Raw genomic sequence first — 56638 nt, forward strand, 5'->3', positions numbered from 1 at the left:
CGTGGAGCTCGGCTGCGAGCCGGTCGTGGTGTCCGAGGCGGCGCGCCCCGCCTATGCCGAGGCGATCGCGACGGCGACCACCTTCTCGCGATCGATCGTCGCTCAGGCGGCGGCCCTGCTGGCCGAGGCGGGGGTCGCCGATCCGGGGCGCTATCTGTCGGGTCTCGTGCACACGACGGTCGATCAGGCCCTCGTCGACCACACCGCGGTCTGACGCGGTCGGGTCCGGCCCCCGCGGGTCGATACGATCATCGGATGATCAGCACCACCGCGGGGCTCCGCACCCGGCTCGCCGAGCTGCGAGCAGAGGGCCCAGCGTCGACGGTCGCCCTCCTCTCGACGATCGGGGCACTGCACGACGGCCACCGCGACCTCATCCGCGCCGCACGCGAGGCGGCCGACATCGTCGTCGTCTCGATGTTCCTGAACCCGCTGCGGTTCCGCACGGCCGCCGATGCGCAGGCGTACCCGCGCACCCCGGAGGCGGACCGGGCGATGCTCGACGAGCTCGGCGTCGACATCGCGTTTGCCCCGACGACCGCCGAGATGTTCGCCGACCTCTCCTCGACGACGAAGGTCTCCGCCGGCGACCTGGGGCTGCGCTACGAGGGGCGCTCTCGTCCGTACTACTTCGACGGGCTGCTCACCGTCGAGGCGAAGCTGTTCTCCCTCGTGCGACCGGATGTGGCCGTCTACGGGCGCCGCGACCGGCAGCGGGTGTTCCTCGTCGAGCGGATGATCCGCGACTTCTTCCTCGACATCGACGTCGTCACGGTCGACATCGTGCGCGACGGCGGCGGGCTGCCCGTGTCCTCGCGCGTGGCGCTGCTCGATGACGCCGACCTCGCGGCGGCGGCGAAGCTCCCCCTCGCGCTGGAGGCGGCGGCCGCCAACGCGGACCGCGGCGTCGACGCGTGCATCGCGGCGGCGCAGGGCGCCCTCATGGGCGAACCGCGCATCGCCCTCGAGTACCTCAACGTCGTCGACCCGGCCACGTTCCTGCCCGTCGACGAGGGGCACGCGGGGCCGGCGCTCGCGCTGATCGCGGCCACGGTGGCCGGCCACCGCTTCATCGACAACGTCGAGATCTACATCGGGTGACTCCACCCGGCGCGTTCCGTCGCCGCGGCTAGACTGGGCGGCGACTTTCGCGAGGAGCCCCCCGACATGACAGACACGTCCGCTGCGCCCGAAGACGCGGCCGAGCAGTCCGCCGACGACACCTTCGAGCAGCGGGCGGTGCGGCTGGCCAAGCGCGAACGCCTCATTGCCGATCGCGCCGACGCCGCCGGCGGCGCCTACCCGGTGAGCGTGCCCGTCACGGACACGATCCCGGCGCTGCGGGCGCGCTACGGCGACCTCGAGGCGGGCGCCGAGACGGGCACCGTGGCCGCGGTCGCCGGCCGCGTGGTCTTCAGCCGGAACACCGGCAAGCTCTGCTTCGCCTCGCTGCAGTCCGGCGACGGCAGCCGCATCCAGGCGATGGTGTCGCTGGCGAACGTCGGCGAGGAGTCGCTGGCGGCCTGGAAGGAACTGGTCGACCTCGGCGACCACGTCTTCGTCTCGGGAGAGGTCATCTCCTCGCGTCGCGGCGAACTGTCGATCATGGTCTCCGAGTGGCGCATCGCATCCAAGGCCGTGCTGCCGCTGCCGAACCTGCACAGCGACCTCAGCGAGGAGAGCCGCGTGCGCAGCCGGTTCCTCGACCTCATCGTGCGCGACCGTGCGCGCGAGACCGTGCTCGCCCGCGCGAAGGTCAATCAGAGCCTGCGCCAGACGTTCACCGAGCGCGGCTTCGTCGAGGTCGAGACGCCGATGCTGCAGGTGCAGCACGGTGGCGCATCCGCCCGCCCCTTCGTGACCCACTCCAATGCGTTCGACGCCGATCTCTACCTGCGGATCGCGCCGGAGCTCTACCTCAAGCGCGCCGTCGTCGGGGGCATCGACCGCGTCTACGAGATCAACCGCAACTTCCGCAACGAGGGCGCCGATTCCACCCACAGCCCGGAGTTCGCGATGCTCGAGGCCTACGAGGCCTACAGCGACTATCGGGGCATCGCCGATCTGACGCAGACCCTCATCCAGGATGCGGCGGTCGCCGTGGCGGGGACCACCGAGGTGACGTGGGCCGACGGCACCGTCTACGACCTCGGCGGGGAGTGGGACCGCATCTCGATGTACGACTCGCTCAACGCGGCCCTCGCCGAGGCGTGGACCGACGGTGCCGCGCCGAGGATCGACCCGCAGACCCCGCTGGAGCCGCTGATCGCGATCGCGGAGCGCTTCGAGGTCGAGGTGCCCTCCCACGCGATCCCCGGCAAGCTCGTCGAGGAGCTGTGGGAGCACTTCGTCAAGGGCGGGCTCGAGCGGCCGACCTTCGTCATGGACTTCCCGCTGGACACCAGCCCCCTTGTGCGCGAACACCGCAGCATTCCGGGCGTCGTGGAGAAGTGGGACCTGTACGTGCGCGGCTTCGAGCTGGCCACGGGGTACTCCGAGCTCGTCGACCCGGTGATCCAGCGCGAGCGCTTCACCGAGCAGGCGAAGCTCGCCGCGCAGGGCGATGTGGAGGCCATGCGCATCGACGAGGAGTTCCTGCGGGCCCTCGAGCACGGGATGCCGCCGTCGGGCGGTATGGGCATGGGGATCGATCGGCTTCTCATGGCCATCACCGGCCTCGGCATCCGCGAGACCATCCTCTTCCCGCTGGTCAAGTAGGGTCCGGGCCCCGGTCTCCGGTCGGCTCGCCCGGACGCGGCCGGTGGAACGCCCACTCCGGAAGGTGTCCGGCGTTCACCATCGTCAGGACGATGCCCGCCAGGCCGTGGTCCGGTTCGATCGCGAACGCCATCTCGGCGAAGGCCGCTGCGTGCGTGGAGCGCCCCAACGCCCACGACAGCCACGCGCAGGTCGCGAGGGCCCCGGCGCGGCGCGCTCGCGGAGCCGCCGCGGCTGCCGCGCGCGCCGCATCCAGCGCGCGGTTCAGACGTTCGACATCGGGCATCGGGCCTTCTCCCCACATGCGCCGGGCGATGTCGGGCGGATACGCCTCGCCGTTCTCCCACCGCGCCTGCGCATCGAGCGCGTCATCACCGTCGAGGAGCGTTCCGCACCACTGCACGAGGGCCACGTCGCGCAGCGCCGGGCGCGACAGGCACCACGTCAGCAGCGCGAGGTCGAACTCGGCGGCGGTGTCGGCCTCCGTCTCGACGACCTCCTCGAACAGGGAGGGGACGTCGTCGAGCGCGCCGATGGCGGCCACCGCCCGCGGATCGATGCGCTCCTTCGTCGGGGTGCCGAGAACGGCCCGGATCGCCGCGTCCAGCTGCGTCAGAGCGCGCGCGACGCGCTCCTTGGTGGCGAGATCGGGTGCGGGGAGCGTCGCGCCGGATGCCTGATCTCCGGTCGGCGCGGGAAGCTCGGGCATCGCCTCCGCGCCCCGCTCGATCTCATCCAGATTCCAGCCGGCGTCGGGGGACTCCGGGTCCAGCGTGGAGCCCCATCCGTCCGCGGCGACGCACAGGGCGTCGCTCACCCGGAGCCCGGCCGCGTCGGCCCGCACGGCGAGCGCCTCGAGCAGCGCGCGGTGCGGCATCCCGTCGCGATAGCTCGCGGCGGTGTAGACGATCGCCGCGAACCCGTCGACCTCGGGCAGGCGGCAGATCATGCCGAGGAAGGTCGCCGCGCAGCGGTCGACCTCGTCGGCGTCCGCGCCGACGGGGAGGTCCACGCGCATGACGCCGGTGGTGCGGGTGCCCACGAACGGCACGAGGACGAGGCTCTCGGTGGGCTGATATCCGGCCAGCCGAGGGACGAGGGCGAGGAACTGCGCCGCGTTGGCGGCCTTCACGATCGAGGTCATGGATCCACCGTCATCGCGCGATCGCGGCCGTGGGGACGAGATCGGCGCGATGGGGGAACTCGACGTTGTCCACAGGCTCGTCGGGGGCAGGACGCCGGCTCCCAGCGAAGCCCGCGACAGGGCGCGTATCCTGGAGGGGTGGATGACTTCTGGCTCGCGGCCGCATGGGCGATCCTGCCCACCCTCGTCGTCAGCCTCCTGTTCTTCTGGGTCATCCGCAGCATGATCCGCGCCGACCGCAACGAGCGCCGCGCCTACGCGCGACTCGAGGCGAAGGAGCGTGCCCGTCGCGGGCTGCCGCCGGCACCCCAGGCTCCCGCGTCCGGGAACTGACACCGCGTCCCGATAGCCTGGACGCAACGCGCCCGTCGATCGCGATGCGGGCCAGTCAGGGGGACACCACCGTGGCCGAGGATGCCGTCACCTTCGTGTTCACCCCGCCCAGCTGGTGGGTCGTGACGCTCTTCGTCGTGGACCTCATCATCCGCATCACCGCGATCATCGTCATTCCGCGCAATCGGCGTCCGACCTCGGCCCTCGCCTGGTTGCTGGCGATCTACTTCATCCCGTTCGTCGGGGTGCTGCTCTTCCTCGTGATCGGCAATCCCCGCCTCCCCCGCAAGCGACGCAAGATGCAGGACGACATCAACGCGTACATCCGGGAATCCAGCGAGGCGCTCGACTTCGGGAGTCTGCGTCCGAATGCGCCGGACTGGTTCACCTCGCTGGTCACCCTCAACCGCAACCTCGGGGCGATGCCGCTGTCGGGGGACAACGACGCGCACCTGATCTCGGACTATCAGGCCAGCCTGGATGCGATGGCCGACGCCGTTCGCGGGGCGCAGCGCTACGTGCACGTCGAGTTCTACATCCTGCAGTCCGACGACGCGACGGACAACCTGTTCCGCGCGCTCGAAGAGGCGTGCGCGCGCGGCATCACCGTGCGCGTGCTCCTGGACCACTGGGCCAACCGCGGCAAGCCGTTCTACAAGAAGACGCTGAAGCGTCTGCGCGACATGGGCGCCGACTGGCAGCTGATGCTCCCGGTCCAGCCGCTGAAGGGCAAGTATCAGCGACCCGATCTGCGGAACCACCGCAAGCTCCTGGTCGTCGACGGTCTCGTGGCGTTCATGGGTTCGCAGAACGTGACCGATTCGACCTACAACCTGAAGAAGAACATCCGACGCGGCCTGCACTGGGTCGACCTGATGGTGCGCCTGGAAGGTCCCGTCGTCGCGTCGATCAACGCGGTGTTCCTCAGCGACTGGTACGCCGAGACGCAGGAGGTGCTCTACACCGAGACCGACCTCGACGAGCTGAAGGCCGGTCCCGGCGACCTCGACTGCCAGATCGTGCCCTCCGGTCCCGGCTTCCGTTTCGAGAACAACCTGCGCCTGTTCGCCGCCCTCATGTACGCCGCCCAGCGCAAGCTCATCATCGTGAGCCCCTACTTCGTTCCCGACGAGGCGATGCTCCTGGCCATCACGAGCGCGTGCCACCGCGGCGTCGAGGTGCAGCTGTTCGTCTCCGAGGAGGGCGACCAGGCGATGGTCTACCACGCGCAGCGCAGCTACTACGAAGTGCTGCTGAAGGCGGGGGTGAAGATCTGGATGTACCGCAAGCCGTTCATCCTGCACTCGAAGTCGATGACGGTCGACGACGAGGTCGCCGTGATCGGGTCGAGCAACATGGACATGCGCTCGTTCGGTCTGAACATGGAGATCTCGATGCTGGTGCGCGGTGAGGAGTTCATCACCGAGATGCGCGAGGTCGAGGCCGAGTACCGTTCGCTCAGCCGGGAGCTCACCCGCGACGAGTGGGAGAAGCAGCCGCTGCGCTCCACCGTCCTGGACAACCTCGCGCGCCTCACCTCGGCGCTGCAGTGACGCCACGGGCAGATTTCGTTATTCCGCTGTGACCAGACGTGTCGCGATCGTTCGGGGACACGGAGCAAGATGACCTCATGCTCCGTGCTCGCCTTGCCGTCGCCGCCCTCGCGCTGACCGTCTCGTCGGTCCTCATCGCCGGGTGCGGCGGCGCAGCGGCGCCGGCGGTGACCCCGGTGCCCGTGCCCTCGACCGACGACGCGGAGAGCCTCGACGCCGAGATCGACGCCGCGTGGCTCGACGACGGCAGCGCCGTCGGCATCCTCACCTTCGGCAGCTCCACGTGCCTTCCCACGGCGGGCGACCCGTCGTACGACGACGGAGTGGTGACCGTCGAGCTCACCGATCCCCACGGGGTCGTCTGCACGCGGGACCTCGTGGCGCGCGCCACCTACGTGTCGCTCCCGGAGGGGGTCGACCCGGCCGATGACCTCGAGGTGGTCGTGACCGGTTCGTACCGCGGGCAGACCGAGATCGCCGGCGATGCCACACTCGACGGCAAGGGCGGCGGGCTCGACGAGGCCGCTCCCAGCGCCGGCTGGGCCACCGCGGAGATCTTCCTGCTGCTGACGTGGGGTTCATCCACCTGCCCGCCGCTCATCTCGGGAGCCGTCGCGACGACCCCCACCGAGGTGACCGTCACGATCGATCCGCTCCCCGCCGACCAGGTCTGCACGGCCGACTTCGGTCCGCGGGTTTCGGTGATCGCCGTGGAGGGTCTGGATGACGACGCCGACGAGCGCGTCGAGGCAGTGCTCGCCGGCGACGAGTACGACGCGGTGCGCATCCCCATCGCCGGCTCCCGCTGACCCCGGTCCGCGGCCGTCCCCACCGGCGGTGACCCGCATCCGCGGCCGTCCCCACCGGCGGTGACCCGCATCCGCCTCGCCCCGGCCCGCTCCGGCGGTCGCCCCGTGCCCGCTCCGCAGTCACCTTCTGCGAATTACTCGCGGTCACACCCGCACTTTGTGACTGCTGAGCGGGGGAGCCCCTGCTCCGCAGTCGTAACCTGTGGGTCTTCGGGATTGGCACCCGCAGGAAGTGACTGCGGAGCTGTGAAGCCGGCCGAGCGGTGAGACCAGCGGGACGGCCGGCCGGGGCGGCGAGTGGCCGAATCGGCGCCGACCACCCATCGTTCACAGGGCGGTTCGTGGATGCTGCTTCCACAGCTCAGGTGGATGCTGACGCTGGCCGCGACGCGAAGTGCCACGCTCGTGGCATGCACCGCTCGCCGCTTCCCGCCGGGCTCGGATCGACCTTCACCGTGGCGCACGCGCGCGACATCGGTGTGTCCCCGTCGCGACTGCGTGCCGCCGACCTTCATCGCCCGTACCGCGGACTGCGCACCTCGGTGTCGGTCGGCGCGAAGGACCCCGACGTCCGCGGGACAGACCTGAGCCCGACCGCGGCCGCCGCTGTTGACGAAATGCAGGCTCGCGCCCTCCTGCTTGCGCGGACGATGCCCGACACCCAGTTCTTCAGCCACGTCACGGCGGCGGTGCTGTGGGGGTTACCCCTGCCGGGATCCGCGCTGATCGACCCCGAACTGCACCTCCGTGCGCTGGATGTCGGCGTCTTCGCGCCGCTCCGGCATCCGAGGCATGCGGGTGTCGCCGGGCACCAGGTGAGGGCGTCGTTGGCCCATGTCGTCGTGCATCCGATGTTGAACGTTCGGCTCGCGTCGCCGGCGAGCACGTGGGCGATGCTCGGGAGTGTGCTGTTCGATGGACATGATCTGGTCGCCGCGGGAGACGCGACCGTGCGGGAGCCGATGTTCGACGGCGACCCGCCACCCCTCGCCACTCTCGAACACCTGCGCGCGGCGGTGCAGGCGGGACGCCGCGTCGGAGGACCCGCGCTGCGAGAAGCCCTGGAGCGGGTGCGCACGCGGTCGGCGTCGCGGATGGAGACGCGGTGCCGCCTGCTCTTGATCGACGCGCACCTTCCCGAGCCGGGGCTGAACGTGGACGTCTTCGATCCTCTGGGACTCTTCGTGGCCTGCGTCGACCTGGCGTACCCGACGCTCAAGATCGCCATCGAGTACGAGGGGGAGCATCATCTGCGCGACCCGGAGCAGTGGGCGCGCGACATCCGGCGGCACGAGCGTCTGGCCGAGCTCGGGTGGGTCGTCATCCGGGTCACGAAGCGCGACGTCTTCGCGGAGCCGCGTGCGTTCGTCGAGCGCGTGCGGCGCGCCATCCGTTCGCGCACCATCTGACCCGTCCGCTCCGCAGTCACAATCTGCGGGTCCTGACGCCGCAGACCCGCACTTCGCGACTGCGGAGCGAATCCGGGCGCTGCTCGGCAGTCAGGAGTTGCGGGTCGCGCGGCGGCAGGCCCGCAGATTGTGACTGCGGAGCGATGGAGTGCGGAGGGGCGAGGCGTCGCGCGCGGAGTGCGGAGGGGCGAGGCGTGGCGCGCGGGACGGGCACCGGATATGCCCCTGGCGAACAGCGGCCCGTGGCATCCCCCCGCTGGCTAACCTCGATGTATCGCGCAGCAGTGCGACCTGCACCCCAAGCGCCGAGGGAGTGAACGATGTTCGAGAGATTCACCGACCGTGCCCGTCGCGTGGTTGTGCTCGCCCAAGAAGAGGCGAAGATGCTCAACCACAACTACATCGGCACCGAGCACATCCTGCTCGGTCTGATCCACGAGGGGGAGGGCGTCGCCGCGAAGGCGCTCGAGTCCCTGGGCATCTCGCTCGACGCCGTGCGCGAGCAGGTGCAGGACATCATCGGCCAGGGGCAGCAGCAGCCCACCGGCCACATCCCCTTCACGCCGCGCGCGAAGAAGGTGCTCGAGCTGAGCCTGCGCGAGGCGCTCCAGCTCGGCCACAACTACATCGGCACCGAGCACATCCTGCTCGGACTCATCCGCGAGGGCGAGGGCGTCGCCGCACAGGTGCTCGTCAAGCTCGGCGCCGACCTGAACAAGGTGCGCCAGCAGGTCATCCAGCTCCTCAGCGGATACCAGGGCAAGGAGCCCGCCGGCGTCGCCGCCGGCAGCGGCGAGCAGGCGCAGTCCGGTGCTCAAGGCGGCTCGCAGGTGCTCGACCAGTTCGGTCGCAACCTCACGCAGGCCGCGCGCGACAACAAGCTCGACCCGGTGATCGGGCGCGAGAAGGAGATCGAGCGGGTCATGCAGATCCTCTCGCGCCGCTCGAAGAACAACCCCGTCCTCATCGGCGAGCCCGGTGTGGGAAAGACCGCCGTCGTCGAGGGCCTCGCCCAGGCGATCGTGAAGGGGGATGTGCCCGAGACGCTGAAGGACAAGCAGGTCTACTCGCTCGACCTCGGCTCGCTCATCGCCGGATCGCGGTACCGCGGTGACTTCGAGGAGCGCCTGAAGAAGGTCACGAAGGAGATCCGCACCCGCGGCGACATCATCGTCTTCATCGACGAGATCCACACCCTCGTCGGTGCCGGAGCCGCCGAGGGTGCGATCGACGCCGCGAGCATCCTGAAGCCGCTCCTCGCCCGTGGCGAGCTGCAGACGATCGGTGCGACCACGCTCGACGAGTACCGCAAGCACTTCGAGAAGGATGCCGCCCTCGAGCGTCGCTTCCAGCCCATCCAGGTGAACGAGCCGGCTCTGCCGCACGCCATCAACATCCTGAAGGGGCTGCGCGACCGCTACGAGGCCCACCACAAGGTGCAGATCACGGACGGCGCGATCGTCGCCGCCGCGAACCTCGCCGACCGGTACATCGCCGACCGCTTCCTGCCCGACAAGGCCATCGACCTGATCGACGAGGCGGGAGCACGCCTGCGCCTGTCGATCCTGTCGAGCCCGCCGGAGCTGCGCGAGTTCGACGAGAAGATCGCGAAGGTCCGCGAAGACAAGGAGACCGCCAGCGAGGAGCAGGACTTCGAGAAGGCCGCGTCGCTGCGCGACGAGGAGAAGTCCCTGCTGGCCGAGCGCCTGCGCCTGGAGAAGCAGTGGCGCTCCGGCGATGTCGCGAGCCACGCGGTCGTCGACGAGGGTCTGATCGCCGAGGTGCTCGCGCAGGCGACCGGCATCCCGGTGTTCAAGCTCACCGAGGAGGAGTCCAGCCGCCTGGTCTTCATGGAGAAGGCGTTGCACCAGCGCGTCATCGGCCAGGAAGAGGCCATCGCCGCGCTGTCGAAGACCATCCGTCGTCAGCGCGCAGGGCTGAAGGACCCGAAGCGGCCCTCGGGCTCGTTCATCTTCGCCGGTCCCACCGGTGTCGGAAAGACCGAGCTCGCCAAGGCGCTCGCCGAGTTCCTCTTCGACGACGAGGGTGCGCTGATCTCCCTCGACATGTCGGAGTTCGGTGAGAAGCACACCGTCTCGCGGCTGTTCGGCGCCCCTCCCGGCTTCGTCGGCTTCGAAGAGGGCGGGCAGCTCACCGAGAAGGTGCGCCGCAAGCCGTTCTCGGTCGTGCTCTTCGATGAGATCGAGAAGGCCCACCCCGACATCTTCAACTCGCTGCTGCAGATTCTCGAAGAAGGTCGCCTGACCGATGGTCAGGGTCGCATCGTCGACTTCAAGAACACCGTCATCATCATGACCACGAACCTCGGTTCGCAGGCGATCGCCGGCGGCCCGGTCGGCTTCCAGGTCGAGGGTGACACGTCGACGTCGTACGACCGCATGAAGGGGAAGGTCAACGAGGAGCTGAAGCGCCACTTCAAGCCCGAGTTCCTGAACCGCGTCGACGACATCATCGTGTTCCCGCAGCTGAACCGCGACGAGCTCATCCAGATCGTCGACCTGTTCACGAAGCGTCTCAGCGAGCGCCTGCTCGACCGCGACATGACGATCGAGCTGTCGATGCCGGCGAAGGAGCGTCTCATCGAGGTGGGGTTCGACCCCGCACTCGGTGCCCGCCCGCTGCGCCGTGCGATGCAGCACGAGATCGAGGATCGCCTGTCGGAGAAGATCCTGCACGGCGAGCTCAACCCCGGTGACCACGTGAAGGTCGATGCCGAGAACGGCGTCTTCCAGTTCGAGCACGGTCCTCGCGGTGAGAAGGTCGCCGTCGGTGTCGGCACCGCCGGTGAGATCACCGCGACGCCGGACATCGCCGCCTCCAACTGACGACGAACGAGGGCGGATGCTCCGCCTCGACCAGGATGTGCGGTCGAGGCGGACGCATCCGCCCTTCGTCGTATGCGGATCGCGCGAAGTAAGGTGGGGGGATGGCCGATTACGTCGTGCGTCCCGCCCGAACCCGTGACGTGCGGCCGATCCAGACCATGCTCGAGCCGTACGTCCAGAAGCGGATTCTGCTCGGGAAAGACCTCGTGGTGCTCTACGAGGCGGTGCAGCAGTTCTTCGTGGCAGAGGACGCGCACGGCAACCTGATCGGATGCGGTGCCCTCCACGTCATGTGGGAGGAGCTCGGCGAGGTGCGCACCCTCATCGTCTCGGATGAGTGGCTGCACAAGGGGGTCGGCACGGCGATCGTCGACGCTCTCGAGACGCAGGCGCGTGAGCTCGGCCTCACCCGCTTGTTCTGCCTCACGTTCGAGGTGGAGTTCTTCTCCCGTCGAGGGTTCGACGTGATCGGCGAACAGGTAGTCGACCCCGATGTCTACTCGCAGCTGATCCGGAGCCCCGACGAGGGAGTCGCCGAGTTCCTCGATCTCGCCCACGTGAAGCCCAATACGCTCGGCAACACCCGGATGCTCAAGCACCTCTGACGGCAAACCCCTTGGGCGCGCCCACAGGGCTCGCACGGCGTGCGTGCGTACCCTGGAGAGCATGAGCGGCGACACCCCGCGCAGGCGGCGACACTCACCGGCGGTCTATCGTCGCCGGCGGCTGGCCGTGCTGCTGCTCGCGCTGCTCATCGTCGCCGGCCTGGTGTGGCTGTTCGTGGCACAGCCGTGGCAGGCGTGGGCGGCATCCGAGGAGGCGCCGGCGCCGACACCGGCCGCTTCGTCCGCGACGCCGACGTCGACACCTGATCCGACGACGACCGTGACCACGCCGGCCGCGGAGACCCCGGAGCCGGAGGAGTCCGAGACGCCGACCGCCACGCCGTGCGTCGCGCGCGACCTGACCGTCGAGGCCGTCACCGACAAGTCCGAGTACGCTGCGGGGGAGAATCCGCTGCTGTCGATCCGGCTGACGAACAACGGCGCCGACTGCACGCTCAACGTCGGGACCGCTGCGCAGGCCTTCACCGTCACGAGCGGATCCGACACGTGGTGGCGGTCGACCGACTGCCAGAGCGAGCCGAGCGACATGCTGGTGCTGCTGGAGGCGGGGCAGACGGTGGAGAGCTCCACCCCGGTGGAGTGGGACCGCACGCGGTCGTCGGTGGACACCTGCTCGGATGCCGGACGACCCGGTGCGCCCGGCGGCGGCGCGTCGTACTACCTCGACGTCGAGATCGGCGGCATCGGCTCGACGGAACCCGCGTACTTCCTCCTGTACTGAGGAAGAAACTGGCGGCCGATATATCAGCGTGTCCCCCGAAAAGGGGACAGATACACTACCGCGCGCGGGCTAGACTGAACAGGCTTCGGTGTACGTCTGGAACTGTCCCCAGCAGCTGATCCTTCCCAGTGGATCACCCAGCGGGCCCGAAGCCTGCTCCGGCCTCGGTCGTGAGCATGACGTGGGGCCGAGTCGATCCCCCAGTTCGCCTCGTCCCCACGTCCCCCCTTTTTTCCGGCTGCTGCCGGCGCCGATTACGCTGGAGCGATGGCGTCACGCAAGAAGCGCGCGAAGGCATCCGAGCCGGTGGACTTCCGCAACACCCAGCTGACGGATGCGCTGCAGACCCAGGACATGGCGGCCGTCGCCTTCGCCCTCCGGCACGGCCCCACGGTCGTGCCGCTCATGACGGTCGGCGATCGTGATGATCCGCTCGATGTCGGCGAGGTCTGGACCTACCGCGACCCCAACACGGCAGACGTCGCGCTTCTGCTGTTCAGCGACGCCGCCCACAAGCCCGAGACGCTGCCGCCCGGTGTGGCGCTGCAGTCGCCGCAGTGGCTGCGCGCCTTCCTCGCCGCGCACGAGAAGGAGATCACGACGGTCTTCCTCGACATCGCGGGCCCGCATCCGATGCAGGCCTCGCCGTCCGATCTGATCGCCGCCCTCGACGCCTGACGCACGCGGTCAGAACCGCGGCGGCGGCTCTGCCGGCGCGGGCGCTGCGTGCCGTTCCATCGTGCGGAGAGCCGCTGCGACCGTGCGCTGCTCGGCATCCACGACGGTGGTGTAGCCCAGACGTGTGGCCTCCGTGCGGCGCTGGGCCGCTTGGGCGACCGGCCGGATCTCGCCCGACAGGGTGAGTTCTCCGATCGCGGCGGTGCCGCGGGCGAGGGCACGGTCTTTCAACGAGTTGGCGATCGCCACGGCGATGGCGAGGTCTGCCGCGGGCTCGACGAGGCGCACCCCGCCCACCGTCGAGACGTAGACGTCGTGCTGCGAGAGCGGAAGCCGGGCGCGCTTCTCGAGAACGGCCAGGATCATCGCCACGCGCGCGCCGTCGACGCCGTTGACCACGCGGCGCGGGTTCGGTGCGGCCGTGCCGATGGTGAGCGCCTGCACCTCGACCGGCAGCGCGCGGCGGCCCTCGAGGGCGATCGTCACACACGTGCCGGGCACGGGATCGCCGTGTCCGAGGAACAGTGCGCTGGGGTCGGGAACCTCTTCGATGCCCTCCCCGGTCATGTCGAAGCATCCCACCTCGTCGGTGGGACCGAAACGGTTCTTCAGGGCGCGCACGAATCGCAGCGACGTCTGCCGGTCGCCCTCGAAGTGGCAGACGACGTCGACGAGGTGCTCGAGCAGTCGGGGGCCGGCGATCGATCCGTCTTTGGTGACGTGACCGACGACGATCACCGGCAGGTGCCGCTCCTTGGCGACCCGGATCAGGGTCGACGCGACCTCGCGCACCTGCGACGGATGACCGGCCATCCCGTCGCTCAGCGACGACGCGACGGTCTGCACGGAGTCGACGATGAGCAGATCGGGGGAGACCTCGTCGATGTGTCCGAGGATCGTCGCGAGGTCGGTCTCGCTCGCGAGGTAGAGCTGGTCGTGGAGGGCGCCGGTCCGCTCGGCGCGCAGGCGCACCTGCGCCGTGGACTCCTCGCCGCTCGCGTAGAGCACGCGTCGGCCGGCCCGGGCCGACTGCGCCGCCACCTCGAGGAGCAGCGTCGATTTGCCGACGCCCGGCTCGCCCGAGAGCAGAATGGCGGCACCGGGAACGACTCCGCCGCCGAGAACGCGATCGAACTCCGCCACGCCGGACGTGCGCCGGGGTGTGTCGCGGGTGTCGACGTCGGTGATCGGACGCGCAGCTCGCTGCGGCGGCGGGGCGACGGCGGTGACCGAGCGGACGATGCCGGTCTGCTCGGCGGCCTCGACGACGGTGCCCCACTGCTGGCACTCGCCGCACCGCCCGACCCACTTGATCGTCGTCCACCCGCACTCGGTGCACCGGTACGGGGCGGTCTGGGTGGTGCGTCTGGTGGCCATCATCGCAAGGCTACGCGGACCCTCCGACATCGGCCCTCCGCGGTGCCCGGCGTCACGCTCCGGATGCGAGCGCCGCCGCGCCGACGACCTCCTGGCTGAACGGCACCGAGTAGGCCATGAGCGCGCCGGCCTGCGCGTCGCGCACGATCCGCTGGATGGGCGAGCGCACGAGATAGGCGCCGCCACCACCGATGCGCAAGGCGAGCGCCGCCGTGGACTTGGCCACCTCGTTGGCGAGCATCTTCGTCTCGGTCGCCGCGGCCATCGCCTCCGGGTTCTTCTCGTCTGCGAGCCACGCGGTGCGCTCTGCCATGAGGAGCGCGGCGGTCACCTGCGCCCATGCCATGCCGGTCTCGTGCTTGACCCACTGCTGGTCGGCGAGCACCGCGCCGCCCTTTGCCCGGCGGGCGGCTGCGGCCAGCTCGTCGAGCGCGGACTCGGCGATCCCGAGCGAGGTGAAGGCGAACCCGACGGTGATGAGGTTGGCGTACTCGGGCGAGGGCGGACCGCATCGGCGGGCGGCCGGCAGCGGCGTGCCGTCGAAGACGATCGTGCGGCTGCGGGTCGCGCGCATGCCCATGGTCTCGTCGATCGGCGGGAAGGAAACCGTGTCGTCGATCGTCACCCCGAAGAAGGCGGGGCCTCCGTCGACGCGCGCGTTGAGGAACAGGTGGTCGGCGGCCTCCGAGCCGGAGACGAACAGCTTGCGGCCGGTGAGGCTCCATCCGCCGTCGGTCGCCGTCGCATCCTGCTGCGAGGTCAGGAAGTGGTTGCCGCCGGCGGGCTCGCTGAGCGCGTTGGCGAAGCGCCTGCCGGCGCGCAGCTCGTCGGCGAAGTATGCCGCGGCCTTGTCGGGCGAGGCCGTCACCAGGGCATGCGCGGCACCGATGTGCATGAGCCAGACCGTGGCGACGGCCGGATGGGACCGGGCGAGGATCCGCACGATGCGCCCCAGCGTGGCGTAGGAGAGCCCCTGACCGCCGTGGCTGACGGGAAGGAAGGCGGCATCGAGGCCGCTGTCGGCGAGTGCGCGCAGGTGCTCGATCGGAAGGCGTGCTGCGGTGTCGTCTTCGGCGACGGTCTCGGCGAAGTCGGCCGCCAGTGTCGTGACGGTGTCGATCCAGTGCTGCTCGTCGGCGGGGACGGCGACGGGGGAGGGGCGGGTGAGCATCGGGGATCCTTCCGGGTCAAGGATGTGCGGGGTCGGCGTGGCCGCACGCGTCGACCGGACCGGGGAGCAGCACGTCGACGAACTGCTGCGTGCGGGTGTCGACGAGTCCGCGTTCGGTGACGCCGAGATCGGGCACGACGTAGAGGCCGACGAAGGACAGGATGATATACGGCGAAGGGATCGGGCATCCCAGCTCCGCAGTCACGGCGTGGGCGTGTGCGAGGGCCGCGGCGGTCTCTTCGAAGGGGGCGTCGCTCATCATGCCGCCGACCGGCAGCTCCACCCGGGCGAGGACCTCGTCACCGTCGACGGTGACGAATCCACCGCCCATGGCGCGGATTTCTTCCACCGCGCGCAGCATGGAGGCATCGTCGGCGCCGACGACGGCGATGTTCATGTTCGGGCAGTTCATCGAGATGCCGATCGCTCCTCGGCGCAGGCCGAATCCGCGCACGAACCCGACTCCGGCGAGCGGCTCGGCGTGATGCCGGTCGATCACGGCGATCTTCAGCACGTCGGTGTCGGTGTCGCACTGCACACTGCCGCCCTCGACGGCGAGCTCCGTGTCGAAGGCGCGCTTGAAGTATCCGTTGTACATCTCCATCGCGCGAACATGCGCGCGCGGCCCGTCGGCGCTCACCCGCAGCAGATCGGCGCCGAGGGTCGCGGGCAGACGGATGCTGTCGCGCGTCCATTCCGGAACGTCGTCGTCGACCTCGAAGCTCGCGGTCCCGTTCCGAGCGACGACGGATCCGGCGACCATCACCGTCGACGGGCGCACGTCGGCGAGGTCGGGGATGATCTGCAGGTCGGCCAGGCGCGACGGTGCGAGGAGTCCGACCACCTGGTCGAGCCGGTAGTAATGCGCCGGCTGAGCGGTGGCCATGCGGTAGGCGAGCACGGGATCGACGCCGAAGCGGATCGCCTGGCGCACGTGGTGGTCGATGTGACCCTCGGTGCTGAGATCGAGCGCGTGCTTGTCGTCGGCGCAGAAGCACATGTGTCGCAGCGCCGGCGCGATCGCGTCGAGGTCGGCGAACAGCGGCACGGTGTTGTCGGCGAGAGACGAGCCCATGACGGTGATCATCGCGCCGAGGCGGGTGCGCTCGAGGGCTTCGTCGACGGTGGCGGAGTTGTGATCGTCGCCGACCCCCGCGGCCAGGTAGCTCCAGAGTGACTCGCGGGTCTGCGCCGCGGTGTGGCCGGTGATGCGGCGCCCGGCGATCAGCGCCTCGCGGTAGCGGGCGGTGGACACCTCGCCCAGGTCGAACGGGTTGCCCTCACCCAGAGTCGCGGTGACGTCGTCGTGCAGGCGGTCGAGCACGGTCTGTTCCGGGATGACGACGCCGCCGCGCTCGAGCGTCGTCGAGGCCGGCGTGGTGGGGGAGACCTGCTGGAAGATGTTGAACGGTGCGCGCGTGGTGAGCAGATAGTCCATGCCCTCCGGGCCCCAGACGTTCGCTGCGGCGTTGGGGTCGGTGAGCACGGTGGTCGTCCCACGCGGAACGCTCACGCGGGCGAGCTGACCGGGGGTGAGGTTGGTGTATTCGACGTGCAGGTGCGCGTCGATGAAGCCGGGCGCGACCCAGGCGCCTCGCGCGTCGACCTCGCTCGTGCCGGATGCGACGTGGTCCCACGGCGTGAGCGCCGCGATGTGCCGCCCCACGATGAGGATGTCGCGTTCGAGCCACTCCTCGGTGCCCGGGGAGAGCACGAGACCTCCGCGCACGATGACATCGGGATCCTCGAGGCCGGCAGCGACCTCGCGCAGTCGCTGGAGTTCGGCGGTCGTCGGAAGAAGCTCCGCCTTGTCGGTCATCTCTCCTCCGCTCTCGTGCCGGGGGCTTTCGTCTCGGGGCTCATCCTGATCCAGTCTGAGGGGAAGACTGCCGCCATCGTGTCGCGGGGGGTCGACACGATGGCGACAGCCGGCTCGGGGTCACCGGAGTGCGGCGCTCACGGTCAGCAGCTCGGTGGTGAGATCACGCTTGAGATCGACGTCGGCGAAGGACGCGTCGATCGAGCGCTGGGCGAAGCCGACCATGTCGGCGAGGTCGAATCCGAAGCGGTCGGCGGTCACGGCCCAATCGACGTCGAGGGTCGTGCCGAGCGGGGCGGGGTCGTCGGTGTTCAGGGTGACGAGCACGCCGGCATCGACGAGACGCCGGATGGGATGCGACGCCCAGTCGGGGTAGATGCCGAGCGTCACGTTCGATCGGGGGCAGACGCCGAGGCTGATGCGGTCATCGATCAGTCGTGCGAGGAGGGCGTCGTCCTCGATGGCGCGCACGCCGTGGTCGATGCGCTCGGCCTGCAGGAGATCGAGCGCGTCCCACACGCCGTCGGGGCCGCTCGACTCCCCCGCGTGAACGGTGCGGTGGAGCCCTGCGCGCGCGGCGATCCCGAACGCGCCGCGGAACTTCTCGCCCGTGCGACCGGCGACCTTCTCATCCCCGTCGACGGACAGCGCGACCAGCCGGTGTGGGCGGATGGTCGTCAGATCCGTCACGATCGCCTCGGCCTCCGTCGCGCTCTGGGAGCGCAGGAGCGAGTACGCGATCCCCACGCGGCAGAGACCGTCTTGCTCAGCCTCGTCGAATCCGGCCGCGAGTGCGGCCAGGAGGGCCCCTTCGCGGCCCCGCCACGCATTCCAATGCGTCGGGTTCACGATCACGTCGCTGTAGCGCACGCCGGCTGCCGTCTGCCGGGCGGCGAAGGCGTAGGCGACGCGAGCGGCCTGCTGCGGCGTGCGCACGAGGCCGCACTGCCAGTCGAGGAAGCGGAGGAAGCCCGTGAGGCCCGCCGCTCCGGCGCCGGATCCGCCTCCCGAGGTCTCGTCGGGAGCGGTGTATCCGTCGTGCGTCGAGATGTCGAAGATGGTCGCTGCCGGACCCGGGAGAGGGATGCCGTTCTCCTTCGCGAGCGCGAGCAGGTCGATCAGCGAGAAGGTGCCCTCCAGGTGCACGTGGACTTCCGCCTTGGGCAGCGCTCGGATCTGCTGTTCGTCGATCCGGGGGGCGGTGGAGAGCGGATGCAGCATGACGACCTTTCGGGGGAACGCTGACGACCCTAGCCGAGAAGAAGCACTTGTTGACAAGTGAGAGCCCACGGCGAGAGAACATGTAACACGACGGAAATGCTTGCCTGACTTTCCGGCCGGTGGCGTGCACAGTCGACGAGCAGGTGGCCCGACTTGTCTACAAGAGGACACGTCGTGTGCGCGTCTGGTCGGGCGCCGCGTCGTTGATCAGGCGCCGCGTCGTAGATCAGGCGCCGCGTCGTAGATCAGGCACCGTGCCACGGTGGACGCACGGTGCGAACGATGGAGTACGACGCGATCGCGGGGTTGTGGTACTCGAGGCTGTACATCAGGCGGCGTCCGCTCGCGCCGACGCCGACGAGCTCGAAGGTCATGACCGGCGTGCCCGGCGGCAGCGCGAAGATCGACGCCATCTCGACATCGAGCAGGGCGACGCCCGGCGTGCTGACCTCCCAGATCACCGGCTCGCCCCACACGCGCCGGGCGAGGTCGAAGATCGACTCGCCCTCGCGCGTCTCTGTGTCATCCTTCAGCGGCACGACGTCGTCGGCGACCATCGCGATGGCATCGTCGGCGTGCCACCGCTTGCGCGCGCACATCGCCGGCATCGCTGCGGGGTACTCCATGAGGGCCGCGGCCTGCGGGGGCAGGGTGGATGCTCCGGAGCTCAGCACCTCGACGCGGGCGCGGTAACCGAGGCGGTCGAGCAGATCGGTGTGCTCGAACTGCTCCTCGAGGCGCACGCTGAGGCGCAGGGCCACGGGATCGACGGTCGTGACGGTCCCCTGGCGGCGCCTGACGATGCCCTGCGCCTCGAGGGACGACATCGCGTTGCGCAGCTGCTGGCGCGTGCAGCCGAGGCGCGCGGTCAGCTCGAGCTCTCCGGGCAGCGGGGCGCCGCTGTCGGCGGCCTCGCGCACGAAGCGCAGCAGCTCGTGCTGCACGCGTAGCGCGGCACGGTCGCCATGGGACGAGGGCAGAGGGAGCGAGGTGGTCATCGTGATCCCTCCGTCTCTGCAGCGAAGCCGAGGGTCGCGAGGCCGAAGGCGGCCGGGGTCGCGGTGCGCGTCATGCGGGGGTGCAGGATCTCGTCGATGACGATCTCGACGACGTAGTGCGCTTCGGCTGCGAGCACGTGTCCGGCGAAGCCGCGTGCTCCGGAGTCCTTGCGGCCGACGGCGAGGTGCACGTGCACGGCTGGTCCGTCGTCGTCGGAGGTGATCGTTCCGGAGCCGATGCCCTCGGTGTAGGGGATGCGAACGCTCGACGGCAGGGGCGGCTCGGGGTCGGCCGACGGCGTCTGCGCGGCGATGAGCTCGACGTCGCGGAAGGCTCCGCTGAGGGTGACGATGACGCCCTGTGCGATCCTGTACTGCGAGCACGCGTCCGCGATCGACCCCAGGACATCGTCCCCCGGCTCGAGCGAGACCGCGATCCGCCGCCCTGTTTCCAGCGCTGCCGTGCGCATCGTGTTCCCCTCTCGACTCCCGACTTATCGACAAGATCGTCGGTCGGGATGCCCCCAGCTTTCCTCATCGGCCGCAAAATCAGCGTTCTTTGTTTGTTTCCGACCTGTAAAACCTGTCTCGGGACGTAACTTGTTGATCTTTCCGTGATCTTCAGTGGGTAGTGTGACCACTCGTGTGCCGAAGGACGGCAGCAGGAGAGGGGCCCCGCGTGGCGCAGACGGAGAAGCGGATCGCAGCGATCTCACTGTGGGACGGCGACGCCGACCGCGGTGCGCGCTCTCTGTCGTGGCAGGGCGGCGTGATCTCCGACGTGGGCGAGCCCGACTCCGGGGCTGACGCCTCCTACAGCGTGATCCCCGGCCTCGTCGACACGCACGTGCACTTCGACGCCTACGCCGGTTCCGGATCGGTCGACTGGATGACCTGGCCGCTGATCACTCCTGCCGAGGAGCGGTCGCTCCACGTCGTCGCCCACGCCCGTCGCGCGGCTGCTGCGGGCGTGACCACGCTGTGCGACCTCGGCGGGTCGCCGGTGCAGCTGGCCGCCGCGCGCGCTCTCGAGGCCGGGCTCATCCCGGGTCCGCGCATCCGCGTGCACTGCCCGGTGGGGATGACCGCCGGACACGGCGACCTCTTCACGCCGCCCCTCTATCCGCATCGTCCGCCGACCGCGGACTCGCCCGACGAATGCCGCAAACTCGTGCGCCAGTGGGCCCGTTCGGGCACCGACGGAATCAAGATCTACACCAGCGGCGGCGTGCTCTCCGTCGGCGACAAGGTCGGGTGGCGCAACCAGACCGAGGCCGAGATCGCGGCCACCGTCGACGAGGCGCACGCGCTCGGCATGCTCGTCGCCGCGCACGCGCACAACGCGGAGGGCATCGACCTCGCGCTGAAATTCGAGGTCGATTCCATCGAGCACGGCACCGGCATCGAGGAGCGGCACTGGGACACCCTCATCGAGCGGAGCATCCCGGTCGCCCCCACCCTGCTCATCAACGATGCGATCGCCGAACGTCGCTTCCCCGTGAGCGACGAGGCGTGCGAGAAGGCGCAGGCGGTCGTCGCCGAGCGCGACGCGAACTTCGTCGGGGCGGCCGCCGCGGGTGTGCGCTTCGTGCTGGGAACCGACGCCAACGGCGTCATGATCGCCTTCGGCGACCAGCTCGAAGAGATGCGTCTCATGGCGCGCAGCTTCGCCTGGAGCGCCGAGCGCACGCTGCGTGCCGGAACCTCCGACGCCGCGGACGCGATCCGCATGGGCAAGACCACCGGGCGCCTGCTCCCGGGTCTCGGCGCCGACTTCGTCGTCGTCCGCGGTCGCCCGTGGGAGGACATCGACACCCTGACCACCGAGAACATCGTGGCCGTCGTCGCCCGTGGTGAGCTCGTGGCCGGCTCCCTGCCGGACTGACGCACCACCTCCGTAGCCCCCCACTCCGAAGGAGAACCCTGTGATCACCCGAACCCGAACGGCCCGCTGGGTCGTCGCGCCGGCCGGCATCGCCGTCGCGGCGGTCGCCCTGTCGGCCTGCGCCGGCGACGCGGACAGCTCGCCCACCCCCGCCGCCGACGTCGCGCAGGAGGTCGTCTTCGCCATCAAGGAAGACGCCGGCTGCATCGACCCGCAGCAGACCTCGGTCACCACCGCGCTGAACGTCGGCCGCCAGCTCACCGACTCGCTCCTGGACCAGGACCCCGAGACCGGCGAGATCGTGCCGTGGCTCGCCGAGAGCTGGGAGGTGAGCGACGACCTCACGTCGTACACCTTCACCCTCCGCGACGATGTGACCTTCAGCGACGACACCGCGCTCACCAGCGACGTCGTCGCCGCCAACTTCGACGCCATCATCGAACTCGGCGGATCGGCGTCGCTCGCCGGTGCCTACCTCGAGGGCTACACCGGGACCGAGGTCGTCAGCGACACCGAGTTCATCGTCTCGTTCGACACCCCGAACGTCGCGTTCCTGCAGGGTGCGACGACCATGTCGCTCGGCATCCTGTCGGAGGCCTCGGCCACCGCCACCGCCGAAGAGCGGTGCGCCGCCCCGATCGGCTCCGGACCGTTCGTGCTGGACTCCTACGTCGTGAACGACTCGATCGTCATCGACCGCCGCGAGGGCTACGACTGGCCGTCGGAGCTGCGCGGCCACGAGGGCGAGGCCTACCTCGAGACCGTCACGTTCCCGATCATCACCGAGGCGAGCGTGCGCACCGGCGGGCTCTCCTCGGGGGAGTACGACGTCATCCAGGACCTCCCCTACATCGACGAGGCCCGCTTCACCACCGACGAGTACAACCTGTACGCCAAGGCGAACCCTGGCGTGCCCAACGGCTTCGTGGTCAACACCACGCAGGGTCTCATGTCGGACGAGATCGTGCGTCAGGCGATGACCAAGGGTCTCGACCGCGAGCAGATCAACGTCATCGCCGGCTCGGTCAGCGGATCCGCCCCCACGAGCGTGCTGACCTCGTCGACCCCCGGCTTCACCGACCTCGGCGACACCCTCGCCTACGACCCCGAGGGTGCGACCGAGCTCCTCGAGGCCGACGGCTGGGAGCTGGGATCCGACGGGATCTACGAGCGCGACGGCGAGACGCTGACCGTCACGGTCACCGCCTTCTACGCCCAGGACGTGCTCGAAGCCGCCCAGCAGCAGCTGCGCGAGGTCGGCATCGACCTGCAGCTGAACATGGTCACCGCGGGTGACTTCTTCGGCGCCATCGCCACCGGCGACTACGAGATGCTCGGTGCCGGGCTGACCCGCACCGACCCGGACGTGCTCCGCGTGCTGCTGTCGGTCGACTCGCCCTCGCGGTGGGGCATCGTCGAGGACGCCGAGCTCGAGGCGCTGCTCCAGGAGCAGCGCGAGACCGCCGACGTCGACGCACGCCAGGAGATCGTCGACGAGATCCAGCAGATCGTCGCCGAGCGCGCGTACGTCATGCCGACGCTCGAGACCGTGCAGCTGCACGCCTCGCGTGCGGGTGTCGAGGGCATCACCTTCGACTCGGCTTCGCGTCTGAACCTCTACGACGCCGTCGTCACCTCCGACTGATGGCATCGCCGGTGCAGCGCGTGGACGCGAAGGGCAGGAGAGCGAAGGCGGGGACCGCCGCACGGTTCCTGCTTCCCAAGATCGCTCAGGCTCTGTTCGTGGTGTGGGCTTCCTACACCGTGGCATTCCTGCTCATCCACGCGCTGCCCGGCGACCCTGTCCTGGCCGCCCTCGCCGTCCGTGGCGGGGACGCGACCACCACCGATCCCGAGGCGCTCGCCGAGCTGCGTGCCCGCTACGGCCTCGACGGGCCGCTGTGGCAGCAGTACCTCGTCGGGTTCTTCGGAATCTTCCGCGGCGACCTCGGCGTCTCCATCGCGACCGGCCTCCCGGTCACCGACACGATCCTCCGTGTCGCCGGTCCTACGGCGGCACTCGCCGGCTTCGCGCTCGTCGTCGGTTTCCTCATCGCCCTCGGCTTCACCGTCTGGGCCTACGTTGCACGCCCGGCTTGGGTGCGCAACGTCATCGTGCAGATCCCCCCGCTCGGAATCGCCATCCCGGCCTTCCTCACCGGCCTCGTGCTCATCACGGTCTTCTCGTTCGGACTGGGGTGGTTCCCCGCCTCCGGCGCGACCGGATTCGCCAGCGTGGTCCTGCCCGGCATCACCCTGGCCCTGCCGACGGCGGCCATCTTCTTCCAGGTCTTCTCCGCCGCGGTGTTCGACGCGGGGGCGAGCCCCTTCGTCTTCACCGCCAACGCCAAGGGGCTGTCGCAGTCCACGGTCGTCTTCCGGCACGTGCTCCGCAACGCGATGCTCCCCGCCATCACGATCATCGGCCTGCAGGTCGGGTACCTCGCCGGAGGCACCGCGGTGGTCGAGACCGTCTTCTCGCGCGACGGCATCGGTCGACTCACCGTCGATGCCGTCCTCGCCCGAGACATCAACGTGCTGATGGGCGTCGTGGTCGTGGTCGCGAGCGTCTACGCGGTGGTCACCCTCGTCGTCGACGCGCTCTACGGCGTGATCGATCCGCGCACGCGCACGCAGGTGGTCGGCGCGCGCCCGGCTGCCGAAGCGCCCGTCGACGGTGATCCTGTCGCCTCGACGTTCGGCGGCTCGGCCCCCGTCCCCGCGGCATTCGGTGGGCCCGCCGGTGATCCGGCGAGGTCGGAGGATGAGACGGGGGCGCGCTCATGAGGATCCTCCGCTACCCCGGCATGGTCGTCTCGATCCTGCTCCTCGCCCTGACCGCGCTGGCCGTGGCAGCACCTGCACTCCTCGCCCCCTACGACCCGTACGAGTCGGTGGGTGCGATGCGGCTCGCACCGCCCAGCTGGGAGCACCTGTTCGGCACGGATCATCTCGCCCGCGATGTCTTCTCCCGCGTCGTCTACGGCGCCCGGCTGTCGCTGTCGGCCGCGGGGCTGGCGGTCGTCGCCGGCGTGACGCTCGGTGCGATCATCGGCCTGATCACCGGTTACCTGCGCGGTGTCGTCGATGCGGTCGTCATGCGCTTCGTCGACGTCGTGATCGCGATCCCCGGCATCCTCCTGGCCCTCATCGTGGTCGCCTCGCTCGGCTTCGGACCCGTTGCGGTGGGACTGGGCGTCGGCCTGGGGACCTCCGGGGCCTTCGCCCGCGTCATGCGCGCTCAGGTGATCCGGGTACGTGCAGAGGAGTACATCGAAGCGGCGCGCACCCTGGGGGTGCGGGGGCCGACGATCCTCGTACGCCACGTGCTGCCGAATGCCGCCCGTCCGATCATCTCGATGGCCGCGCTCGAGCTCGCCGTCGCGATCCTCGCCGTTTCGGCGCTGAGCTTCCTCGGCTTCGGCGCGCAGCCGCCCGCACCGGAGTGGGGAGCGCTCGTCTCGGCGGGTCGTGACTTCGTGGCGATCGCGCCGTGGCTGAGCATCCTCCCGGGTGTGGTCATCTTGGTGGTCGTGCTCGCCGTGAACCGCATCGCCCGCTACATCGGAGGAGAGCGATGAGCCCCGAACCTCTGCTCTCTGTCCGAGGCCTGCGCGTCGACTACGCGACACCCACCGGTGTGAATCCCGCTCTGCGGGGCGTCGATCTGGACATCGCCCGCGGCGAAGTCGTCGCGGTGGTCGGTGAATCCGGATCGGGCAAGAGCACCATCGCGCATGCGCTGGTGCGGCTTCTTCCGCAGGAGGCGACGATCGTCGGCGGCGACATCCGCTTCGACGACGTCGACATCATGTCGCTGTCCCAGCGGGCTCTCCGTCGCGTCCGCGGCGCTCGGATCGGGTTCGTCCCGCAGGATCCTTCGCACAGCCTGAATCCCGTGCTGCGCATCGGCGAGCAGATCGCCGAGGTCATTCGTCGTCACGGGGGTCTCACGCCGCCCGCCGCCGCGGCACGGGCGATCGAGATCCTCGATGAGGTCGGCGTGCCCGAACCCGCCCAGCGTGCCCGGCAGTACCCGCACGAGCTCTCCGGCGGTCTTCGGCAGCGGGTGCTCATCGGCATCGCGTGGGCGTGCAACCCCGAGCTCGTCATCGCCGACGAACCCACCAGCGCCCTGGATGCCACCGTGCAGCGGCACGTGCTGGACCGCATGCAGAAGATGCGCGAGGCGCACGGCACGTCGGTGCTGCTGGTCACCCATGACCTCGGGGTCGCCGCCGACCGTGCGGACCGGATCGTCGTGGTCAACAAGGGGGAGATCGTCGAGCGCGGCACCTCCGCCGAGGTCCTCGCCGACCCGACCCACGAGTACACCCGTCGCCTCGTCGCCGCCGCTCCCGGCCTGCGCAGTCACCGGCTCGAGCCGACATCGGGCGCCCGACGGGCGGCCGATGCGGTGGAGCCGTTCCTGCGCGTGGCGGGACTGTCGAAGACGTACGGATCGTCGGCCGCTCCGATCGTCGCCGCCGACGCTCTGGACTTCTCCATCGCGCGGGGAACGACCTTCGCGATCGTCGGCGAGTCCGGGTCGGGGAAGAGCACGACGGCGCGCATGGTCGCGAGGATCGTGGATGCGGATGCCGGGACGGTGCTCTTCGACGGGGCCGACATCACCCGGCTGCGGGGCGCGGCGCTTCGACAGCTGCGCCGTCGTCTGCAGGTCGTCTACCAGAACCCCTTCGGCTCCCTCGATCCGCGCATGAAGATCGGGGCGATCATCGACGAGCCGCTCCGTGCGTTCGGGATGGGATCGCGTGCCCAGCGCGCAACCGCCGTGCGTGATCTCATGGCCGACGTGCGACTCGACCCCGCCCTCGCCGACCGGCGGCCCGCCCAGCTCTCGGGCGGTCAGCGTCAGCGGGTCGCGATCGCGCGGGCCCTCGCCCTGCGGCCCGAGATGATCATCCTCGACGAGCCGGTCTCGGCGCTCGATGTCTCGGTGCAGGAGCAGGTGCTGCAGTTGCTGGTGGATCTGCAAGCCGAGCACGGTCTGACGTACCTGTTCATCTCGCACGACCTCGGCGTCATCCGGCAGATCTCCGACGAGGTCGCGGTGATGCGTCGCGGGGTCATCCTCGAGCAGGGCACGGCGGAGCACATCTTCGCCGATCCCCGGCACGACTACACCCGTGAGCTGCTGAGCGCGATCCCCGGCGGCGGGGTCTCCGCGGGCTGAGGGCGGTCAGCGGCACACGGAGCACCGGATGCCGCACCGCCGGCGGGAGTGCAGACCTCGTCGCGGCACGGCATCCGGGAGTGTGATCAGCGCAGCGACGACGCCACGTCGCGAAGCGCTTCGGCGGAACGGTGGAACAGCTCGAGTTCGTTCGGCGCGAACGTCGTCTCGCGGATGGGGCGCGCACCGGATGCGCTCACGACGGACGGAACCGACAGGGCGACCCCGTCGACGCCGTGGAAGTCGTGCAGGACGGGGGAGACGGGCATGACGGCGTGCTCGTCGTTGAGGATCGCCTCGACGATGCGGGCGCTGGACAGGCCGATGGCGTAGTTGGTGGCGCCCTTGCCCTGGATCACCTTATAGGCGGCGTTTCGCACGTCGTCGGCGATCTGGTCGAGTTCGTCGACGGTCATCTTGTCGCCACGAGGGGTGACCCAGTCGAGGATCGGCACCGTGCCGATGGTGGCCTTCGACCACAGCGGGAACTCGGTGTCACCGTGCTCGCCGACGATATAGGCGTGGACGCTCGACCGCGAGACCCCCGCGCGCTCGGCGAGCTTCCAGCGCAGGCGCGAGGTGTCGAGAACGGTGCCGGAGGCGAACAATCGCTCGGACGGGAGCCCCGTGGACTCCTGCGCGAGCACCGTGAGCACGTCGCACGGGTTGGTGACGACGACATAGACGGCGTCGGGGGCGACCTCGAGCAGCTGCGGCATCATCTTCTGCATGATCCCGGCGTTCACGCCGGCGAGCTCGATGCGCGTCTGGCCGGGGTTCTGCTTGGCGCCCGCGGTGATCACGACGACCTGGGAGCCCTCGACCACGGAGACGTCGTCGGAGCCGACGATGTCGCTCGAGCCGGTGAACTGCGTGCCGTGGGCGAGGTCGAGCACTTCCGCTTCGACCTTGGCGGCGTTGATGTCGTAGAGGGCGACGTGTCGGGCGGACCCTCGGATGAGGGCCGCGTAGGCCGTGCTCGCACCGACACTGCCCGCGCCGACGACGGTGAGTTTCGAGTTCTCGATCACGCTCATGAGGCCAGTATGGCGGGGCTCGGTGAGCGGTGGGGAGGGGGTCTCTCGACATCGAAGCAAGCCGTCGTTGCCCGCGGGACCGGTCGCTCGCCGGCTCGATTGGCCAGTGAGGTGAACCTGTCGTAAACTGGTCGGCGGTGACGTGTCCGAGCGGCCGAAGGTGCAACACTCGAAATGTTGTGTAGGTTCACCCCTACCGTGGGTTCAAATCCCACCGTCACCGCCAGAAAAACCCCCGTTTATCGGGGGTGTTTTCTTGCCCAAGCGGGCTCGTGAGAAGGAAGTGAGACAGATCGATCGCGGCGAACGGCCGAACGAGCGGAATTCGGACACGCGCCGACGGACGCTCGCATGGTCGATTCACGCTGAATCCTCGGGCCGGATGCCGGCGCGCTGCTCGATGCCTGCCGCAGCGGCGACCACCTGCCGTGAGGCATTCACCCACCGTCATCGCTGCCTGCCTTTCCTCTCTCGAGGGGGCAGCGTTGACGCTCGCTCTCGCGAATCACGCTCTGGATACTCGTTGCGAAGGCCTCGGCGAACGGCCGTCGCGAATCGGCGTGAAGGTGTTCGGCCGGACACCGACGCTGCGGTTCCTGCTGCTCACGAACGTCGTCGTCGCCACCGGCACCGCGATCGTTCTCGTGAACTTCGTCGTTTACGCGCACGCGGTGTTCGGTCTCGGTGAAGACGCTCTCGCGGTGGCGCTCGCCTGCTACGGGGTCGGATCCCTGGTCGTCGCCGTAAACATCCCGCGGCTGGTCAGCAAGCTCGGCGTGATCCACACGATGACCGCCGGCGCGAACGTCATCGTCGCAGGTCTGGCGATGGCGGTCATCGTCACCGCGGTCGCCACAACCACCGGGGCCGGATGGTACGTGCCTGGCCACATGGGTGCTGCTGGGCATGGGTACCTCGCTGGTGAACACTCCCTCATCCCGGCTGCTCGCGGACGCATCCACGCCCGCGAATCGGAACCTCGTCTACACAGCCCAGTTCGCGCTTTCTCACGCCAGCTTCCTGGATCACCTACCCGGTTGCGGGATGGCTTGGAGCCGCGAACCTCATCAGTTCCGCCGCCGTGCTTCTGCTCATCGCTGCCTTCGCGGGAGTGGTTGCGGTGGTGTTCCCGCGCACCCACGGCCTGGGTGAGAACCACCGGAGAAGCGGCCGCTGACCATCGCCGGTCGTCGTCATGGGTGAGAGTCAGTCCTTGCCGTCACGGAGGATGTGGCGGGCGCTGTTGTCGGGGGTGAGGTCGAGGCGTCGTAAGAGTTGCGCGTTGGCGGCGACGATGATGGTCGACAGGGACATGAGGATCGCGCCGACGGACATCGGCAGGACGAACCCGATGGGGGCGAGGATTCCCGCGGCGAGGGGGACGGAGATGAGGTTGTAGCCGGCGGCCCACCAGAGGTTCTGTGTCATCTTGCGGTAGGTGCGGCGGGACAGTTCGAGGACGGAGAGGACCGAGCGGGGGTCGGAGCTGGCGAGGATGACGCCGGCGGAGGCGATGGCGACGTCGGTGCCGGCTCCGATGGCGATGCCGACGTCTGCTTTGGCGAGGGCGGGGGCGTCGTTGACGCCGTCGCCGATCATCGCGACCTTGCGGCCCTCGCGCTGGAGCTCGGCGACCTTTTCCGACTTGTCGTCGGGTCGGACTCCGGCGAACACCTGGTCGATGCCGAGCTCTCGAGCGACGGCGCGGGCGACGGGTTCGGCATCTCCGGTGATCATGGCGACGTGGATGCCGAGGGCGTGGAGGGCGTCGACGGCGTCGCGGGACTCGGGGCGGATCTCGTCGGCGAGCTTGAACGCGCCGGCGATGTGCCCGTCGATCGCGAGGTGGAGGATGATCGCGCCGTCGTCGCGCCATCCGTCGAGGTCGGGCATCTCCTTCTCGGCCAGGGACTCGACGAGGCGGGGCCCGCCGACGCGGACCTCGTCGCCCTTCACCGTGGCGGTGACGCCGAGGGAGGGCTCGGAGGTGAAGCCCGTCGCTCTCGGGACGGTGAGCGATCGGTCGGCGGCGGCCCGGACGATGGCCCGGGCGAGCGGGTGCTCGCTGTCGGACTCGGCCGCGGCGGCAAGGGCGAGGAGGTCGTCGGGGGAGTGGTCGCCGGCCGTCGCGATGTCGGTGACGGTCGGTTCGCCCTTCGTGAGGGTGCCGGTCTTGTCGAAGAGGACCGCATCGATCGTGCGCATGCTCTCCAGGGCGAGGCGGTCCTTGATGAGCACGCCGCCTCGGGCGGCGCGTTCGGTGGCGATGGAGACCACGAGGGGGATCGCGAGGCCGAGTGCGTGCGGGCAGGCGATGACGAGAACGGTGATGGTGCGGATCACGGCGGCATCCGGATTGCCGACTAGGGACCAGACGATCGCGGTGATGACGGCGGATCCCAGCGCGAACCAGAACAGCCAGGCCGCGGCTCGGTCGGCGATGCGCTGGGCGCGGGAGGTGGAGTTCTGTGCGTCGGTGACCAGGCGCTGGATCCCCGCGAGAGCGGTGTCGTCCCCGATCGCGGTGACCTCGACGCGGATGCCGGAGTCGGTCGCGACGGTCCCCGCCGTGACGGTGTCGCCGATCTCGCGACGAACCGGCTTGGATTCCCCCGTGATCATCGACTCGTCCAGGTGCGCGTGACCCTCCGTGATGGTGCCGTCGGCGGGGACGCTGCCGCCGGGGCGGACGATGACGATGTCGCCGACCTCCAGATCGGCGGGGGAGACGGTGACGGTCTCGTCGCCTTCGGCGCGTTCGGCCTCGTCCGGCAGGAGAGCCGCGAGCGAGTCGAGAGCCGAAGTCGTCTGCGCGAGAGACCGCATCTCCAGCCAGTGCCCGAGGAGCATGATCACGATCAGAAGGGCCAGCTCCCACCAGAACTCCAGCTGGTGATCGAGCAGCCCGATGCTCGCGCCCCACGACGCGAGGAACGCGACGGTGATCGCCAGCCCGATGAGCAGCATCATCCCCGGCGACTTCGCCCGGATCTCGTCGAGCGCGCCAGTCAGGAACGGCCACCCGCCCCACACGTACATGACCGTCCCGAGGACCGGCGCGATCCACATCACCCCGGGGACATCGGGGATCTCGTACCCGACGAGCATCGCGAACATGCTCGAGAACGCCACCACCGGGACAGCGAGGATCAGATTGATCCAGAACAGACGCCGGAACCGCCCGACGTGATCACCATGCCCCTGGTGACCGGAGTGGCCACCGTGCCCCGCGTGGCCACCGTGCCCTGAGTGGCCGTGGTGTTCCTGATGCGGTTCCGCATGGCCGTGATCGGTGGACTGAGCCGTGCCCGTTCCGTGGTGAGCGTCGGTGGATTCCATGGGACCTTCCTTCCGTCTACGCCTGCCAACAAAGTACCCCCAGGGGGTATTCCGCTAATCGGCCGCGCAATCTCGCGCGGCCGCCTCGGAGTAGTCCGGGACGGGCCGCTCCGCTGCTTCAGCAGGGGTTGTGGCGGGTCCGTTTTCGGCGATGTCCTGGATGAGCCAGTCCATCTCGAAGATCTCCCGGCGCTGAGCTTCACTGATCTCCACGGCGAGTTCGCACACGCGAACGTCCTGCAGTTGCGCGCGTTCGGATCGTGTGATCGCAAGGGAGTGATGGGGGATCATTCCCTGCATGAAGTCGGTGTCGTCGACAGTGATCTGGGAGCGGTCGAGGGCGATGCCGCCACCGATGAGCAGCAGGCTTACGCCGATGACGGCGATGTTAGCCTTCCAGTTCTTGTACATGTTCAGCATCCAGGCGAGCATGACCAGACCCATGGTGCCGCCCATGGTGAGGGCCATGAACACTCGGCTTTCGCTGAATCGGATGTGGGACCACTCCCAGGACCCGGCGAACATGACCCAATACATCACGACCATTCCGGTGAGGATCATCGCGGCGAACTTCAGATAGGTCTTCGCGGTCATCTTCGAGCGTGCGTCGGGCTCGTGCCCATCAGTGTTCTGTGAGTTATCAGTGGACATTTCTGAGCCTTTCGTTTCGATGAGGGCAGTGCGGGTGGTCCCGCGGTCGGCAGGTTAGAAGCCGTCCCGGGTTGCTTGCAGGGGCCTTGCAACCCCATGCCCCCTGGGGTATTCGGGTGCGTGTCAGGATGACGGTGAGGGAAGGAGCGTCACGCCGCTGTCGTCGACGATGAGGAGAGCGCCAGTGTCGGTGACCGTGATCGCATGTGGAGTGCCGTGTGCGGTTCCGACCTGCTCCCACGTCGTATCTGTGGCGGAGGAGATCCAGATCCGCTCGGAAGAATCGATGCCGGCGAGGTGGCTGCCGTCCGGGGAGGACCCGACGACGACGAGGAGCGGGGCGCCTTCCCAGGGTGAGAAGGTCGCTCCGCTATCGTCACTGACCATCACTCCGTCGGGAGTGAGAGCCACCAGGCGCCCGGAGGAGTCGGCCGTCAGAGCGAACGCGTGAAGCTGAGCGCCCGTCTCGGTCCACGTGACACCGAGGTCTGCGCTCATCAGCAACGCTGCGGTGTCGGTCGTGGCACCGAACATGGTCCCGTCCGGGGTTCCGGTCAGAGCATGGAAGTCACGTGTCCCGGCGAAAGCGACCGACTGCCAACTGCCGGCAGCGTCGTCGCTTCGGATGATCCCCAGGTGGGGGTCGCCCCATTCGGCCGGGGTGTTGCGTCCGGGATGGCCCGAAGCGAACAGCGAGGTTCCCACGCGGGCGAAACCCATCGCGTCGAAGACCACGGTGCCCTCACGGCCGGACACCTCGCCGTCCGCCGTGACACGGAAGACGCCTTCATGGGTTCCCAGCAGGAATCCCTCTCCCGATGGGTCGACGACCGCGCCATGCACATGCGACACCGTCGCAGCGTGCTCCTCTCCGGTGGTCGGTGGCTCACCGGGCGAGCAGGCGGCAAGAACAACGGCGAGCCCTGCAACGGACACAGCCAGGACACGATGGATACGGCGCATGAGCACCCTTTCGTCAAGACAGCGCAAGGGACCGCTTCCCAGAGCGGTTGCCCCTCAGGGGAGTGGGGCTCAGTAGTCAGTGAGCAGGTCGCGCATGAGAGTGATCTCGTCGGTCTGGTCGACGATGATCTCCTCCGCCAGGACGCGGGCGTCGGGGTTCGATCCCGCTTCGAGCAGAGCCCGGGACATCTGGATCGCGCCCTCGTGATGCACGATCATCTCCTCGAGGAAGACACGTTCCGCGTCCGCCCCAGAGGCATCCTCCAGGGCGGACATGTCCATCTCGGACATCATCATCCCTGCTCCCGGAGTCATCCGGCCCATGTCGCCGAACTCATCCATTCCCCACTCATCGAGCCAGGACTCCATCAACTCGATCTCCGGCTGCTGAGCAGCCCTGATCCCCTCGGCGAGCTCGCGAACCCTGGTGTCGATGCTGTCTTTGCCCAGGAGAACATCACTCATCGCAACGGCCTGCTCGTGATGCGGAATCATCATCATCGCGAACATGACGTCGGCAGATGTGAACGTCTCTGCCGACTGTGTCGGTGTCGGCGCGGTCACCGTGGTGCCGGCCGTGCAGCCCGTCACCGCCAGTGTCGACGCGACCGCCAATGCGCCCATCCAGCGCACACTTCTTCTCTTCATCTCTCTCTCAGTCCTTCGTGTCGTTTCTCTGCACCGCGCTCAGCGAGCGCGACGGAAGCCCGGACAAGTCCGGTGCGAGAAACGATCAAATCCGGCTGATCGACAACTGATGAAGAGACAACGGCACGGGCGCGCGCGTGTGCCTGAGCAGCACGCCGATCCACTGCCGAGAAAGCGAAGCAATACGCAGTCCAAAAAGTTGGGGAGGTGCAAGCCACAGACCCACGGAGAGCAGGGCGAACACGCACATCGCGGCGGCGACCTCATGACCGTCCGGGGCGACGCACCCCGCGCATGCGGGTTCTCCGACAGTCGTCGGCTCGGCAGTGTGATGGCTCACCACTGTTGCCGCAATCGGAACCTGGTCGGTCGCAGGCGCGGACACGCCGGAATGCATCGCGAAGACGCCGAACGCGATCGCCACCGCAAGGATGACACGCCACAGCCATCGCAGCGTGACGCTCGCGCCCTCGCTGTGTCCGGCCACGATGATCACCTCGCTCTACCGGAGATGATACCCCTCCCCGGTATCCCGGGGGGAGGCCATGAACACCATCGAACGCAAATGGCCCGCAGTTGTCGGGCGCCGTTCCTCGCCAGCGCCGCAACTGCGACGTTTGGTGCCGCGCGCCGCGATGGAGCTCAATGGCGCTGACCTTCTACTGGTCGCTCCAGGGTCTCACCCGGTGACATGCCGGGGCCGGTGCTCCGGGACCCGTAGTGCTGTAGGGCTTGATCGCTACAGTCGGCTCATGAGTTTCCGGCTGCTCCTCGATCGCGACGCTCTTGTTCGTGTGTCGCGCTCGTGGTACACGGCGTTTCCGGGTGTTCGGGTCTGCTGTCGAGGATCGGTTCGACGCTGAGCGCAGCGATGTCGACCTGCTCATGGAGTTCATGCCCGATGTGCAAGACCCGTTCGACGCGTACTTCGGGTTGAAAGAAGACTTGGAGAAACTGTTCGCGCGCCGTGTCGACCTCGTAATGACCAAGGCGCTCCGTAACCCGTATTTCGAGGCGGCCGCGACAGCGAATGCGGAAGAACTCTATGCGGCCTGAAGCGGCGGCGTTCCTTTGAGACGTGCGCAACCTCCGTCGCGTCGTCGCGGATATGGCCGCGTCGATTCCCGAGGCGCACCGCATCATCGGGCTCCGCAACGTTCTCGCCCACGGCTACGCCGTTTTCGACGACAACGTCGTCTGGGCCGCTGCGACCCTCCGAGTACGTGAACTTCGTACCGTCCTCGACGCTCTTCTCGCGGGCAAGGCGTGAGAAAGTTCGCATCGTCGAAACGCCGTCAAGAATTGCGCCGTAAGCCTTCGATGCGGTGACTCCGCCGATGTCGTGCGGCACGCCACGGAGCTTGCGGTGTTGCAACTGGTCTCTCTGCCCACCACCGGAGCTGGGGAGGCTCGCGATCGGATTGAATCGCGTTAAGGGTGAGGACGATTCACGAGGTACCGGGCGTGGCTTAACCCCCGGACTCCTCGGAGCCGTGATCGTCAGCTGCCGTCTTCGTCGATGAGGTCGAGCAGCGACTTGAGCGCGTCGCGGATCTCGGTGTGGTCGTACTGACCGGCGCGGCTCTCTGCCGAGATCACGCCGGACCGGCGCACCTTGTCGAAGTCGCCGAACGGGAAGCTGTAGGCACGCTTCGTCTCGCGGTTCTCGCTCTTGTCGATGCCCAAGTGCCAGTGTGCATATTCGGTCCAGCCGTTCTCGTCGATGAAGGCGTTCTCCTGCTCGGCGGAGGGAGCGGCGTCCGACCAGTCGTCGCGTTCGTCGTGCACCACTTTGCCGTCGCGCACGAGGGAACGGGCGAGCCGGAGGGCGGGGCTGTTCAATTCGATCGACATGACGGCCACGGTACGAGGGCGGTGACGCCTGACCAAGGGCCTTGACTTGTTCTTCGGCGGGGAGAGGATGGGGAGCACGATCGCGCCTGCCACCGCCGGCAGGTCCACGGGCTTCGGCGACTTCCCGGCTGCCCGTCGGGGCCGAAGCCTTCTTTGATCGCGGCTGCGGCGGTTAGGGAAGATCCGCCGCACACCGTGACGACCGTGCGTATCTGCACCCGTCGTGATTCGCAACCCGGTCGACACGGGAGCATCCGACCGCCATCGTCGTCTGAACTTCGGTGAGAGGGCTGAAATGCGACTGTGCGTCACGGGTGCGAGTGGAAATGTCGGTACGGCGCTGCTGGGCGCGCTCGCTTCGGACCCGAAAGTCGAAGAGGTGGTCGGCATCGCTCGCCGACGGCCCGATACGACGGCAGCGCCCTACAACACGGCGCGGTGGCAGGTGGTGGACCTCGCGATGCCAGTCCCGTCCGCTGAAGACGAGACGAAGGTCGTGGAGAAGCTCGCGGCCGTCTTCCAAGGCATGGATGCTGTTGTTCATCTGGCGTGGATGATCCAGCCCAATCGCAACCGGCGGCTCTTGCAACGCGCCAACGTGGTGGGCACGCGCCGCGTCGTCGATGCATGCCTGCGCGCCGGGGTCCGTCATCTCGTCTGTGCTTCGTCGGTGGGGGCGTATTCCGGCGTCCACGACGATGATCCTCGCGACGAGACATGGTCGACTCGCGGAGTGCCGTCCGCTCACTATTCGGCGGATAAGGCCGCGCAGGAGCGTGTGCTGGACGACGCCGAGAGCCAGGGGTTGGCGATCGCCCGCGTGCGACCGGCGCTCGTCTTCGACGCGTCTGCGGGCGCCGAGGTCACGCGCCTGTTCCTGGGCCCCATGGTCCCCGCACGACTGTTGCGGACGGGCGCGCTGCCGGTCGTTCCGCTCCCGGCAGGTCTGCGTTTCCAGGTCGTGCATGCGGACGACCTCGCCGACGCTTACCGCCGAATCCTCGGCTCGGTCGCGACCGGCCCCTTCAACGTTGCGACGGACGGAGTGCTGCGTGGGGGAGACCTCGTTGAGGTGCTGGGTGCTCGGCGTCGCATGGCACTGCCGGCACGCGCACTTCGGCCGGCGATGGAGCTCGCCTGGCGTGCGCACGCCGTCGCCGCAGACCCCGGATGGATGGACATGGCGATGTCGGCGCCGATCATGGACACCGAGCGGATCCGCGCAGAACTGGACTGGCGCCCACGTCGCGACGCCCGCAGCACGCTGCTGGAGATGATCGCCGCGATCGCCGACGGCGACGGTGCAGCCAGCGCGCCGATGCGTCCAAGGCTTCGATGGCCCCGAGACCAGCAGGCGCCGGGTGAGATTCCTCCGATCGCCGTGACGGGAGAAGGGCACCGCCTGCCGGCATCCATCGAACGCGACATCTTCGCCCTCTACCTCTCTGATCACCTGACCGGCGCGACGGGCGGGGCCGACCGGGCGTCGCGTATGGCGCACGGGTACGCCGATACCCCCATCGGCGAGGAACTGGCCCGGTTCGCCGCGGAAGCGCGGCGCGAGCGCACGTTCCTGAAGGAGCTAGTGAGTTCACTGGAGCTACCGAGGCGACGGCATCGCCAGGCCGTCGCCTGGATCGGGGAAAAGATCGGACGGCTGAAGAGCAACGGACGATCGACCGATTCTCCGATGACTCCCGTGCTCGAGATCGAGCTGATGCGCGGTGCGGTCGCTTCCAAGCTCGGATGCTGGGAGACGCTCGCCGACCTGTCGCCGGAATTGGGCTTTCCTTCCGCTGTGTTCACCGACCTGGCTGCTCGGGCGCGTGCACAGCTGACCACGTTGCAGGGGCTGCATGAACGAGTGGCGGCAGGCGCCTTCCGGGTGGGGTAGCTCTCCCGGCGCGCGTCGATGAGAGGATGAAGGGCATGCCGTACCGCAGGCTCGACGAAGAAACGACCGCATGAGTGCGTCCGCACGGGCCTGGGTCGATCACGTCACGTGGTGGCACGTCTACCCGCTCGGTTTCACCGGGGCGCCGATCCGCGAAGGCGCCGACGAAGGCCGCATCGTGCACCGCCTGCCGCACATCGAGGCGTGGCTCGATCACGTCATCGACCTCGGGTTGAACGGCATCCTGCTCGGGCCGGTGTTCGCCTCGACCAGTCACGGCTACGACATCGTCGACCACTTCCGTGTGGATCCCCGCTTGGGCGACGAGGACGACGTGCGTCGCCTGATCGCCGCGGCGCACGACCGCGGCGTCCGGGTGCTGTTCGACGGGGTCTTCAACCACGTCGGCCGGGAGCATCCCCAGGTGGAGACCCTGCGCGGCGACGGTGTCTTCGAGGGCCATGACAGCCTCGTCGAGCTCGATCACGACTCCGAGGTGGTCCGCGATCTCGCGGTCGACGCGATGACCTTCTGGCTCGACCGCGGCATCGACGGCTGGCGGCTGGATGCGGCGTACGCCGTTCCGCCGTCGTTCTGGGCGTCGGTGCTGCCACGCGTGCGCAAGCGGCACCCGCACGCGTGGTTCCTCGGTGAAGTCATCCACGGCGACTACTCCGCGATCGTGCGCGAGTCGGGCATCGACAGCGTCACGCAGTACGAGCTGTGGCAGGGGATCTGGCACGGCATCGCCGACGGGAACTTCTTCGAGCTCGCGCATGCGCTCGGCCGCCACGTCGCCCTGCTCGATACCTTCGTTCCGGCGACCTTCGTCGGCAATCACGACGTCACCCGCATCGCCACAGCCGTGGGGCGGCGCCATCTGCCCCACGCGCTCGCCGTGCTGTTCACCGTCGCCGGAACCCCCGCGGTCTACGCCGGCGACGAGTACGGCTTCGAAGCGGTCAAGGCCGAGCGGATCGGCGGTGACGATGCCGTGAGGCCGGCGTTCCCGCCCATGCCGGACGAGGTCGAGGAGACGGATGCCGCACGCGATGCGCTGCGACTCACCCGTGACCTCGTCGCCTTCCGTCGCCGCAGGCCGTGGTTGCACTCGGCCCACACCGACGTCGTCGAGACGACCAATCTCACGCTCGTCATCCGCACCGCCGTCGACGACGACGCTGCCATCGTGGCGCTGAACATCGGCGACGACGAGGCGGTCGTCGCCGCCGCCGGCGCTGGGCAGCTGGAGCTGGGTGACGGGGCGCTCGCCGACGCACGCGTCGTCTTGCCGCCGCACGGGTGGGCGATCCTGACGTAGGGTGCTCTGCTGCGACGTTTCGTTTCGTCGCTGCGCTCCTCGCTCAACGACCTCCGGACAAAGGGCCCGCTGGTCGAAGCTTCTATGTGTGTCAACCGGCTTCGAGGAGTCGGTAGAGGTGGCGGGCGATGATGCGTTTGAGGCAGCGGCGGATGTCGCGGTCGGTTCGTCCTTCGGTGCGGCGTCGTGCGATGTAGGCGAGTGTTTCGGGGTGGGTGCGCCAGCGGGTGATCACGATGCGGTGGAGGGCGGCGTTGAGGCGTCGGTCGCCGCTGCGGTCGAGGCGGTGTCGGATGCGGTCGCCGCTGGAGGCGGGTTTCGGGGCGACGCCGGCGAGGCGGGCGAAGGCTGCTTCGGAGCGGACCCGGCCGGGGTGTGACCAGGATGCGTAGACCTGCGCCGCGGTGACGGGGCCGATGCCGGGCTCGGCCAGCAGGTGCGGGACGAGCCCGGTGGTCAGGTGGTGCAGGGTGGTTTTGTTCTCGGCCAGCTCGCGCGTCAAGGCGCGGGCGCGGGTGGCGAGGCGAACGGCTTCGGCGCGGGCGGTGCGAGCATCGATGGGATCGGTGGGGCGGGTGCGCCAGCCCGCGATGGTGGTGATCTGCCGGGTGGTGAGGGCCTTTCGGGCGTCGAGGCCGAGATCGAACCGGCGCGTCAGCGCGGTGAGGGCGTTCAGGGTGCGGGTGCGTTCCCGGGTCATCTCGGCCCGGGCGGTCAGCAGCACCTGGATCGCGTCGCGTTCAGCGCCGGTTTTGCGGTCGGTGAGCCGGTCGGTGTCCATCGGCAGGACCGTGGTCGCGGCGGTGCGGGCATCGAGGCGGTCGTCTTTCCCCGCGGGACGGTAACGGACCCGGGGTGCTTCAACGACATCAACACCGGTCCCGGTGAACACGTCGGCCAACTGCTTGCCGTAGGAACCGGCCCCGTCGATCGAGGCAAGCAGGGTCTGCCCACCGGTGAGGTCGGTCAACCACCGGGTGGCGCGGGCCAGACCCGCCGGTGAGGTCGGGAACGAGCGTTCGTCGACGAGTCGGCCGGTGTGATCGACCAGCGCGTACTGATGCTTCTTCGAATGAGTGTCGACACCGGTGACGAACCGGTACCTGTCTGCGACGATAGTCACTGCGATCTCCTGATCTTTGAGCGGACGGGCGGTCGTAGCCGACGCCCGGGCTCTGAAGGAGTCGTCGCGGGACAGAACTGTCATGAGCCATCACGGCCACGCTTCTATCAAGTCACCACGACGGGCAGAACCCGGCGTCGGCGCCCGCTCCCGAGTGGACAACTCGAGTAAAAGACACACGCGAACGCGGCCAGTTGAGCGATGAGTCACACCCAGAAACGAACACCAAGCCGACCCTGCCAGTCAGACACCGTCGACCACCACACACACTGACAGTTGAGCGAGCGGAGCGAGACGAAACGCTCGGAGGGAGCGCCTCCCGTCACTCGACGTCGTACCCGCGCACGGCGTCCTCCAGCTCATCCCGGCTCCGGATGGCCTGCGGGCGGGAGAAACTGCTGGTGAGGAAGTGCTGCGCATAGGGGAAGCACGCCGCCTCGAACGGTTCGGCGGCGCGAAAGGATGCGCCGAACGTATCCGATGTCACCGTGACGGCATCCAGAGGAAGCCGCAGAGCCTGCCGCATCTCGTCGGGGTCGAACACGAGTCCGAAGGGTTCCGAGCTCTCGCGCCGCAAGCGCCCGCCGTAGTCGACGCTGAGGTTCCCCTCGATCCACAGGCGCTGCTCGAGCGGAGTCGTCTTCGCGGCAGGCAACGCCGCGGTCACCTCGAGATGGTTGGGCCGTTCGGCACTGCGCACATCGATGACGACGTCGCCGGTGTGCACGGTCGTGACGACGGCACGCTCGGTGGTCGACCGCGCGAAGCCCTCGCCGGGGCCGTAGTTGATCGTGTTCGACTCGTAGTCGCAGATCACCCACGTGAGCATGCCCGATCGGGTGTCCTCTGCGATGACGTACAGCTCGACGCGCGTTCCCCAGAAGACCGAGGTGTGCACCGTGAACGCCCCGACGATCGCGCACAGACGCGGCGTCTCGTCGGCGAACATCGCGGTGGGAACGAGTCGGTAGTGCGGGGGCAGGAGTCGGGCCGCGGCATCCGAATCGGTGATCTCGTACGACAGGAAGAAGCAGTACGGCTCGACCACGAAGCCCATGTGCCCCTCGGTACGGGCGTGCGAGACGACCCACTCCTGCACGCGGCGAGGCATCCGTGCGAGCATCTCGGCGCGCCCGTAGAGGGCGGCCACCGCTTTCGGTGACACGCTCCTCTCGGTGCCGACGATGAATCGGCGCAGTTCCAGCGGATCGATCCCGGTCCCCATGATCGCCAGCGTAGACGCGACGCGCTCGACCGGCGTGCCCGTCAGCGGCGGCCCGCCGGCTCTTCCGCATCCCGAAACGCCGTGGCCCTGGCGGTGTCGTCGTCGATGACGCGATGGTGCCGCGCCTCGGTGCCGAGCGGAGGGGATGTTCCGGCATGAAGGGCTCGCTCAAACGGGGTGCCGGTACGGATGGCCTGTGACGATTCCGGGACCAGAGAGCGCATTCGGGCGCGCGCTGCATGCAGCCGCTTCCGACCAGCCCCTTGTCCTCCGCGGAAGACGAGCGAGCGCTGCACGCCGTAGCTCGTGAGGAACAGCACCACCTCGGTGAGCATCTTGGCTGCCAGGAGGGTGACGCCGATGTCGGTCAGCGCTCCCATCCACGCGATGTTCGACGCGAGCAGCACGAGCGCCAGGGCGGCGTACCGCAGGGCTTCGCGCGTGCGGCCCCGGCTGCGGCGATGAAAGACCACCCGACGGTTCACGGCGAAGTTCACCGATGCGCTGACTAAGCGGGCGGTCACGATCGAGAACACCAGCGAACCCGTCGCGGCCGACAGCACGAGCAGGAGCACCGTGTCGAGCGCGAAGGCGAGGAGAGACGACCCCGCGAAGAGGATCAGAGGAAGCATGACGCGCAGCGAGTCCGCCAACGGACGGAAATGGCTCGAGGCGTTGCGCTCGAGATAGACCGTCTCGATGGCGACCTCCCGTGCGGTCACCCCCGCGCCCCGACTGCGCAGCAGCATGTTCTGCTCGTACTCGAAGCGGTCGCCGGGAATCGACATCGCCCAGGGCAGCAGCGTCGCAGGGATGCCGCGCAGACCCGTCTGGGTGTCGCTGAGCGCCCACCCCGCGACGGCTCGGAAGACCCCGCGTGACACCGCGTTTCCCACACGACTGCGCATCGGCACGTCACCGTCGAAGTCCCGACACCCGAGGATGAGCGACGGGGACTCGGCCGCCCTCTCCCGTCGCAGCGCCTCAGCGACACGGAGGATGTCGTCGACGCGATGCTGGCCGTCCGCGTCGGCGGTCACGACATCGTCATCCGGTGCCCACCGCGCGATCTCGGCAAGGCCCGCCTTCAGTGCCGCTCCCTTCCCGCGATTCCGCGGAAAGCGGATGACGTGCGCGCCGGCGTCTTCGACCACCGAGAAGAGATCGTCGTATCCGGGGCCACTGCCGTCGTCGACGACCAGGACATCCAGGTGGGGATCGGCGGCAAGCAGTTCGTCGACCAGCCAAGGCAGGCGCGGTCCGGGCTCGAGCGCGGGGATGAGCACGATCATGCCGGTCACCCCGCGATGTAGAGGATGTCGCTGGTGGCGCGCTCGCCGCCGTTGGACGGGCTGTTGACCACCTCACCGTCGAAGAACATCGTCGACGAGCCGCCCCCGTCGAGGTTGTAGGCCGTCGTCGCCCCCAGGTCGACGAAGATGTCGGCGAGCTCGGTGAGGGTGACCCCCTCGCTGTAGCCGCTCTGGCGCCCGTCGACGACGACGAAGACCAGGTGATTGTCGTCGATGACGCCGACCGCGGTGCGCGGCTGGTCGCCCTGGATGGAGTGGTTGCCGAAGTTGGTGTCGACCTCGACGTCTTCGATCCCGTCGACGACCGTGCCGTCCTCGACGATCGCGGGCCCGAAGCTGAGCGTGTTCCACGCGCCGGCGGCGACGAGCTCGTCGGCGCTCGTCGCCGTCTCGTCGTAGACCTCGACGCTGCCGTCGGTGTAGAGGACCAGGCCCGTGCGGGCGGGCTCGTCGCGGTAGACGACTCCGTTGCGGATGACGATGCCGGTGTCGCGGAACCCGTAGTAGTCGCCGTTGATGGCGAAGACGGCATCGTTCTGCTCGGCGATGGAGCTGGTGAGGTCGGTGATGTTCTCGCCGAACTGATTGTTGGCGAAGGCGCTCCGCAGCGCGGTCGCGTCGCCCAAGGTGACCTCGGCGACGTAGTAGGTCACCGTCGAGTCCCCGGACCCCTCGACGACGGTCGAGATCTCGACCGACGTCTCCCCGCTCGTGTACGACGTGTCGGTCAGGACCGTCTCGGTGCTCGCGTCGTCGCCGGTGTCGTCGGCACCGTCGTCCACGGTGACCGGTGAGTTCTCCGCCTCGTACGCGGCGACATCGTCGATCTCGACGTGCTGCACGAGGTAGCGGTCCGCGGCCCACGCTGCGGCGCCCGAGAGGGTGAGCGTGGTCGTCAGCGCCGACGCGATGATCACGTTCCGGCGACGGGTGCGGCGTTTGCGGCGGGGCGTGGGTTCCATGCATCCAGGGATACGCACCCCGCCTATCCGGCACCCCGCGACCGGCTGATACCGCGCTATGGAGGCTTATGCGGCGGCTATGGCCCGCACGGGGCCGCGCATACGATGGGGAGAGCCGCGTCTTGCGACGCCATCCGCGTGCCCGATCGCATCCCGAGGAGAGATTCGCATGAAGCTCGCCGTGCTGGGGTCGGGGATGATCGTCCGCGACTTCCTGCCCCACGCCGCCGCCGTCGACGGCCTCGACCTCGTCGCGATCTGCGGGCGTCCGGCGTCAGCCGATCGCCTCGCCGCGATGCGGGACGAGTTCGGCATCGACCGCGTGCACCTCGACCTCGATGCCTGCCTCGCAGATCCCGACATCGACACGGTGTGGATCGCGGTGCCGAACTCGCTGCACGCCGAGTATGCGCGCAAGGCCCTGGAGGCCGGCAAGCATGTGGTGTGCGAGAAGCCCTTCGTGCTCGATGAGCGCGATCTGCAGGAACTGCGCGACCTCGCCGAGGAGCGCGATCTCATCCTCGTCGAGGCGATCAGCACGGTGTACCTCTCGAACTACCGCTGGATCCAGGAGCACCTCGACAGCGTCGGGGAGATCCGCGTCGTGCAGTGCGACTACTCCCAGTTCTCGTCGCGCTTCGACCGGTTCCGGGCCGGCGAGGTGCTGCCGGCGTTCGACCCGGCGCAGGGTGGCGGCGCGCTGCTCGACATCGGCATCTACACGATCCACTTCGTCGTGGGGCTTCTCGGGCTTCCCGAGAGCGTGCAGTACACCGCCAACCTCGAGCGCGGCGTGGACACTTCCGGCGTGCTCGTGCTGGAGTACGGCGACCGCACCGCGGTGTGCGTGTGCGCGAAGGACTCCGACGGCCCGATCCGCTCGAAGATCCAGGGCACCGACGGCTGGATCGCCGTCGACGGGGCGCCGAACGCGATGCCGGTCGTGCGATCCCAGCGCCGAGGCGAACAGGTGCAGACCCGTGACCTGTCGGTGCATCCGCATCGCATGGTCGAGGAGTTCCGCGCGTTCGTCGACATGATCGCCCGGCACGACACGGCCGAGCGCGACCGACGTCTCGACCACAGCCAGGCCGTGCTCGCCGTCGCCACCGCGGCGCGTCGGTCGGCCGGACTCCTCCCGAGCGAACAGGACCCCTCATGACCCATTCCCTCGTGCTCGTCGCCAACGCCGGCGACGGATCCCTGTCGCTGTTCCGCTTCGACGGGGCAGCGCTCGAGCGCCTGTCGGTGACCGAGGGGCTGACGGGATGCTCCACGTTCGCCGTCGATTCGACGCGCGACCTCGTCTACGCCGCCGTCAAGGGCGACCCCGCGGGCATCGTCACGCTCTCGCTCGACCGCGCAGCCGGAGTGCTGACGGAGGTCTCGCGGCGCGATCTGCCGCGGGGCGGCATGAACTACCTGGCCCTCACTCACGACGGCGAGGTGCTGCTCGGCGCCTCCTACGGCGGCGGGTACGGCATCCTCAGCACCGTCGCGGACGGCGTGGTGAGCGCTCCGGTCTCCGAGATCGCGTATGCGAACCTGCACGCGGTGCTGCCGGATGCATCCGGTCGGTTCGCGTACTTCGTCTCGCTCGGCGACGATCTCGTCGCGCAGTACGCGATCACCGATGAGCCTTCGCTCGAGCCGCTGAGTCCGTCCACCGTCGCCTTCCCGCCCGGCATCGGGCCCCGCCACCTGGCGCTGAACGCCGCGGAGGACAGCGTCTACGTGCTCACGGAGTTCAGTGCCGAGATCGTGCGTCTGCACCGTGACCGGCAGAACGGGGTGCTTGTTCCGGACGGATCCACCGCGGCGCACGATGTCGCCGTCGGCCTGCCGCCCGGCGTGTTCGGAGGCAATCCCACCGTCAACCCGGCGCTGTGGGGAGCCGACCTGCACTGGGGTGCCGGACAGAAGCATCTCTGGGCATCGGAGCGGTCGACGAGCAGTCTCGCAGCGGTGCCCGTGGCCGCAGACGGCTCCCTCCGTCCCGCCGAGACCTTCACGCCCACCGAGCCGCAGCCGCGCGGATTCGCGCTGAGCGCCGACGGCCGATACCTGGTCGCCGCGGGTGAGCGAAGCACGACGGTCTCTCTCTACGCCGTCCACGGGCAGCACCTCGAACTCCTCCAGCGCGCCGAGACCGGTGGCGGCGCGAACTGGGTTCGCTTCATCGAACCGCGCCTTTAGCGCCCGCACCGGCCGGATGCGTCACCAGGGGAGATTCCCCGGTCCGCCGACGTGCCGGATCGTGCGGCTGCGCTCGCGGATGATTCCCCAGGAACCGATGATCCACAGCGGCACCTGGGTGAGGAAGGCGATGCGGAACGCGTCCAGCGAGTAGGTCTCGGGTGTGCCGGCGCCCTGCAGGTCCATCGAGACGCCGATCATGAGGATCGCGATCAGCGCGGCGAGGAAGCCGCCGCCGTTGACGATGCCGGTCGCCGTGCTCAGGCGATGCGTCGGATTGAACGCGCGGGCATGGTCGAAGGCGATCATCGAGGCGGGTCCGCCCGAGGCGAGCGCGATGACGAGGATCACCAGCAGCCAGACCGGCGCGGCGCCGGGCCACACGATCACCGCGAGCCACGCGACGGCCTGGAACACCACCGTCGGCAGCACGAGCCAGCGCGACCGGCGCGTCGGGTGCCGTGAGGAGAGCGCCCCGAGGATCGGTCCGAACACGATGCCGGCGAGCACGAGCAGGGTCATGAGTCCCGACGCGGCGGCGGGCCTGAGCCCCTCGCCCGCGGTGAGGAACGGATAGCCCCACAGCAGCACGAACGCCGTGCCCGCGAACGGGGTGGTGAAGTGCGACCAGAAGCCCAACCGCGTCGCCGGGTGGGACCACGACTCGCGGAATCCCTCGCGCAGATCGGCCGCCGAACGCACGATACGCACCGCGCCGGTGTCGGTGTCGACGGCGGTGTCGAGCGGATCGTCGCGACGCTCGGGTGGACGATTGCGGATGACCGCGAAGGTGAGAACCGCGAACAGCACCGTGAGTCCGGCGAGGCTGCCGAACGCGACGCTCCACGACGTGGCGTGCAGGAGGGCTGCCAGCGGCACGACGGCGACGATCTGACCCAGCTGGCCGATGATGCCCGTCAGCTGCACCAGGAGCGGTGAGCGCTGCGCCGGGAACCACGTGGCGATCACGCGCAGCACGCTCGGGAAGACCGCGGCATCGCCGGCGCCGATGAGCACGCGCGCGAGGATGCCGATCCCGACGGCGTCGGCGAAGGCCATGACGAGCTGACCGGTGGCCATGAGCACCATGCCGGCCGCGATCACCGGGCGCGCGCCGAGGCGGTCGAGGATCAGCCCCACCGGCACCTGGAGCGAACCGTAGACGGCGAGCTGGATGACGGCGAACATCGACAGCGCCGAGGCGTCGGCATCGAACCGGATCGCCGCGTCGACGCCGACGGACGACAGCGACGTGCGGTTCGTGATCGCGACGACGTAGGCGGCGACCCCGACGATCCAGACCGTCCACGTACGCCAGCCGGGCGTGTGCAGGGCAGAGGGTGATGTCACGTGCGACCCGTCGACGGTGGAGATGATCTCGCGAGAGCGAGCGGATAAATCCTACTTTCCGGCGCTCGCCGTTGCGCCGAAGCAGTCCGCCGCGAGGGCGTCGGTGACGGCGGTGGCCGCATCGGCCCAGCGCGCGTAGTGGTCGGGATCGGTGTTGACCTGCACGGTGTGGATCGCCCGCGAGGGCGGCATCCGCTCCCAGCCCTCGACGGTCGCGAGCCGCGAGAAGAACAGGGATGCGGCGCGCGCGGGATCCATCCGCTCCTCGACCGTGCCCCACCAGTCCTGCTGCTGGAACAGCCCGATCGACGACGTGCGAGACCCGTCGGGGTTGCGGATGCCCGAGGTCTCCCAGTCGCCGTAGTCGAGGTTGCGGAGCCCCGATTCGCCCATCGCCGCCATCACGCCCAGGCGCTGCCCGACTTCGTCGAATCCGGCGTCGGCGCCGACCTCCATGATGGTCAGCGCATGGGCCAGCTGGTCTCCCGAGTACCCGGCGACGCTCGCCTCGCCGACCACGCCGGGCGCGGTGCACACCTCGGTCGGAGAATCGGCCACGTCGGCGGCGACGACGAGCCCCCACACGCCGAAGAATCCGGCGAGCGCCACGGTCGCGCCCACCTGCACGCCGACCACGCGGCGGCGTGTCAGGCGCCGTCGCCGTCGGCGTCGTGTCGGGCTCACTCCTCCAGTCCACCGCGCGCGCCTGGGAATCCCGTCCGGGTGCTTCGCGAGGGGAGGCCGCCGGTCAAGGCGCGGAGGGCGTAGAGGATCGTCGCGAGGTCGACCAGTTCCTGGATGAGCGCACCGGCCACGGCGGGGATCGCACCCGTCATCGCGATCAGCATCAGGCCGATGCTCAGCGCGATGCCGATGCCGATCGCGGTGACGGCCACCCGGACCGTGCGACGCGCGATCGCGATGCCGTCGACGACGCCGGAGAGCGAATCGACGAGCAGGACCGCGTCCGCTGCTTCGCCGGCGGCGGTGGCCCCGCGCGCCCCCATCGCGATGCCCACGTCGGCGGCGGCCAGCACCGGCGCGTCGTTGACGCCGTCACCGACCATCATCATCGGGCGAGGACGCATCTCGGCCGCGAGATGCACCTTCTCCCGCGGTCGCAGCTCGGCGTGCACCTCGGTGATCCCCACGTCGCGGGCGATGGAGTCGGCGGTCGCCGGCACATCCCCCGTCAGCATGGCCACCCGGCCGACGCCGTTGTGCGTCAGCCAGTTCACGACCTGGCGGGACTCCGGTCGCACCGTGTCGACGAACGTCAGGTGACCGGCGAAGCGTCCGTCGATCGCCACGTAGGCCGCGGCCTCGCCCGGTGCGAGGATCGCGCGCTGCAGCTCGGGCGCCGCCGCAGACACGAAGGCCGGCTTGCCGATGACGATGCGGTGTCCGTCGACGATGGCGGTGACGCCGTCGGTCGCCGCCTCGCGAGCGGAGGTCGCGGCGCCCACGATCACACCGCGCTCCCGGGCGGCGGTGACGATGCCCGGCGCCAAGGCGTGGGTGGAGTACTGCTCGGCCGCCGCGGCGGCTCCGAGCACCTGCGACTCGGTGAATCCGGCCGTGGGATGGACCCCGGACACGGCGGGTCGCCCCGCCGTCAACGTGCCCGTCTTGTCGAACGCCGCGGACGCGACGCGGGCGAGCTGCTCGAGCACCGCCCCGCCCTTCACGATCACACCGGCATTCGCGGCGCGGGAGAGTCCGCCGAGGAACGCCACCGGCGCGGCGATGAGCAGGGGGCAGGGCGTGGCCAGCACGAGCACCTCGGCGAATCGGGAGGGATCGCCCGAAACTCCCCAGGCAGTGCCCGCCAGAACGAGCGATACTGCGGTGAACGGGATCGCGAAGCGATCCGCGAGGCGTTCGACCGGCGCGCGGGAAGGCTCGGCCTCGCGCACCAGGGCGACGATCTGCTGGTACTGGCTGTCCCCGCTCGTGCGCGTGGCCCGGATGCGAACCGCGGCGGCGCCGTTCAGAGCTCCCGACGGAACGGCATCGCCCGTTCGCCGCTCGACGGGGATGCTCTCGCCCGTGAGCGAGGACTCGTCGAACACGCCGGTGTCGCCGAGGACGACGCCGTCGACCGGAACGATCTCCGCCGGTCGTACGAGCAGAACATCGCCCGGTGCGATGTCGTCGACATCGACGTCCGCGATGATCTCCGTGCCCTCGGGCGCGGCCCGCACGCGATGACCGGTGCGGGGGGAGCGGTCCAGGAGCGCGGTGAGCTCGCGGGTTGCACGGCGTCCGGCGAGCCGCTCCAGGGCGTCGCCACCCGCCAGCATCAGCACGATGATCAGCGACGCGACGTACTCGCCGACCGCGAGGGTGGCGACCATCGCGACCACGGCGAGGATGTCGAGTCCGACGTGCCCGCGCATCACCTGCCGCACCATGCCGACGAGAGTCCACACGACCACCGCCCCGACCCATGTCGTCGCGACGATGCGGGCCGCATCCCCACGGCCGGTCGTCGCGAGGACCAGCACGACCGTCAGCACTCCGGCGGTGACCGAGAGCGTGGCGTGCGAGCGGAGCGCGCGAAGGATGCGCATGAGATCACCGTGGCACGCGAAGCCACCCGAGAAAAGAAATGCGGCGGGGGTGTCCATCTGGTGCACTGGTGTTCGTCGCTTCAGTGAGGGGCTGCGACGGGCGGCTCCCAGACCGAAAGGACACGCCATGCAGTACATGCTCCTCCTCGCCAGCGCCCCCGATGTCAGTCCGCAGCCGGGAAGCCCCGAAGAAGCCGCGGAGATGGGTGAGTGGTTCGCCTTCGACCAGATGGTGAAGGACGCCGGGGTCTTCGTCTCCGGCGAAGCGCTCCACCCGCAGGACACCGCCACGTCGGTGCGCGTGCGCGAGGGCAAGACCGTCGTCACCGACGGACCCTACGCCGAGACCAAGGAACACCTCGGCGGCTTCTACGTGCTCGACGTCGCGAACCTCGATGAGGCGATCTCGTGGGCCGAGAAGGTCCCCAACGTCGACTACGGCTCGGTCGAGATCCGGCCGATCTTCGACGTGTCGCAGATGCAGCAGTAGCGTGCCGCATCCCGAGGTCGCCGAGGTCTTCGGTGCGCAGTGGCCACGGCTGGTCGCGACCCTGCGCGCCGACCTCGGCGACTTCGATCTCGCGGAGGATGCCGCGCAGCACGCGTTCGCGGTTGCGTCCGAACGCTGGCACGCCGACGGGCTGCCGGGCGCGCCAGGCGCATGGCTGCTCACCGTCGCGCGCCGCTGGGCGATCGATCAGGCCCGACGCGACGTGCGATGGGCGCGGCGAGAAGACGATGTGCGTGCCGCGCTCGAGCTGCCGCAACGCGACCGCGGGCCGATCTCCGACGACCTGCTGGCGATGATCTTCGGATGCTGCCACCGCGCCCTCGACGAGTCGGCACGCGTTGCGCTGACGCTGCGTTACGTCGTGGGCCTGCCGACGGCCTCGCTCGCGCGTTCCTTCCTCGTCTCCGAAGCGACCATGGCGAAGCGCCTGGTGCGGGCGAAGAAGAAGATCGCGGCCAGTCGCGTGCCCTTCGAGGTCCCCGATCGCGACCTGCTCGCGGACTCCCTGGACGACGTGCTGAAGGTCGTCTACGTGATCTACACGCAGGGGCACGCCGCGCCCACGGGTGAGCTCGTGCGCGGCGACCTGTGCGATGAGGCCCGCTGGCTGGCGGGCACGCTGTGCGACCTGCTCCCGGAGGAGCCTGAGGCCTGGGGGCTGGCATCGCTCCTGGCCTACACCGACGCGCGACGCCCGGCGCGACTCGACGCCGACGGCGAGGTCGTGCTGCTGCGCGACCAGGACCGCAGCCGATGGGATGCCGAAGCGATCGCGGCGGGACGGCGCCTGCTGGCACGCGCGCTCGCGCTCCGCCGCGTGGGGCCGTACCAGCTTCAGGCGGCGATCGCCGGTGCCCATGCGAGCGCACCGACCTTCGACGACACCGACTGGCGCACCATCAGGCGTCTGTACGCCGTGCTCGCTCGGCTCGAGCCGTCGCCGATCGTGTCGCTGAACGAGGCGGTCGCTGCCGCGCTGTCCGAGGGGCCGGAGTCAGGTCTCGCGCTTCTGTCGCCGATCGCCGAAGAACTCGACGGATACCACTACTTCCATCTCGCGCGCGCCGACATGCTCGCCGCCACGGGGGAGCGGGGCGCGGCCCGTGCCGCCTTCGACCGGGCTCTGGCGCTGTGCGAGAACGAGACCGAGCGTCGGACGATCGCCAGGGTCGCCGCCGAGAGGACGCCGTGACAACTGCGGTTCTCTCCGAAGCGCTAGCCTGTCGCCCGTGAACGCCGCCTCCGATGCCCCGGCCTCCTCTGCGCATCCCGACGAGCCCCACCGTGGTGGCCTCGCGCAGCGCCTGAACTGGCTCCGTGCCGGCGTGCTCGGTGCCAACGACGGCATCGTCTCGACGGCTGCGGTCGTCGTCGGCGTCGCGGGGGCGACCAGCGGAAGCCTGCCGGTGCTCCTGGCCGGCACGGCCGCCCTCGTCGGCGGAGCGATCTCGATGGCGCTCGGCGAGTACGTCTCGGTCGCCTCGCAACGTGACACCGAGCACGCCCTGATCGAGAAGGAACGGCGCGAGCTGGCCGAGGACCCGGCGGCGGAACTCGAAGAGCTCACCGGGATCTACCAGGCCCAGGGCCTCAGCCGCGCGACGGCCGAGAAGGTCGCGCGGGAGCTGACGGCGAAGGATGTTCTCGGCGCGCACCTGGCTGCCGAGCTGAACATCGACCGCGACGACGTCGTGAGTCCCTGGTACGCGGCCATCGCATCCGCCGTCGCTTTCACCGTCGGCGCGCTCCTGCCGTTGGTGACCATGCTCCTGACGCCTCACCCCGAGCGGATCGCCCTCACCTTCGTCGCCGTGCTGGTCGCCCTCGCGGTGACCGGGTACGTCGCTGCGTGGATCGGGGGTGCGTCACGGTGGAAGGCGGTCCTGCGTACGCTCATCGGTGGGACGCTCGCGCTGGTCGCGACGTTCCTGGTCGGCTCGCTGTTCGGCACCACGATCGGCTGACCCCGATGCCCCGTCGACGGCGTCGGTCGGGCGTCATGCCTCGGTGTCGCCCGCGGCCTGCTGCTCGGCGATCTGGCGCCGAACGTCATCCATGTCCAGGCCCTTCACCGCGGTGATCACCTGTTCCAGGGCCGGCGCGGGAAGGGCGCCCGGCTGCGAGAACACCATGATGCCTTCGCGGAAGGCCGCCAGGGTCGGAATCGACGTGATGCCGAAACCCCCGGCGAGCTCGCGCTGATCCTCGGTGTCGATCTTGCCGAAGACGACGTCGGAATGCTCGTCGGACGCCTTCTCGAAGACGGGTGCGAAGGACCGGCACGGTCCGCACCATTCGGCCCAGAAGTCGAGCAGGACGATGTCGTTGTCGGCGATGGTCTCGCGGAACGAGTCCATCGTCACGGTCTGCGTTGCCATGGAAGCCGCCTCTCTGTCGGTTGCGGTCTTCTTTCCTCCAGCGTAGGCCGATGCCGCTTCATTCCCGAGGGGTCAGCCGGCAGCGGACAACGAGACGAAATCGAGGCTCGCGTCCGAGATCTCCGTGCGCGCGGTCTCATCCGATACCTGTGGCACACCGTCGCCCGGCTGCGGGCCGTACGAGCCGAACTGGGCGTGTGAGACGCCGTCGAGAACGAGGAACTCCGTGTCGACGGGAAGGGTGGCGGCGGTATCGGCGATCTTCGACGGCGTGGCCAGCCCGTCTTCGGTGCCGGAGATCGACAGCACCTGCGTGGTGAGGGTCTCGCTGATGTCGTCGGCGGGGTAGGAGGCGTACAGGATCAGGCCCGTGGCTCGGCGCTCGGTGTCTTCGTCGTGTTCGTCGGCTTGCATTGCGGCGACCGTTCCGCCGAGCGAATGCCCGCCGATCACCCAGCCGTCGGCATGCGGCACGACGTCGCGGGCGTCGTCGAACGCGCCGAGCGCGAGGAACGCGATCCCCAGCGGCTGCTTGGCGATGACCACCGGATGGCCCGCCTCGGCGAGGGGGCGCAGGACCGCCGCGTAGGCGCGAGGGTCGACGAGCGCTCCGGGCTGGAAGAACACCGCGGTCGACGACGGCGCATCCGCGGGCTCGAAAACGATCCGATCGGCGCTCTCGACCACGGTGACGGCCTCGTCGCTCTGCATCGCCGAGAGCGCCGGCTCGACCGCCGGGTACGGGCGGAGCCAGGCGAGGGCGGCGATGCCCCCGGCGGCTGCGACCAGGAGGAGGATGCGACCGGTGACCCGCGCCGCGGTCCGGCGACGAGCGCCGCGCAGCGCCACGACGACGCCCAGGACCGCGAGCAGAGCGGCCGCGCCCAGCAGCACGGCATAGGCCGGGTGTCCGTGGACGATCGCCCCCCCACGCGGTGACGCAGGCCCACACGATGACTCCGAGGGCTGCGGCGGCGACGACGAGCGCGATCCACGTCAGCGCATCACGGCGCCGTGACGCGTCGCCGCCTCGCGGCGCATCCGATGACCCGCTCACGAACCGGCCAGGGCGACCGTGCGGAACCCGGCGTTGCCCATCGAGGAGTCAGGGGTGTTCTGCGAGCGGGCCGAATTGCGGTACCGGTTGCAATAGGAGATGTGGCAGAGGAAGCTTCCGCCGCGCAGCACCCGCACATCGCCCCGCTCCGGTCCCTGTGGATTCCGGGGAGGCGACGCGGCGTAGGTGCGGGGATCCCACCAGTCCGCGCACCACTCCCAGACGTTCCCGACCGTCTGCCACAGCCCATAGCCGTTGGGCGAGAAGGTGCGCACCGGAGCGGTGGTGAGGAATCCGTCCTCCAGGGTATTGGCGTGCGGGAAGGCACCCTGCCAGATGTTGGTGCGCCACGCGCCGCCGGAATCGGGCTCCTCGTCGCCCCACGGGTATTTGGCGCCGTCGAGGCCGCCGCGGGAGGCGTACTCCCACTCCGCTTCGGTGGGCAGACGCCGACCGGCCCAGGCGCAGTAGGCGAGCGCGTCGTTGTGCGAGACGTGCACGACCGGGTGGTCTCCGAGGCCGTCGATCGAGCTGTTCCGCCCTCCGGGGTGCCGCCAGTCGGCGCCGCGGACGCCGATCCACCACGGGGTTCCGGATGCGCGCCCCATGACGTCGTCGTCGGGTGCGTCGAGCGCGAGGTGGAACACGGCGGAGAAGCCGAAGGTCTCGGCCTCGGTCTCGAAGCCCGTGGCGTCGACGAAACGGGCGAAGTCGTCGTTGGTCACGCTGGTCGCGTCGATCGAGAACGCGTCGAGGGTGACATCGTGCACCGGCACCTCGCCGTCACCGGGATTCCGGTCGCCCGAGGAATCGCCCATGGCGAAGGTTCCCGCCGGGATGATCGCCTGCTCGACGCCGTGTGCCCCGGACGGCTCGCCGGCCCCCTCGATGCGGCGCTTCGTCGTGCCGAGAGGGAGGAACGTGGATCGTTCGGGGGCGCCGCACGTGCATCCCGGACCGCATGCGCTCTGTCCGGCGTCTTCGCTCAGCTCGTCGTCGGATTCCACCCTCGTCACTCTACCGAGCGGGTTCTGCGTGACCTCTCCCGCGGATGCCCGAACGGGTGGAGACTTGTCGACGTGTCGAGCCCCTCTGCCCGCTCCCGCAAGCACGCCTCGATCGCCGACAAGGTCGGGGCGATCGGCATGAACCGCTCCGGAGCACTCCTGCTCCTGCTGGCCACCCTCGTCGCCATCGCCTGGGCAAATATCGCCGACGGCGCATACGAGTCATTCTGGGAGACGCACCTGTCGATCGGGCTCGGCGACATTCAGATCGACTTCACGCTGCATGCGCTCGTCAACGACGCGCTGATGGCGATCTTCTTCTTCACCGTCGGCCTCGAGGTTCGTCGCGAGTTCGCGATCGGCGAGCTGACCAGCTGGCGCCGGGCGAGCGTGCCGGTCTTCGCCGCGCTCGCGGGCCTCGCCATCCCCGCCGTGCTGTTCGTCGCGGTCGCCGCCGGCTCCGGCTACGCGCACGCGTGGGGTGTCGTCATCTCCACAGACACGGCCTTCCTCGTCGGTGCTCTCGCGCTCGTGGGACCGCGCGTTCCCGGACGCCTGCGCGTGTTCCTCCTCGCGCTCGCTGTCGTCGACGACATCGGCGCGCTCAGCATCATCGCGTTCGTCTACACCGACAGTCTCGACGTGCTCCCGCTGGTCATCGCGGCCGTGGGCTTGGCCGGCGTCTATGCCACCCGCTATCTGCCGAGCGGACGCGGCCCGGTCTACGCGACCTTGTCGATCATCGTGTGGATGGCCTTCCTCGCCTCCGGTGTGCACCCCACCCTGGCGGGCGTCGCCATCGCCCTCCTCGTTCCCGTCTATCGTCCGAATCGGCGCGACGTCGAACACGCCCTGGAACTGGCACGCACCTTCCGGCAGTCCCCGAACACCGAGTACGCCCGGGCGGCGGCGAACAGCCTGCGCGAATCGATCTCGGTCAACGAGCGGCTGCAGAGCGCCTACGCCCCATACGTTGCCTTCGTCATCCTGCCCCTGTTCGCCCTCGCGAACGCCGGGGTGGTCATCAGTCCCGAGATCCTCGCCGGCGCGGTGACCTCCTCGCTCACGTGGGGCATCGTCGTCGGCCTGGCGGTGGGGAAGTTCCTCGGCGTGTTCGGGGCTTCCGCGCTCATGCGCCGATTCGGCGCCGGCGAGTTCGGTGCCGGGCTCACCCTCGACCGGATTGCCGGCGGGGGCCTGCTGTGCGGCATCGGCTTCACGATCTCGCTCTTCATCGTCGACATCGCCATCGACGGCGCGACGGCGCAGAACGAAGCACGCGTGGGCGTGCTCGTCGCCTCTGTCATCGCCTTCGTGGCGGCCACGGTCGTGTTCCGGATCTCCGACGCCGTGCGCCCCGCTGTGGAGACGGGTGAGACCCTCGTGCGCCCGGTCGATCCCGCCCGCGACCATGTGTTCGGGCGCGACGACGCTCCCTACGAGATCGTCGAGTACGGCGACTTCCAGTGCCCGTTCTGCCTCAAGGCCTCGGGGTCGATCGACGACGTGCGCCGCGAACTCGGGGACCGGGTGCGCTACGTGTGGCGGCATGCGCCGTTGACCGATCAGCACCCGAACGCCCTCGCGGCGGCCGAGGCGGCCGAGGCCGCCGCGCGACAGGGGAGGTTCCCGGAGTTCCTGCGCGGTCTGTTCGCCGACCAGGACAACCAGCTGCCCTCCGACATCGTGCGTCTGGCGGACCGCCTCGGGCTCGACGTGGAGCGTTTCGAACGCGACCTCACCGCATCCGCGGTCACCGCGCGGGTGCAGGATGACATGCTCGACGCCGAGGCGATGTCGATCTCCTCGGTTCCGACGTTCTTCGTCAACGGCCGTCGCCATCGTGGTCCCTACGACGCGCGCAGCCTCATCCGCGCCTTGCAGGAGACCGAGAGTGCCGATGCGGCGGTGGAGCCCGGCTGACCGGCCCCTTTCCCCGTGGCGCGCCCGCATCCTCGCCGAGAAACCGCGATTGGCCCGAGAAACCAGGCAGCGCGGTGTTTCTCGGGGCGAATGTGGTTTCTCGAGCGAGTGCCCGCCTCGAGCGAGCCCCGCGGCGAGCGGGCGCCGCGGTTACGGTGCGCCGTCGCGCAGAGTGGGCGAGACGCCGCCGTGGCGTGGGGCGACGTGGTTCAGGATGCTCGGCCAGTGCGTCGTGATCGACAGGCCCGTGCCCGCCTCGACGCGCACAACCCGGGCACGGGGAAGCCGGCGGCGCAGGCGGCGGCCGTCGAGATGCGCATCCACCGTCGGGTGCTGGTCGCCGTAGACGAGCAGCACGTCGGCGCGGATGTCGCGGAGGCGTCGCCGCCAGTCGTCGTCGGCCGCCGCTGCGAAATCGTCCTGCACCCCGGCGGCGCCCTGCGTCGCCGCGGCATCCAGCATCCGGCGAATGCGGCGACCGGCGGCGGTCGACTCGAAGGCGGGCTCGGCCGGTGCGATGCCGATGTCGGCGACGCGGAACGGCGGCTGCGGTGCGCTCTGGCGGGCGAACCGCCCGGGGTCGGGAACGTCGACGAGCGCGACCCGGTCGACCAGGTGCGGGTGTCGCGACGCGAGAGCGAGGGCGGCGTATCCGCCGAGGCCCCAGCCCACGACGCCGAAGGGTCCGATTTCCATCGCCGAGATGCGCGAGGTGCTGCTCTCGATCTGCGAGAGGTAGTGGGCGATGTCGTCGGCGTGGGTCGCGAAGGAGGGGCGCTCGCCCGCACGCCAGGCGTCGGATGCTCCG

The 56638-nt window shown here is 69.3% G+C and carries 52 protein-coding genes and 1 tRNA gene (1 of these 53 cut by a window edge); 27 read left to right on the forward strand and 26 right to left on the reverse strand.

Going from position 1 to position 56638, the window contains the following annotated elements; all coding sequences use genetic code 11:
- The 3 genes from B3S45_RS06270 to lysS form a co-directional block, all read left to right on the forward strand.
- On the forward strand, positions 1-214 hold a 214-nt coding region (locus B3S45_RS06270; RefSeq protein ID WP_286718131.1), incomplete at its 5' end, for a DUF2520 domain-containing protein.
- Positions 215-255: 41 nt separating this feature from the next.
- On the forward strand, positions 256-1101 hold the full coding sequence (locus B3S45_RS06275) for a 4-phosphopantoate--beta-alanine ligase (protein ID WP_286718133.1): 846 nt from the start codon (positions 256-258) through the stop codon (positions 1099-1101).
- Between the two features lie 66 nt (positions 1102-1167).
- Positions 1168-2718 carry a lysine--tRNA ligase gene (lysS, locus tag B3S45_RS06280; protein ID WP_286718135.1) on the forward strand — a complete coding sequence of 517 codons (1551 nt, stop codon included), beginning with the start codon at positions 1168-1170 and terminating at the stop codon, positions 2716-2718.
- Here the strand turns inward: lysS and B3S45_RS06285 are convergent.
- Positions 2711-3862 (reverse strand): DUF4192 family protein, encoded by a 1152-nt coding sequence (locus tag B3S45_RS06285; RefSeq protein WP_286718136.1) that lies wholly within the window; start codon positions 3860-3862, stop codon positions 2711-2713. The two genes, lysS and B3S45_RS06285, sit on opposite strands and share 8 nt — an antisense overlap.
- A 138-nt stretch (positions 3863-4000) precedes the next feature.
- Here B3S45_RS06285 and B3S45_RS06290 point away from each other — a divergent pair, with 138 nt between their 5' ends.
- The 8 genes from B3S45_RS06290 to B3S45_RS06325 all read left to right on the forward strand — a co-directional run bounded on the left by B3S45_RS06290 (position 4001) and on the right by B3S45_RS06325 (position 12837).
- Positions 4001-4195 carry a hypothetical protein gene (locus B3S45_RS06290; protein ID WP_286718138.1) on the forward strand — a complete coding sequence of 65 codons (195 nt, stop codon included), beginning with the start codon at positions 4001-4003 and terminating at the stop codon, positions 4193-4195.
- 44 nt (positions 4196-4239) lie between these two features.
- Complete coding sequence (gene cls / locus B3S45_RS06295) at positions 4240-5748, forward strand: cardiolipin synthase (RefSeq protein WP_194384385.1); 1509 nt, start codon at positions 4240-4242, stop codon at positions 5746-5748.
- Between the two features lie 77 nt (positions 5749-5825).
- On the forward strand, positions 5826-6557 hold the full coding sequence (locus B3S45_RS06300) for a hypothetical protein (protein WP_286718143.1): 732 nt from the start codon (positions 5826-5828) through the stop codon (positions 6555-6557).
- 410 nt (positions 6558-6967) lie between these two features.
- On the forward strand, positions 6968-7966 hold the full coding sequence (locus tag B3S45_RS06305; protein ID WP_194384387.1) for an endonuclease domain-containing protein: 999 nt from the start codon (positions 6968-6970) through the stop codon (positions 7964-7966).
- A 320-nt stretch (positions 7967-8286) separates the two neighbouring features.
- Positions 8287-10812, forward strand: a complete 2526-nt coding sequence (locus tag B3S45_RS06310) for an ATP-dependent Clp protease ATP-binding subunit (protein ID WP_071045121.1) — start codon at positions 8287-8289, stop codon at positions 10810-10812.
- Positions 10813-10913: 101 nt separating this feature from the next.
- Positions 10914-11417, forward strand: coding sequence for an amino-acid N-acetyltransferase (locus tag B3S45_RS06315; protein WP_071045120.1), 504 nt, complete (start codon positions 10914-10916; stop codon positions 11415-11417).
- 61 nt (positions 11418-11478) lie between these two features.
- Positions 11479-12159 carry a hypothetical protein gene (locus B3S45_RS06320; RefSeq protein WP_176759436.1) on the forward strand — a complete coding sequence of 227 codons (681 nt, stop codon included), beginning with the start codon at positions 11479-11481 and terminating at the stop codon, positions 12157-12159.
- Positions 12160-12426: 267 nt separating this feature from the next.
- A complete protein-coding gene (locus B3S45_RS06325) occupies positions 12427-12837 on the forward strand; it encodes a dehydrogenase (RefSeq protein WP_071045119.1) in 411 nt (136 codons plus the stop codon).
- 9 nt (positions 12838-12846) lie between these two features.
- Here B3S45_RS06325 and radA read toward each other — a convergent pair whose 3' ends face one another.
- The 6 genes from radA to B3S45_RS06355 form a co-directional block, all read right to left on the reverse strand.
- On the reverse strand, positions 12847-14214 hold the full coding sequence (gene radA, locus B3S45_RS06330; protein WP_194384388.1) for a DNA repair protein RadA: 1368 nt from the start codon (positions 14212-14214) through the stop codon (positions 12847-12849).
- A gap of 52 nt (positions 14215-14266) precedes the next feature.
- Positions 14267-15385 (reverse strand): acyl-CoA dehydrogenase family protein, encoded by a 1119-nt coding sequence (locus tag B3S45_RS06335; protein ID WP_286718145.1) that lies wholly within the window; start codon positions 15383-15385, stop codon positions 14267-14269.
- Positions 15386-15401: 16 nt separating this feature from the next.
- Entirely contained in the window at positions 15402-17204 is a 1803-nt protein-coding gene (locus B3S45_RS06340; protein WP_286718147.1) for an adenine deaminase C-terminal domain-containing protein, read from the reverse strand.
- Between the two features lie 120 nt (positions 17205-17324).
- Complete coding sequence (gene add, locus B3S45_RS06345) at positions 17325-18425, reverse strand: adenosine deaminase (protein WP_194384391.1); 1101 nt, start codon at positions 18423-18425, stop codon at positions 17325-17327.
- Positions 18426-18670: 245 nt separating this feature from the next.
- Positions 18671-19423, reverse strand: a complete 753-nt coding sequence (locus B3S45_RS06350; protein ID WP_194384392.1) for a GntR family transcriptional regulator — start codon at positions 19421-19423, stop codon at positions 18671-18673.
- Complete coding sequence (locus tag B3S45_RS06355) at positions 19420-19893, reverse strand: PPC domain-containing DNA-binding protein (protein WP_071045113.1); 474 nt, start codon at positions 19891-19893, stop codon at positions 19420-19422. The genes B3S45_RS06350 and B3S45_RS06355 overlap by 4 nt, the downstream gene beginning before the upstream one ends.
- A 209-nt stretch (positions 19894-20102) precedes the next feature.
- On the opposite strand from B3S45_RS06355, the gene B3S45_RS06360 reads away from it, so the two are divergent.
- Genes B3S45_RS06360 through B3S45_RS06380 form a run of 5 tightly spaced genes read left to right on the forward strand, consistent with a single transcriptional unit; the run spans position 20103 to position 26505 of the window.
- A complete protein-coding gene (locus B3S45_RS06360) occupies positions 20103-21308 on the forward strand; it encodes an amidohydrolase family protein (RefSeq protein ID WP_286718150.1) in 1206 nt (401 codons plus the stop codon).
- Positions 21309-21348: 40 nt separating this feature from the next.
- Positions 21349-22953, forward strand: a complete 1605-nt coding sequence (locus B3S45_RS06365; RefSeq protein WP_194384394.1) for an ABC transporter substrate-binding protein — start codon at positions 21349-21351, stop codon at positions 22951-22953.
- Positions 22953-24095: an ABC transporter permease gene (locus B3S45_RS06370; protein WP_194384395.1), complete on the forward strand. Its 1143-nt coding sequence runs from the start codon at positions 22953-22955 to the stop codon at positions 24093-24095. Before B3S45_RS06365 ends, B3S45_RS06370 begins: the two co-directional genes overlap by 1 nt.
- On the forward strand, positions 24092-24889 hold the full coding sequence (locus B3S45_RS06375; RefSeq protein WP_194384396.1) for an ABC transporter permease: 798 nt from the start codon (positions 24092-24094) through the stop codon (positions 24887-24889). Before B3S45_RS06370 ends, B3S45_RS06375 begins: the two co-directional genes overlap by 4 nt.
- On the forward strand, positions 24886-26505 hold the full coding sequence (locus B3S45_RS06380) for a dipeptide ABC transporter ATP-binding protein (RefSeq protein ID WP_194384397.1): 1620 nt from the start codon (positions 24886-24888) through the stop codon (positions 26503-26505). The genes B3S45_RS06375 and B3S45_RS06380 overlap by 4 nt, the downstream gene beginning before the upstream one ends.
- A gap of 86 nt (positions 26506-26591) precedes the next feature.
- Here the strand turns inward: B3S45_RS06380 and B3S45_RS06385 are convergent, their stop codons facing one another.
- Positions 26592-27542, reverse strand: a complete 951-nt coding sequence (locus B3S45_RS06385) for an L-lactate dehydrogenase (RefSeq protein ID WP_194384398.1) — start codon at positions 27540-27542, stop codon at positions 26592-26594.
- 136 nt (positions 27543-27678) lie between these two features.
- On the opposite strand from B3S45_RS06385, the gene B3S45_RS06390 reads away from it, so the two are divergent.
- A tRNA-Ser gene (locus B3S45_RS06390) sits at positions 27679-27768 on the forward strand.
- A gap of 211 nt (positions 27769-27979) precedes the next feature.
- On the opposite strand, the gene B3S45_RS06395 is transcribed toward B3S45_RS06390, so the two are convergent.
- From B3S45_RS06395 to B3S45_RS06420, 6 genes are all read right to left on the reverse strand, one after another.
- Positions 27980-28450 (reverse strand): hypothetical protein, encoded by a 471-nt coding sequence (locus B3S45_RS06395; RefSeq protein ID WP_286718154.1) that lies wholly within the window; start codon positions 28448-28450, stop codon positions 27980-27982.
- Between the two features lie 298 nt (positions 28451-28748).
- Complete coding sequence (locus B3S45_RS06400; protein ID WP_286718156.1) at positions 28749-30881, reverse strand: heavy metal translocating P-type ATPase; 2133 nt, start codon at positions 30879-30881, stop codon at positions 28749-28751.
- 54 nt (positions 30882-30935) lie between these two features.
- A complete protein-coding gene (locus B3S45_RS06405; RefSeq protein WP_286718157.1) occupies positions 30936-31532 on the reverse strand; it encodes a DUF305 domain-containing protein in 597 nt (198 codons plus the stop codon).
- 123 nt (positions 31533-31655) lie between these two features.
- On the reverse strand, positions 31656-32384 hold the full coding sequence (locus tag B3S45_RS06410; RefSeq protein ID WP_286718159.1) for a sialidase family protein: 729 nt from the start codon (positions 32382-32384) through the stop codon (positions 31656-31658).
- A 180-nt stretch (positions 32385-32564) separates the two neighbouring features.
- Positions 32565-33143, reverse strand: a complete 579-nt coding sequence (locus tag B3S45_RS06415; RefSeq protein ID WP_286718162.1) for a DUF305 domain-containing protein — start codon at positions 33141-33143, stop codon at positions 32565-32567.
- Between the two features lie 85 nt (positions 33144-33228).
- Positions 33229-33639, reverse strand: a complete 411-nt coding sequence (locus B3S45_RS06420) for a DUF6153 family protein (protein ID WP_286718165.1) — start codon at positions 33637-33639, stop codon at positions 33229-33231.
- A gap of 296 nt (positions 33640-33935) precedes the next feature.
- Here B3S45_RS06420 and B3S45_RS06425 point away from each other — a divergent pair, with 296 nt between their 5' ends.
- On the forward strand, positions 33936-34199 hold the full coding sequence (locus tag B3S45_RS06425; protein WP_286718167.1) for a nucleotidyltransferase family protein: 264 nt from the start codon (positions 33936-33938) through the stop codon (positions 34197-34199).
- Positions 34200-34221: 22 nt separating this feature from the next.
- Complete coding sequence (locus B3S45_RS06430) at positions 34222-34413, forward strand: HepT-like ribonuclease domain-containing protein (protein WP_286718169.1); 192 nt, start codon at positions 34222-34224, stop codon at positions 34411-34413.
- Between the two features lie 230 nt (positions 34414-34643).
- On the opposite strand, the gene B3S45_RS06435 is transcribed toward B3S45_RS06430, so the two are convergent.
- Positions 34644-34997: a hypothetical protein gene (locus tag B3S45_RS06435; RefSeq protein WP_286718171.1), complete on the reverse strand. Its 354-nt coding sequence runs from the start codon at positions 34995-34997 to the stop codon at positions 34644-34646.
- A gap of 295 nt (positions 34998-35292) precedes the next feature.
- Between B3S45_RS06435 and B3S45_RS06440 the strand changes: the two genes are divergently transcribed.
- On the forward strand, positions 35293-36891 hold the full coding sequence (locus B3S45_RS06440) for an NAD-dependent epimerase/dehydratase family protein (RefSeq protein ID WP_286718174.1): 1599 nt from the start codon (positions 35293-35295) through the stop codon (positions 36889-36891).
- A 70-nt stretch (positions 36892-36961) separates the two neighbouring features.
- Positions 36962-38212 carry an alpha-amylase family protein gene (locus tag B3S45_RS06445; RefSeq protein ID WP_286718177.1) on the forward strand — a complete coding sequence of 417 codons (1251 nt, stop codon included), beginning with the start codon at positions 36962-36964 and terminating at the stop codon, positions 38210-38212.
- 91 nt (positions 38213-38303) lie between these two features.
- Here B3S45_RS06445 and B3S45_RS06450 read toward each other — a convergent pair whose 3' ends face one another.
- The 4 genes from B3S45_RS06450 to B3S45_RS06465 form a co-directional block, all read right to left on the reverse strand.
- Positions 38304-39335, reverse strand: a complete 1032-nt coding sequence (locus B3S45_RS06450) for an IS110 family transposase (protein WP_286718180.1) — start codon at positions 39333-39335, stop codon at positions 38304-38306.
- A 322-nt stretch (positions 39336-39657) separates the two neighbouring features.
- Positions 39658-40560, reverse strand: coding sequence for a hypothetical protein (locus B3S45_RS06455; RefSeq protein WP_286718183.1), 903 nt, complete (start codon positions 40558-40560; stop codon positions 39658-39660).
- Between the two features lie 41 nt (positions 40561-40601).
- The gene (locus B3S45_RS06460) at positions 40602-41852 is read right to left on the reverse strand and encodes a bifunctional glycosyltransferase family 2/GtrA family protein (RefSeq protein WP_286718330.1); all 1251 of its coding nucleotides are present in this window, start codon (positions 41850-41852) and stop codon (positions 40602-40604) included.
- A gap of 5 nt (positions 41853-41857) precedes the next feature.
- Positions 41858-42835: a phosphodiester glycosidase family protein gene (locus B3S45_RS06465; protein WP_286718185.1), complete on the reverse strand. Its 978-nt coding sequence runs from the start codon at positions 42833-42835 to the stop codon at positions 41858-41860.
- Positions 42836-43004: 169 nt separating this feature from the next.
- Here B3S45_RS06465 and B3S45_RS06470 point away from each other — a divergent pair, with 169 nt between their 5' ends.
- Both B3S45_RS06470 and B3S45_RS06475 read left to right on the forward strand, forming a co-directional pair.
- Positions 43005-43997, forward strand: a complete 993-nt coding sequence (locus B3S45_RS06470; RefSeq protein ID WP_286718187.1) for a Gfo/Idh/MocA family protein — start codon at positions 43005-43007, stop codon at positions 43995-43997.
- Complete coding sequence (locus B3S45_RS06475) at positions 43994-45031, forward strand: lactonase family protein (RefSeq protein ID WP_194384461.1); 1038 nt, start codon at positions 43994-43996, stop codon at positions 45029-45031. Before B3S45_RS06470 ends, B3S45_RS06475 begins: the two co-directional genes overlap by 4 nt.
- Before the next feature lie 21 nt (positions 45032-45052).
- Here the strand turns inward: B3S45_RS06475 and B3S45_RS06480 are convergent, their stop codons facing one another.
- Genes B3S45_RS06480 through B3S45_RS06490 form a run of 3 tightly spaced genes read right to left on the reverse strand, consistent with a single transcriptional unit; the run spans position 45053 to position 48954 of the window.
- On the reverse strand, positions 45053-46381 hold the full coding sequence (locus B3S45_RS06480) for an MFS transporter (RefSeq protein WP_194384462.1): 1329 nt from the start codon (positions 46379-46381) through the stop codon (positions 45053-45055).
- A 51-nt stretch (positions 46382-46432) separates the two neighbouring features.
- Positions 46433-47065 carry a hypothetical protein gene (locus B3S45_RS06485; protein WP_194384463.1) on the reverse strand — a complete coding sequence of 211 codons (633 nt, stop codon included), beginning with the start codon at positions 47063-47065 and terminating at the stop codon, positions 46433-46435.
- Positions 47062-48954 (reverse strand): heavy metal translocating P-type ATPase, encoded by a 1893-nt coding sequence (locus B3S45_RS06490; protein ID WP_194384464.1) that lies wholly within the window; start codon positions 48952-48954, stop codon positions 47062-47064. Before B3S45_RS06490 ends, B3S45_RS06485 begins: the two co-directional genes overlap by 4 nt.
- A gap of 127 nt (positions 48955-49081) precedes the next feature.
- Between B3S45_RS06490 and B3S45_RS06495 the strand changes: the two genes are divergently transcribed.
- The 3 genes from B3S45_RS06495 to B3S45_RS06505 are packed head-to-tail and all read left to right on the forward strand — an operon-like array spanning position 49082 to position 51429.
- A complete protein-coding gene (locus B3S45_RS06495; RefSeq protein ID WP_194384465.1) occupies positions 49082-49444 on the forward strand; it encodes a YciI family protein in 363 nt (120 codons plus the stop codon).
- 1 nt (position 49445) lies between these two features.
- Positions 49446-50657 (forward strand): RNA polymerase sigma factor, encoded by a 1212-nt coding sequence (locus B3S45_RS06500; protein WP_286718194.1) that lies wholly within the window; start codon positions 49446-49448, stop codon positions 50655-50657.
- A gap of 37 nt (positions 50658-50694) precedes the next feature.
- A complete protein-coding gene (locus tag B3S45_RS06505; protein ID WP_194384466.1) occupies positions 50695-51429 on the forward strand; it encodes a VIT1/CCC1 transporter family protein in 735 nt (244 codons plus the stop codon).
- Positions 51430-51462: 33 nt separating this feature from the next.
- Here the strand turns inward: B3S45_RS06505 and trxA are convergent, their stop codons facing one another.
- From trxA to B3S45_RS06520, 3 genes are all read right to left on the reverse strand, one after another.
- On the reverse strand, positions 51463-51843 hold the full coding sequence (gene trxA / locus B3S45_RS06510; RefSeq protein WP_286718198.1) for a thioredoxin: 381 nt from the start codon (positions 51841-51843) through the stop codon (positions 51463-51465).
- 72 nt (positions 51844-51915) lie between these two features.
- On the reverse strand, positions 51916-52737 hold the full coding sequence (locus tag B3S45_RS06515; RefSeq protein WP_286718200.1) for an alpha/beta hydrolase: 822 nt from the start codon (positions 52735-52737) through the stop codon (positions 51916-51918).
- A gap of 159 nt (positions 52738-52896) precedes the next feature.
- Entirely contained in the window at positions 52897-53907 is a 1011-nt protein-coding gene (locus tag B3S45_RS06520; protein WP_228480911.1) for a formylglycine-generating enzyme family protein, read from the reverse strand.
- A gap of 138 nt (positions 53908-54045) precedes the next feature.
- Here B3S45_RS06520 and nhaA point away from each other — a divergent pair, with 138 nt between their 5' ends.
- Positions 54046-55830 (forward strand): Na+/H+ antiporter NhaA, encoded by a 1785-nt coding sequence (gene nhaA / locus B3S45_RS06525; protein ID WP_194385406.1) that lies wholly within the window; start codon positions 54046-54048, stop codon positions 55828-55830.
- Between the two features lie 150 nt (positions 55831-55980).
- Here nhaA and B3S45_RS06530 read toward each other — a convergent pair whose 3' ends face one another.
- Positions 55981-56638, reverse strand: the 3' portion of a protein-coding gene (locus B3S45_RS06530) for an alpha/beta fold hydrolase (protein ID WP_286718205.1). 185 nt of this gene lie beyond the right edge of the window; 658 of the gene's 843 nt are visible here — the last part of the coding sequence; the start codon falls outside the window, past its right edge — the gene reads right to left on this strand; the stop codon is at positions 55981-55983.

It is taken from the genome of Microbacterium sp. UBA1612, from assembly GCF_002321605.1.
Classification (GTDB): Bacteria; Actinomycetota; Actinomycetes; order Actinomycetales; family Microbacteriaceae; genus Microbacterium; species Microbacterium luteum.

What these genes read in the sequence shown, in the direction of transcription:
- B3S45_RS06445 (WP_286718177.1), top strand. Translation starts at nt 36,962, where the DNA reads ATGAGTGCGTCCGCACGGGCCTGGGTCGATCACGTCACGTGGTGGCAC.
- B3S45_RS06350 (WP_194384392.1), bottom strand. Translation starts at nt 19,423, where the DNA reads ATGACCACCTCGCTCCCTCTGCCCTCGTCCCATGGCGACCGTGCCGCG.
- B3S45_RS06275 (WP_286718133.1), top strand. Translation starts at nt 256, where the DNA reads ATGATCAGCACCACCGCGGGGCTCCGCACCCGGCTCGCCGAGCTGCGA.
- add (WP_194384391.1), bottom strand. Translation starts at nt 18,425, where the DNA reads ATGCTGCATCCGCTCTCCACCGCCCCCCGGATCGACGAACAGCAGATC.
- B3S45_RS06355 (WP_071045113.1), bottom strand. Translation starts at nt 19,893, where the DNA reads ATGCGCACGGCAGCGCTGGAAACAGGGCGGCGGATCGCGGTCTCGCTC.
- B3S45_RS06395 (WP_286718154.1), bottom strand. Translation starts at nt 28,450, where the DNA reads ATGCCCAGCAGCACCCATGTGGCCAGGCACGTACCATCCGGCCCCGGT.
- B3S45_RS06400 (WP_286718156.1), bottom strand. Translation starts at nt 30,881, where the DNA reads ATGGAATCCACCGACGCTCACCACGGAACGGGCACGGCTCAGTCCACC.
- B3S45_RS06440 (WP_286718174.1), top strand. Translation starts at nt 35,293, where the DNA reads ATGCGACTGTGCGTCACGGGTGCGAGTGGAAATGTCGGTACGGCGCTG.
- B3S45_RS06305 (WP_194384387.1), top strand. Translation starts at nt 6,968, where the DNA reads ATGCACCGCTCGCCGCTTCCCGCCGGGCTCGGATCGACCTTCACCGTG.
- B3S45_RS06380 (WP_194384397.1), top strand. Translation starts at nt 24,886, where the DNA reads ATGAGCCCCGAACCTCTGCTCTCTGTCCGAGGCCTGCGCGTCGACTAC.
- B3S45_RS06415 (WP_286718162.1), bottom strand. Translation starts at nt 33,143, where the DNA reads ATGAAGAGAAGAAGTGTGCGCTGGATGGGCGCATTGGCGGTCGCGTCG.
- B3S45_RS06470 (WP_286718187.1), top strand. Translation starts at nt 43,005, where the DNA reads ATGAAGCTCGCCGTGCTGGGGTCGGGGATGATCGTCCGCGACTTCCTG.
- B3S45_RS06325 (WP_071045119.1), top strand. Translation starts at nt 12,427, where the DNA reads ATGGCGTCACGCAAGAAGCGCGCGAAGGCATCCGAGCCGGTGGACTTC.
- B3S45_RS06300 (WP_286718143.1), top strand. Translation starts at nt 5,826, where the DNA reads ATGCTCCGTGCTCGCCTTGCCGTCGCCGCCCTCGCGCTGACCGTCTCG.
- B3S45_RS06495 (WP_194384465.1), top strand. Translation starts at nt 49,082, where the DNA reads ATGCAGTACATGCTCCTCCTCGCCAGCGCCCCCGATGTCAGTCCGCAG.
- B3S45_RS06465 (WP_286718185.1), bottom strand. Translation starts at nt 42,835, where the DNA reads ATGGAACCCACGCCCCGCCGCAAACGCCGCACCCGTCGCCGGAACGTG.
- cls (WP_194384385.1), top strand. Translation starts at nt 4,240, where the DNA reads ATGCGGGCCAGTCAGGGGGACACCACCGTGGCCGAGGATGCCGTCACC.
- nhaA (WP_194385406.1), top strand. Translation starts at nt 54,046, where the DNA reads ATGAACCGCTCCGGAGCACTCCTGCTCCTGCTGGCCACCCTCGTCGCC.
- B3S45_RS06335 (WP_286718145.1), bottom strand. Translation starts at nt 15,385, where the DNA reads ATGCTCACCCGCCCCTCCCCCGTCGCCGTCCCCGCCGACGAGCAGCAC.
- trxA (WP_286718198.1), bottom strand. Translation starts at nt 51,843, where the DNA reads ATGGCAACGCAGACCGTGACGATGGACTCGTTCCGCGAGACCATCGCC.
- B3S45_RS06460 (WP_286718330.1), bottom strand. Translation starts at nt 41,852, where the DNA reads ATGATCGTGCTCATCCCCGCGCTCGAGCCCGGACCGCGCCTGCCTTGG.
- B3S45_RS06475 (WP_194384461.1), top strand. Translation starts at nt 43,994, where the DNA reads ATGACCCATTCCCTCGTGCTCGTCGCCAACGCCGGCGACGGATCCCTG.
- lysS (WP_286718135.1), top strand. Translation starts at nt 1,168, where the DNA reads ATGACAGACACGTCCGCTGCGCCCGAAGACGCGGCCGAGCAGTCCGCC.
- B3S45_RS06285 (WP_286718136.1), bottom strand. Translation starts at nt 3,862, where the DNA reads ATGACCTCGATCGTGAAGGCCGCCAACGCGGCGCAGTTCCTCGCCCTC.
- B3S45_RS06315 (WP_071045120.1), top strand. Translation starts at nt 10,914, where the DNA reads ATGGCCGATTACGTCGTGCGTCCCGCCCGAACCCGTGACGTGCGGCCG.
- B3S45_RS06310 (WP_071045121.1), top strand. Translation starts at nt 8,287, where the DNA reads ATGTTCGAGAGATTCACCGACCGTGCCCGTCGCGTGGTTGTGCTCGCC.
- B3S45_RS06435 (WP_286718171.1), bottom strand. Translation starts at nt 34,997, where the DNA reads ATGTCGATCGAATTGAACAGCCCCGCCCTCCGGCTCGCCCGTTCCCTC.
- B3S45_RS06385 (WP_194384398.1), bottom strand. Translation starts at nt 27,542, where the DNA reads ATGAGCGTGATCGAGAACTCGAAACTCACCGTCGTCGGCGCGGGCAGT.
- radA (WP_194384388.1), bottom strand. Translation starts at nt 14,214, where the DNA reads ATGGCCACCAGACGCACCACCCAGACCGCCCCGTACCGGTGCACCGAG.
- B3S45_RS06320 (WP_176759436.1), top strand. Translation starts at nt 11,479, where the DNA reads ATGAGCGGCGACACCCCGCGCAGGCGGCGACACTCACCGGCGGTCTAT.
- B3S45_RS06375 (WP_194384396.1), top strand. Translation starts at nt 24,092, where the DNA reads ATGAGGATCCTCCGCTACCCCGGCATGGTCGTCTCGATCCTGCTCCTC.
- B3S45_RS06405 (WP_286718157.1), bottom strand. Translation starts at nt 31,532, where the DNA reads ATGTCCACTGATAACTCACAGAACACTGATGGGCACGAGCCCGACGCA.
- B3S45_RS06455 (WP_286718183.1), bottom strand. Translation starts at nt 40,560, where the DNA reads ATGGGGACCGGGATCGATCCGCTGGAACTGCGCCGATTCATCGTCGGC.
- B3S45_RS06370 (WP_194384395.1), top strand. Translation starts at nt 22,953, where the DNA reads ATGGCATCGCCGGTGCAGCGCGTGGACGCGAAGGGCAGGAGAGCGAAG.
- B3S45_RS06340 (WP_286718147.1), bottom strand. Translation starts at nt 17,204, where the DNA reads ATGACCGACAAGGCGGAGCTTCTTCCGACGACCGCCGAACTCCAGCGA.
- B3S45_RS06490 (WP_194384464.1), bottom strand. Translation starts at nt 48,954, where the DNA reads ATGCGCATCCTTCGCGCGCTCCGCTCGCACGCCACGCTCTCGGTCACC.